The sequence below is a fragment of the Caballeronia zhejiangensis genome (assembly GCF_022879815.1).
GTDB classification, from domain to species: Bacteria; Pseudomonadota; Gammaproteobacteria; order Burkholderiales; family Burkholderiaceae; genus Caballeronia; species Caballeronia zhejiangensis.
Window position 1 is genome coordinate 340,185 of the sequence record NZ_CP084288.1, and the last position, 57,671, is coordinate 397,855.

Below are 57,671 nucleotides of genomic sequence, written 5' to 3' on the forward strand. Positions count from 1 at the left end.
CTTGAGAATCGGAAGGTCGCTCATGATGTCTTCTTCAGAAACGGAATGCGGGAAGTCGCGGCCTGCGCGATCAGCGACACGGCTTGCGTCAGCAGCCAGTAACATGCGATCAGCAGCGCATACGGACCGATATACGTGTAGCTCGATGCGACGATATCGCTGGCCGTCATCGTCAATTCGGGCACCGTGATGATCGACGCGACCGCACTCTCCTTGATGACGAGAATCGTCTGGTTCGCGATCAGCGGCGCCGCGAACGCGAGCGCCTGCGGCAGTTCGATGGAGCGGAACGCGTCTCGCCGGCTCACGCCGAAAGCGGCGGCGGCTTCGAGCTGACCGCGCGGAACGCTCGCCCATGCCGCGCGAAAAAGCTCCGCGAAATAAGCGCTCGAATAGAACGCGAGTGAAAGGATCGTGGCCTGCACGGCCGACAACGTCACGCCTAAAACCGGCAGCCCGAAGTACACGATCACGAGCTGCGACAGATAAGGCGTGCCGCGCACCAGCCACACGAACGCGCCATAGACGAGCGCGAACGGACGGCCGAACGCGAGCCGCATCGCGTTGATCGCGAAGCCCGCGACGATGCCGATGAAGGCCGCCAGCACGCTCACTTCGAGCGTGATGCCCATCGCTTCGATGAAGCGCGGAACGAGTGCGATGAAGTTGTTCATGCCGATGCCTCACGGACGCCGTGCCACACGCAGCGCGTACACATGACCCGCGCCCGCGAGCAGCGACGTGATTGCCAGATAGAACATCGCCGCCAACGCGTACACTTCGAGCGGCCGATACGTCGATGACGAAAGCTGCTGTCCGACGCGCATCAGATCCGTTACGGATATCACCGACACCACCGCCGACGCCTTGACGATATCGATCATTTCGGAGACGAGCGCGGGCAGCGTCGCGCGCACGACTTGCGGCACTTCGATATGCCACAAGGTCTGACGCCGCGTGAGATTGAAGGTCGATGCCGCCTCGATTTGCCCCGGCGCGATGGAGCGAAAACCCGCACCCAGAATCTGCGACTGATACGCGCCCGTGTTGAGCGACAGCCCGATCGCGGCGGCAGCGAGCCCCGGTAACTCCAGCCCGAGCGCGGACGGCACGTAGTAGAACACCAGCAGTTGCGCGAGTACGGGCGTGCCGCGCAGCAGGCTCACATACACGCGCGCCGTGCCGCGCATCAGCCGGCTGTCGCTGACCGACATCGTGTAGACGAACACGCCGACGAAGAAGCCGCAGCAGACAGCAACCGCCGACAGCACGAGTGTCGTCAGCGCGCCGTCGAGCAGTTGCGGCAAGTAGCCGATGCAGCGCGTAAGCAGATCGGGACCGTTCATCGCGATGTCAGATAGACGGTGCGGGAAGCGTGGCCGGAACGTCCATCGTCGAGCCGAACCATTTCTCCTGAAGCTTCTTCATGGTGCCGTCGCTGTTCGCTCTCGCGATGCCATCGCTGAAGAGCTTGAGGAGGGCAGCGCTGTCGGCGTCCTTGCGTGCGACCCAGGCGAAGTAGCTCTTCGGACCGATGGTCTGCGGCAACACCGCGAAAACGCCCGGACGCGACTTCAGCAATGGCCCGAGATTGGCGACGGACTGCGCGACGGCATCGAGCCGGCCGACGGCGAGGTCGGCATAGGCTTCGTCGAACGCGACGTATTGCTTGATCTGCTTGATGCCGGGACCGCCTGCTTCCTTCAGCTTCTTGTCGAGCGCCATCAGCGCCTGCAATTGTGCAGAGCCGGTCTGCGAGCCGACCACCTTGCCGTTCAGATCGTTCGGCGCTTTGATGGAGGTATCGGCGGACCGGGTGAGTACGCCGGTGGTCGCGTCGGCGACGGGAACAGTGAAGGCGAAATGATCGGCGCGGTCCTTGTTGACGGTCACGGCCGTCACGACGACGTCGAAGCGCTTTGCATCGAGACCGGGCAGCAGACCCTGGAAGGGCAGGTCGAGCTGCTTGACCTTCACATCGGGCAGAGACTTGAGGACGTAGGCCATCAGATCGGCGTCATAGCCGACGATCTTGCCGTTATCGACGTATTCGAAGGGCGCGTAACGCGCTTCCGTCGCGATCGTGATTTCCTTGTTCGATTTGATGCGGGCGAGCAGATCTTCCGCGTGCGCAAGCGACGGCGCGGCGGCGTTGAGCGCGAGCGCGCCCGTCAGTGCGGCCAGCAAATGGCGAAGACGTTTGTTCATGACACTCCCCTTGCGTATGGGCTATGTTGAAGGCAATCGGAATTTCATTCAAGCAACTTGAATGCAATTCATTAGGCATGAAGTGTGCCAACGCGAAGCGCCCGGACCTGCGGGGCTTCGTCTTCCGACATGCACTGAAAGGGGGGTGTAGAAGCGGGCGAATGCACCGCCGCGCACGGCGATGCACCGGTTTGAAGTATGAAGGGAGTGATTGCGAGAGTGAGTGGGGTCCGCAATAGGGACGCAAGACGTCACACGAGCGACAGGGCGTCCGGCGGCCGCGGCTTAACCAGCAGCGGGGACATGGAGATGGATCCTCGATGCGTCGCGCGCAAGGGTTCGACTAGCAAGCTCGCAACGTTTCATCAGTCTGGAGATTGCGAACTCGGGTACCCGGCGTACGATCGTACGTTCCGCGCGATCGACGCCCATCGTCCTGCTGCAAAATTGGCACTCGGCCTAAAGCTCGGCCGCCGCCAGTGCGGTCGCGCCCAGCTGTGCTTGTTCCCGACGATGCGCCGCGACGGAAGAATGCGCGCCGGCTGGTGTCGCGGTGCGGCAGACATCGCGTAAGGCGCAATCGGCGGGAAGCACGGTCTCCAGTTCGTCGCGAACGAATCGCCATGCGCCCTGATTGCGGTCTTCCTCCTGCGCCCAAACGATGCTGCGCAAGCTGGTGAACCGGGCGAGCACGCGCCGGAGTGGGTCATGCGGGAACGGATACAGCTGCTCGATGCGGATGATCGCCGTCGATTCGTCGCCGGACCCGTCGCGAGCATCGCGCAATTCGTAGTAGAACTTTCCGCTGCATAGGACGACGCGTTCAACCGCACTTGCATCTGCGATGCGTTCGTCGCCCAGTACGCATTGAAATGCGCCATCGATCATCTCTCGCAGCGTCGAGTGCGACGCGACGTTGCCGTAAAGCTTCGACTTCGGAGACATGACGATGAGCGGCGTCCGACGCTCGGTCGTCGCCTGCTGGCGAAGCAGATGAAACCATTGCGCCGAGGTCGAAGGTACGACAATCCGCATGTTTTCGTCCGCGCAAAGCTGCAGGAAGCGGCCGAGATAGCCGCTCGAATGCTCCGGACCGACGCCCTCATGGCCATGCGGCAGCAATACGGCGAGCGCCGAATCATAACCCCACTTGAACTCGCCGGCCGCGATGTACTGATCGATGAAAACCTGCGCGCCGTTGACGAAGTCACCGTACTGTGCTTCCCAGACAGTCATCGTGGTCTTCGTTTGAACACTGTAGCCATACTCGAATCCAAGCACGGCCTCTTCGGTCAGCGGCGAGTTCACGATGTCGAACCGTCCCTGCCTTGCGGCGATGCCACTGAGCGGCACATGACGGTGGTGAGTGCACGTCAAGCACGAAGACGCGGCCGAAGCGCGCGCCCAAATCGCCATAGAGCTTCCCGGTGAGCAACAATTTCAAACAGGAAGCGCGGCTAATTTCCATCCTTGGCTTTACATAATCAACATTATCAGAGTTTTAAGTGTAGGTCCCAAGTTCAAATGTCGTGTTTCTGCTAAGTAGAGATGTCGCGTTTTGGCGTAGGTTCGTCGCCACACAAGCGTTTCAGGAGCGCGGGCGATGAACACGATTGGGACCATCACGATGTCGATGCGTGAACTGGACCGACTCAAGGCGATTCAGGCGGTCGCCGACGCGCGACTCAAACCCGAGCGTGCGGCCGAACGGCTGAACTTGAGCGTACGGCAAGTCGAACGCCTGGTGTGGCGTTACCACGCGGCCGGCGTGGCCGGTCTGGTGTCAGGCAAACGCGGACGCCCGAGCAACCATCAATTGCCCAACGGCGTGGCACAGCGCGCGCTGGCGTTGATCCGCGAACGCTACGAGGACTTCGGGCCGAGCTGGCCGAGGTCGAAGCGGCCTTCGACGCGTACGAGACCGCACTCGTCACGAACGACGTCGCGATGCTCGACGCGCTGTTTTTCGATACGCCGCATACGCTGCGCTACGGCGCCACGGAAAACCTCTACGGTTACAAGGCGATCCGCGCGTTCCGGGCTGCACGACCGGGCAAGACACTGGCGCGCACGGTGACCGCGCGCGTCGTGACCACATGCGGCGATGCCTTCCCGTCGCGAACATCGAGTTCCGGCGCGATGGCGATCCGCGCATCGGCCGGCAGACTCAAACGTGCGTGAAGATGCCCGAGGGATGGCGCGTCGCCAGCGCGCATGTAAGCTCGATGGGCGCGTAGCGGCGCGCCTGGCCGACTGCCTGACCAGCAGCGGCCGTTGCGCATCACCGTGAAATGCGTCATTGCGAGGTCAATTCCGTTCGCGCGACGCAACCCGATGAATATTCGATCTGCATCGGAAGCACGTCACTTGCTGCGCAAAGTCCAGCGACGATCGGAAAGAGGGTCGACGTCCGGCAAGTCACGTCGATGCTGTGGCCGATGACCGGCTCGCCGACGTCAATCCAACGCCACGACCGCATCGAGCGCGCCGCCGACCATCGCGCGCAGCGTCGGCTGGATAGCGTCGGCTTTCTCCGGCAGATACACGAACGGCGGCGCTTCATCCATATACGCGGACTGACACATTTCCAGTTGGACCGCGTGAATCCCGTCCTGCGGCGCGCCGTAATGGCGCGTGATGAAGCCGCCCTTGAAGCGCCCGTTCGCGACCCACGTGTAATCGCTTTGCGCGGCCGCATCCGTCACCGCCCTCGTCACCGATTCCGCCGCCGTCCTCCCATCCTGCGTGCCGATGTTCAGGTCTGGCAGCTTGCCGTCGAAAAGACGCGGCAGCACGCTCGCGATCGAGTGCCCTTCCCACAGCAGCACGTTCCCGTGCATGTCGCGCAGACGCACAAGCTCGGCGGCGATCGCATCGTGATACGGCTGCCAGTACGCTGTCACGCGACGCTGCTTTTCGGCGGCATCGGGAGCGCAGCCTTCACGATTCACCTGCTCGCCGCGAAACGTCAGATCGGGGCACAGGCCGGTCGTCGTCTGGCAAAACCTCATCCCGCAGCCACGCCTCGATTGCGCGGTCACGCTCGCGTAATGCACCAAGCGCAAGGCACATGACTACTTCGGCCGAAAAGAAACGTCGGCGCGTCAGAAAATATGCATCATGCCGATGTACGCGCCCGTCTGGGATTGCCCCGCGAGCGGACTCGTGCCCGGATCGGCGTCGCGCGGCGTGGCGAAGACGGAGAACGTACCGTTCGCGCTGTTGCGCACGTAAGCGACCGTGCTGTACAGAAATGTGCGCTTGGTGAAGTTATAGGTCGTGCCGAGCACATAGAGCATCGCGTGGCTCGCCGGGTCATGCGATGCGTCGCCGCCGCCCTCGCCCACGTGGACATAGAAGCCCGCCGCCGTGACGGCCCAAGCGGGCGTCGCCTGATAGGTCGCGCCGAGCCAATAGTGATCGGCGGTGCTGGAGAGGCCCGCGGGCGTGTCGGGCGCGGAATAGTGCGTGTAGGCGGCCTGCACTTTCCATCGATCCACCTTCAGGTTCGCGCCCACGAAGAGTTCGCGCGACGCCTGAAATACGTTGTTCATCTGGCCATTCTGGCTGCGCAGTTCGTCATAGATGCCGCGCACGTCGAAAAGCGGCGAGTGGTAAGTCAGCATGATGCCGTCCGAGCGGCCGAACTCGCCCGCCGCGCCGGAGTTGAACGCGCCCGCCTGACCGCCCAGCGAGTACTGTCCTTGCACGTCGAATCCATGAAACACGGGGCTGTGATATTCGACGTTGTTGCTCGTCTGCTGCCAGTTGCGTCCGCGCACGAGTGATGCCGATGACACCGCCTGTTGCACGAAGGGATCGAATTCCCAGACGCCGTCGCTGTCAATGAACAGATTGCGGCCCGCCTGCAACTGCCCGTATGTCTTCGAGCTCAGTCCGACATAGGCGCGGCGCGACCAGAGACGTCCGCCCCCCGTGGTGCCGTTCATGATCTGGATCGCAGTTTCGAGATTGAACACCGACGTCAGGCCGCCGCCTAGATCTTCGTTGCCTTTGAGGCCCCACATGCTGGTGCCCCAGTCGCCGCCCTCGGCGCTCCATCGCGCGGATGTGCCGCCGGTACCGTTCGCGATGTGATTCAGATATTCGATGCCCCCGTCGAGGCGTCCATACATCGTGACGCTGGATTGCGCCATGGCGCCCGACGCGACAAAGGTGAAACCGACCACCGCTTTCCGTACACAACCTTTCATGTTCGGTTCGACTCCGTTGGGGGTCCGCTCGGATGCGCGGAACCGATGCACGCGAACATAGCACCATCGCGAGAACTCGGCACAGATCCAGTAACCGCAACGGTCAAGAACTAGAAGATGATCTCAATCGAAGTCCGTTTGCTGCGTCCCGCGCAGCTAGCGATCCAACGGGCAGCCGCGAGCAGCCATACTTCAGCCGGTCGAGGTCGCCATCGGCGATGCTACTTGTTTCGCCAAGCAAGCTCGCTTTCAGTCCCGAACGTCGCTAAGACCTTAGCGCGCACGTCGGACCTCATAGTCGACACAGCTACGAAGGTAAGAACGTTCCATCCACCCTTTCGTGCTCAAGGGGACGAACCGCTATCAGGCCGGCTCGGTTGACTATCTCAATGTCGCCAGCGCGCAGACCATTGCGCTCGAGAACCAGCGCAACGGCGAGACGATCGAAGCGCGCCGACTGAATGCTAGCGTTCGACTGCTCAAGGCGCTCGGAGGCGGCTGGGATCGCACGGCGCTGCGCGACACGGCGGCCGCAGCGCAATGACACCGTTGTCGTTTTGGCACTAGCTTCTCCGACCTTCAAACCTCCGTACAGACAGGAATTAGCAAATTCCTGCTGTACGTGGAATCGAGGCATGGTCATCGGATCGACGCCTGCATTCGCGTACGCCCTGATGCGCGCCAGCGGCCTCTGACTAAGCAACCTCGGCTTTCGACGGCGCCTCACAGAAAGACCGTTGATATTGAGGGAATGAAGGCGATCGCGATCAATCCGAGAAGCAACATACCGAGGTAAATCCAGATTCGCCTCGAAGCGCAGGCGAGCTCCAGAAAGCCGCGCCGCGCGAGATTTTCATGCTCAGGCTGCCTCCGTCTTGCCGACCATGTGCCCGGATCGTCCTTTGCGCGTCAAGAGCAGCAACGTTGCGACACTGACGAGCGTAAGGATGGCAAGCGGCATGAGCGCGAGGGAGTAACTGCCCGTTGCCTCCTTAACCCAGCCGTAGACGTTCACCATGAGGCCGCCACCAAGCAGATTTGCGATGGCGTTAATCGTTGCAAGGCCCGCCGCCGCCGCGCTGCCGGAGAGCATGTCGCCAGAGAGCGCCCAGAAAGGCCCTTTGAACGCATAAGCACCGACCAAAACGGCACAGAGCAGGCAGATCGTCGGGAGCACGGCGCCGCTAAGCGACGTGGCGAATAGGCCCATACCGATAAGAAGCATCGGAATGACTGTGTGCCAGCGACGTTCCTTTACTCGGTCAGAGCGTCGGCCCCAATAGACCATCAACACGCACGCCAACGCGTAGGGTACGGAGTTAATGAGGCCTGTCTGCATAACGGTCAGGCCGTACGACTTGAGCAATTGTGGCTGCCACACGTTCAGGGTGCTACCCGCAGCCGACGCGCAGGTATCGACAAGAGCAAGGCAAAGGACGTAGCGGTTTCGGAAGAGCTTCGTCAGCGGCATATCCAAGACTTTTTTTGGCGCCTTCGTCTCTGTCGCAAGTTCATTGGCGAGCCACGTGCGCTCTTCCTCCTTGAGCCATCTCGCTTGCTCCGGCTTGTTAGTCAAGAAGAACAGGCACATCAGACCAAGAAGCACAGTCGGCAGGCCTTCAAGGATAAAAAGCCAGTGCCATCCGCGCATCCCTGCGATTCCATCCATTTGCAGAAGCAGTGCGGATAGTGGTGAACCGACGAAGTTACCAAGCGGGATCGCCACCATGAATATAGCAACGATGCGAGCGCGGTACGACGCCGGAATCCAGTACGAGAGGTACAGTAGGACCCCCGGAAAGAAACCAGCCTCGGCAGCACGCATGGTGCCGAGATTCCGTACGTATTCAACACCCCTTCGTAGACGCGCTTGAGTTCATCGGCGTGCACATGGCTGTTCGGTTCGCTCGGCAATCAGAACGCGCGGCTCTCACCTCGCTGCCCGCGTCAAGTTTCTGGATTGACCTCGCCCAGAACGGTCAAATGCCTCTTCCTCCCTGGTAGCACGCGCTATAACATGCGCTGTCGCGTCTCGCGGAGAATCATCGATACGGGATCGAACAAATCCGTCGTGCCCATGCGAACTGGTTGCGCCGCTCGTCGAAGCTCCGCTGGAAGTGTTTCGGAAGACGGGTGCGGACTGCGCCGTGTCGATGCCTCGCGCCGACGCTCACAGTGAGGCTTGCGGATGCGCGTGTCGCCCAGTCGCGGCGTTATCGCGCGTACTGTTCGAGCGCGTCAGCAAGGGCATCGAAGGTAGCGCGGCAGCGCGGGCTCGCGCGCAGATCTTCGTGCATCGTCACCCACGTTTCGAGCCGGAGCGCGAACGCTTTCGACAGCACGCGTACGAGACCATCACGGCGCGCAATCGCGACATGACATCCGCCGATTCCCGCACCCGCGCGGATCAGTGCGAGTTGCGCGAGATCGCTATCGGCGCGCATCGAAAACAACGCGTGACGAAAACCCGGCAACGTGCGGCTCACATCGCGAATGAACGCGTTTGGCTGGTCGTAGCCGATGACCGCGTGTTCTGCGAGCGCCGCCATGCTGCGCGGCGTGCCGTGACGGTCGAGATAATCGCGCCGCGCATGGAGCCCGACCTCGATCACGCCGACTCGCCGCGCGACGAGTTGCGTCTGGCGCGGGCGCACCATGCGCACGGCAATATCCACTTCGCGCCTCAGCAAGTCCTGCACGCGGTTCGACAGCACGAGTTCGACGATCAATCGCGGATGCCGCTCGCGCAGCGCGGCGATGACCGGCGGCAGCACTTCGACCCCGACCACTTCGCTCGCGGATACGCGCACGACGCCCTGCACGCCCGCGCCGTCGTCGCCCGTGTGGCCGCTCGCCGCGCGCTTGAGCGATGCCGCCGTACTCTGCATCGCTTCGGCGTGCGACTGTAATGCAAGCGCAACGTCGGTCGGCTGAAGCCCGTTCTGCGAGCGCGTAAATAGACTTACCTTCAGCGCCCGTTCGAGCGCTTCAACGTGCCGCCCAGCCGTCGGCTGCGTGATGCCGAGCGCGCGCGCTGCACCCGACAGCGATCCCTCGCGCAGCACTGCGAGGAACGTTCGGTAAAGCTCCCAGCCGATGTCGTCTGCCATACGTTTTTGAATATCGGATCAACGAGGTTCGCCAATTTTAATGTGTCCGCGAAGGGCGGAGAATGGCGTCATCGACAACCTGGGAGGCGTGACATGGCGCAAGGCGAAACGGTTCTGGTACTTGGGGCGACGGGCGGCATCGGCGGGGAAGTTGCGCGGCAATTGCGCGATGGGGGCTGGCGCGTGCACGGGCTGCGGCGTGGCGCGGGGGCATCGAAGGGCGACGGCATCGAATGGATTCACGGCGACGCGATGAACGCGGCCGACGTGATGCGCGCGGCACAGGGCGTATCCGTGATCGTGCACGCGGTAAATCCGCCAGGCTATAAGCGCTGGGCCGAACTGGTGCTGCCGATGACCGACAACACCATCGCGGCGGCGAAGGCGCAGGGCGCTACCATCGTGTTGCCGGGCACGGTCTACAACTTCGGGCCGGACGCGTTTCCATTCATCGACGAAGACGCGCCACAGCATCCCGTCACGCGCAAAGGCGCGATTCGCGTGGAAATGGAAGCGCGTCTGCAACGCGCGAGCAAGGAAGGTGCGCGAGTGCTGATCGTGCGCGCGGGCGATTTCTTCGGGCCAAGAGCGGGCAATAACTGGCTCGCGCAAGGACTCGTGAAGCCAGGAAAGCCGGTGGCGAAGGTCAGCAATCCGGGTGCGCGTGGCATCGGGCATCAATGGGACGTATCTACCCGATGTCGCTCGCACGATGGTTGAACTGCTTGCGCACCGCCATTCGCTCGATGCGTTCGCGCGCTTTCACATGAGCGGTCATTGGGACGAGGACGGCACCGGCTTTGCCGACGCGATCCGTCGCGTGGTCGCGCGGCGCACCGGGCGGGCGCCCGCTGTCGTCGGCTTTCCGTGGTGGCTGCTCGCGCTTGCCGCGCCGTTCAACGTAACATTCAGGGAGCTTCAGGAAATGCGCTATCTATGGACGACGTCCGTGCATCTGAATAACGCGCGGCTCGTGCAGACGCTCGGCCACGAGCCGCATACACCGCTGGACGTGGCCGTCGAAAAGACGCTAATCGGCCTCGGATGTCTCGCGCCTGATGTTCGAGCTTCGCTATCGAGCCTCGCTCCGTAAAGCGAGCGGCCGTTAAGATCCCCGCAGTACGTGAGCCTGCCGTCCGGCTAAGCATTCTGGCTTCCGCGCAATGCGGACGATGCTCGACTGGTAGCGTATTCAGGAACGGGTTCGCTCGGCTCGAAACTGTCGCACGACGAAACCTTCGAGCCCGCCCCACGAATCGCGTGTGCCTGACCGAGGGTGATTCTTCGGGCGGTTGATTGTCTTGCCCCCTTCTCAAAGGCATATCCTGAAGATGGTGACCTGAGATGTTCTTGAAGGCGGACGGAAACGCAGACGATTAGTTGCGCTCTGTGTTTCCTCGCGATTGTCGCCGGTTCACCAGCCATGGCCGAGTGGCAGGCGCCGGGCTGTTTCGACCGGCACATGCCTTGTGTCCTCAAGCGAATCGCCGGTGGAACTACCTGGCCCCACACAAGAGCGGACGTTGAACTGGAATCGACGCAATCGCGCCCTCGGAGAATCGCCCGTCTCCGCCCGCCACGTCTCACCGGTCATACCCCGGTGGCCGGCTCAAATCCACTGGTCGTTCGCGACAGTACGCTCGCTTGCCGCGCCGTCGCCTGTGTTCACGACACCTCGCGGCTCGATAAGCAGCAGCTTGACTTCTGCGTTTGCACAGGGCTTGTGCTCGACTCCCTTCGGAACGACTCCCAACTGTCCGGCACGTCGTATCACGACGCCCTTCAGGAAGAGCTGACGCGCCTGCGCAGCCAGCATCGGAATGTGCTGCTCTGGGAAGCGCACTCGATCGCGAGCGTGCTGCCGCGCCTTTTCGAAGGCAAGCTTCCGGACTTCAACATCGGTACGCAGGATGGCCGCACCGCCGCGCCCTCCGTGCAGGAAGCAATACAGCGCGTCGCAGCGGCGAGTCCGTTCACATGGATTGCGAACGGCCGCTTCAAGGGCGGCTTTATCACGCGGCACGCCGGCGCGCCGCAGGACGGCGTGCATGCGGTGCAACTGGAGATGTGCCAGTCCACCTATATGAGCGAAAACGCACCGTTCCACTATCTGCCCGAGGTCGCGAAGAAAGTGGAGCCGGTGGTACGCGGCATGGTGAATGGCGCGCTCGACGCAATCGTCAAGCTGACTGCGAACGCCTCGCGGGCGAAATGAGCGCGAGACGTCCTTGCCGCAGGACGTCTCGGCAATACCTTCTGAACACCACGAGCAGAGACGCTCTGGCCAATACACGCTTGCCGAGCTTCATCAGCGCTCGGAGCAGGCGATCAGGCTGGCGGGCGACGAGCCAACCGCATTCAACGCGCCGTGTACCCGCAGATTCATTCGTCGTGTTTCCATCTCCGATGATACGTGCCTACTTCTTCCCATCCACGACGGCGACGACCTCGTCGCGCGTGTACTCCTTGTTCGCCAATGCACCAACCGGCGTTTTGGCCAGCACCGCGTCGAGTTCCTCCGGCTTCACTTCCAGAACCGGCATACGGATGTCGTGCGGCATCTTCTTGCCGGCGAGAAGCTGCTGCGTCACCCAGAAGGCGAACGAGGACGCGCCCGGCGGAATCGTCACCGACATCGTCTCGTAACCGCTCTTCTTCTGTTCGGCCCACCAGGCGAGTTCTTCCTGCCGGTTGCCGAGAATGATGATCGGCGTCGGCCGCCCCGCGGCCTTGAGCGCCTGCGCGGTGCCGAAGCCGTCGCCCCCTTGCGTGAGCACGCCGTCGACCTTCGGCAAAGTCGGCAGGATGCCCGCGACCTGCTTCTGCGCGACGGTCTGCGTCCAGTCCCCGTGCACCGAACCGACGATCTTCATCCCCGGATACTTCTTGAGTTCGTCGACGATGCCCTGATGAATCTCGTCGTCCACGGAGACGCCCGCGAGTCCGCGAATTTCGAGCAAGTTGCCCTTGCCGTTCAGCCGCTTCGCCAAGTAATCGACCTGCATGCGGCCCATGCCCTGAAAATCCACGGCAATGCGATACGCGCACGGCTCGGTTGCGATGCCATCGAACGATACGACCGTCACGCCCGCGCCGCATGCCTGCTTGATGACGCCGTTGAGCGCCGTGGGCGAAACGGCATCGACGGCGATGGCCTTGAAGCCTTGCAAGATGAGATTCTGGATCTGCTGAACCTGCTCTGTCGCCTGGCTTTCGGCTGTCGTGAAGCTGGGCGCCGCCGCGACGACCTTCTGCTTCACGGCCGGATCGGCGACGTTGGCCCAGCTCTTGAGCATCTGCTGGCGCCAGCTATTGCCCGCGTAGTTGTTCGACAGCGCGATCTTCATCGACGACGTATCGCCCGTCGCGACCTGCGCCGACGCGCCCGCCGATGCCGCGACCAGGCACAGCGCCACGGCCAGTGTTGTGATTCTCATGCTCGTCTCCTGTTATTGATGTTTTTACCGTCCCGCGCCACGCACGCCGACATGCAGCGAATAGATCGATGACGTCGCCGTAATGAACAGGCGATTTCGATGGATGCCGCCGAACGTCAGGTTCGCGACGACCTCGGGAATGAGGATCTTGCCGAGCAGCGTGCCGTCGGGTGCGTAGCAGTGCACGCCGTCCTCCGCGCTGGTCCAGACATTGCCGTGCTCGTCGACCCGCATGCCGTCCGGCACGCCGCTCTGCATCTCGATGAACACGCGTCCGTTACGCAATACGCCATCGCCCGATACATCGAACACGCGGATATGACGCGGCGCTTCTTCGTCGTGGGAAGCGGCCGAATCCGCGATGTAGATCTGCGATTCGTCCGGAGAAAACGCGAGGCCGTTCGGCTTCGCGAAGTCGTCGCAGACGAGATGCACACGCGCGCCGTCGGGCGATAGGCGATACACGTTGCATCGGCCGATCTCGCTCTCTGCGCGATAGCCTTCGTAGTCGCTCAAGATTCCGTAGTCGGGATCCGTGAACCAGATGTCGCCCTTCGAATCAACGACGACATCGTTCGGCGAGTTCAGCCGCTTGCCTTCGAAATGCGATGCAAGCACGGTCACGCTGCCGTCGTGCTCCGTGCGCGTCACGCGCCGCGCGCCATGCTCGCAACTCACGAGCCGCCCTTCGCGGTCGCGCGTGTTGCCGTTGCTGTAGTTCGACGGCGCGCGAAACACGCCGACGCCCATTCCCGGCGCCCAGCGCAGCATGCGGTTGTTCGGGATGTCGCTCCAGACGAACAGGTCCGTGGCCGGAAAATAGACCGGTCCTTCCGCCCAGAGGCATTCGTCCGTCACTTTGGAAAGGAACGCGTTCGGCTGCAGCAGCAGCCTGAAACGCGGATCATGCACTTCGAAATCGCTGGGTTTCATGTCTCCTCGTCCTTTGTGGATTGCGTGTCAGCGCGCCGGTTTTCCGCCGGCGGCGACCGTCACCGCGATGATGAGCACGCCGTACACGATGGAGCGCACGCCGGCATCGGCGCCGACCGCGTTGAGCGCGGCGTTGGTGAGAAACAGGAACATCGAGGCGCCCCATACGCCGACGATCGTCGCCTTGCCGCCCGTGACCAGCGTGCCGCCGATCACGACCACGGCGATCGAGATCAGCATGTACTCGACGCCCATATCGAGCGACGCGCCGCCTGATGTCGCCGCGAGCAGCAGGGCCGTGAGCGCCGCGATCATCGACGAAAGCACGTAGGCAAGGCAGCGCGTGCGATGCACGTTCACGCCCGCGAGCCACGCGGCGCGCGCGTTCTGTCCGATCGCCGAAAGCCTGCGGCCATACACGGCGCGATGAAGCAGCACCGCGAGCGCGACCGACAAGGCGAGCGCAACCAGCGCGATATACGGCACGTTGAAGAGCCGGCTCGTGGCGAATGCGCCCAGCGCGGGCGGCGGCGGCGGAAGCTGGCGCCCTTGCGTAATGGCGATCGACTGGATGATGAAGCTCGACGACAGCGTCGCGATGATCGGCGGAATGCGCAGCAGCCGGATCAGCATGTAGTTCGCGATCCCGACCGCGACGCCCACGCCGAGCGCCGCCGCGACGCCGAGCGCAATCTGGCCGTTGGAGCCGCCCATCGCGTGCATGCCGACGACGCCCGCGAGCGCGATCGTCGACGGCACCGAGAGGTCGATGTTGCCGACACCCGACGTGATGACGAGCATCTGCCCGAGACCGACCAGCACCATGAACACGCCGTAGGTGAGGGCCGTCTGCGCGACATTGCTCGCGATGCCGAAGCCGAAGATGCCGACGATACCGAACCACACGAGCACCGTGCCGACGAAAGACCACGCCCAGGGCGCTTGAACGCCCTTCAGCCGTTCCCACGCGGTATCGTTGTTGGCGAGCGCTTCACCGGAAGTCTGCGATTTCATTGCCGTTCCCCGCGTTGCAGCAGCACGCGCAAGGACAGCACGACGATCAGGATCGCGCCCTGCATGCCGACTTGCCAATCCGCCGAGATGTTGAGAAAGGCGAGGAACGACGCCGCGAGCGTGAGCGTGATGGCACCGAGCACCGCGCCGATGACCGATACGCGCCCGCCGACGAATTCGCCACCGCCGAGAATGACCGCCGCAATCGAGAGCAGCGTGTAGCGCAGCGCAAGGTTCGCGTCGGCGGAGGTCGTGAGCCCGAGCAGCGAAAGACCCGACAGCACGCCGAACACGCCCGCGATGCCGTAAAGCGTCGCCTTGCTGCGCACGAGCGACCAGCCGAAGCGCCGCATCGCGCGCGGATTGCCGCCCGCGCCGCGTATGCGCACGCCGGCCGAGGTGCGCATCAGCAGAATGTGCCCTGCGATGGCAATGAGCACCGACCACACGATCGGCGCGGCGATGAACGGCGTCTGATAGCTCATCGCCGTGCCGAGCCAGCCGGGGCTCGCGCCGCCCGGCGAAGGCAGCAGCACGATCGCGAGCCCGCTCCACACGAACGACAGCCCGAGCGTCACGACGATGGACGGAATTTGCCGCAGTTCGATCAGCGCGCCGACGGCTGCATACGCGAGCACACAGGCGACGAGCGCGAGCGCGCCGAGCCACGGCTCCTTGACGAGCAGCGTCGCGCCGATGCACGCGACGAGACTCACGAATGGACCGATGGACAAGTCGAGATCGTTGACGGTGATGATCGCGAGTTGCGCAAGCGTGGCGAGCACGATCGGCACGGCCAGATTGAGCAGCAGGCTCGATCCGAAATAGCTCATCACGGCGGGCTGCATGACGAGAATCGGCACGAGCACCGCGACGAGCGAGATGGCGGGAAGCAGCGCGCGCAGACGCGCTTGCGTGTCCCGGAAGGTGATGCGCGCGGGGGTCATGCGGCCTGCTCCTCGAAGCTCGCAGCGAGCAGCGCTTCTTCCGTGCATTCGTCCGCATGCAAGACGCGCGTGACCGCCGACGAGCGAAAGACATACGTGCGGTCGCAATGCGACAGCTCTTCGTTTTCTGTCGTGTACCAGATGAACGTGCGGCCTTTCGCGGCTTCGTCGTGAACGAGCCGGTAGATGTCGCGCTTGGTGCCTACATCGACGCCGCGCGTCGGATCGTCCATCAGAATGAGCTGCGCGTCCGACGACAGCGCGCGCGCAAACAGCACCTTCTGCTGGTTGCCGCCCGAGAGCGACAGGATGCCCGCGCCCATCGGCGCGCCGCGTATGCCGATCTTCGTGCGCCACGCTTCCACGAGCGCGCGCGCCGCCGCGCGATCGACGAGTCCGCGCTTGCGCTTCGCGCCGCCGAGAAGCCACCGCAAATCGAGATTCTGCGCGATGGACCACACCGGGAACACGCCGTCGCGCCCGCGATCGCCCGCAACGAATGCGGCTTTCATGCGGCCCGCGCCGTGGCTCGTCGCTGCCTCGTAGATGGCGAGCAGCGCTTCGGTCTGGCCTTGGCCCGCGAGTCCGGCGAAGCCGACGATCTCTCCGCGCGATGCCTCGATCAGCGTATGTTTCCTTCCGCCGACGTTCCAGCGGAACGGTTTGTCATCGCTTTGTGCGTTGCGTATGCGGGCGGCGGCCGGCGTTTTCTCCGCTTCCAGATGCTGGCCCATCGCCTGAATGATCGACGCACGGTTCGCCTCGTTGCCCGGCAGCACGCCGACGATGCCGCCGTCGCGCATCACCATCACACGATTCGCGACGCGCTCTATCTCGCCGAGCATGTGCGTAATCAGCAGACAGGTGATGCCGCTCTCTGCCGCGCGCCGGACGAAGGCAAGCAGTTGATCGGCGGTATGGGCATCGAGCGACGAGGTCGGCTCGTCGAGGATCACGAGACGCACGGGCGCGTCCGTCACCGTGAACCCGCGCGCGATCTCGACCATCTGCTGTTGGGTGAGCGTCAGATCGGACACGAGTTCGTTGCCCTTCAGTCCGTTGCCCGGAAAAATCTCTTCGAGCTTGTCGCGCATGAGCGCCGTTGCCGTGCGCCGCCAGCCGCGCCCGCGCAATTTCGGATGCACGATCGTCATGTTTTCCGCGACCGTCAGGTTCGCGCACAGCGAGAGTTCCTGAAAGACGCAGCGCACGCCGGCCTTGCGCGCGGCGTTGGCGTCGTAGTGCGGCGCGCTTTGGCCGTCCACTTCGATACGGCCCTGCGTCGGCGCATACACGCCCGCGAGCACGGCCATGAGCGTCGATTTGCCCGCGCCGTTGTGTCCCGCGATGCCGACGCATTCGCCGCGCGTGAACGCGAAGTCGATGTCCGCGAGCGCGCGCACCCGGCCGAAGGTCTTGCCGACGCCTTCGAAGCGAATCAGCGTGCGCTCGTCCTCTGTATTGATAGTTGCGCCCATTCACATGCCTCCATGCGTGGCGTCATCGAATGCTTATTTCTTGTCGAGCAAGGCCACGGTCTGCGGCAGCGTATAAGTGACGTCGGCGATTCCACCCGGCGGCGTCGCGGCGAGCCTCGCCGGCAACTCCTGCTGCGAGATGGCGAGCAGCGGCACGTTAATGGTGACTTCCTTCGGAATCTTCTTGCCCGCGAGCACTTGCTGCGCCACCCAGAACGCGAACGAGACCGCGCCCGGCGGATTCGACAGCGAGCGCGACTGATAACCGGTCTTCGCCTGCTCGCTCCACCATTGCAGTTCGGGATAGGTGCTGCCGATGACCATCGGCGGCGCGGGACGATTGGCGGCCTTGAACGCCTGCGCGATGCCGAACGACATCTCGCCTTCGGTCGCCACGCCATCGACTTGCGGTAGCGTCGGGAGAATGCCGGCCACAGCCTTCTGCGCGACCGATTGCGTCCAGTCGCCGTTCACCGAGCCGACGAGCTTGAGCCCCGGATGCTTCTTGAGCCCTTCGAGCACACCTTCGTGCATGAGGTTGTCGACGGAGATGCCGGCCACGCCGCGCACTTCCAGTATGTTGCCGTGGCCATTGAGCTTTGTCGCCAGATAGTCGACGCCCTGCTCCGCCCAGCCCTTGAAGTCGAAATTGACGCGATACGCGCACGGCTCGTCGACGACGCCGTCGAACGAGACGACGACGACGCCCGCGGCGCATGCCTTCTTGATGGTGCCGTTGAGCGCGGTCGGCGAAACGGCGTCGATGACGATCGCGTTATAGCCTTGCAGGATCAGGTTCTGAACCTGCTGCGCCTGCTCCGTCACCTGATTCTCGGCGGTCGTGAAAGCGGGCGCGGCCGCGATCTTCTTGTCCGCCACCGCTTGCTGGGCGACGGCGTTCCAGCTCTTGAGCATCGACTGCCGCCACGCGTTGCCCGCGAAGCTATTCGACAGGGCGATTTTTTTCTGCGTGGTGTCGCCCGTTGCGACCTGCGCGTGCGCGGCGCCTGCGAGCATGCAGACGGCGAGCGCGAGCGCGGCTCTTGCCTGCACTCCTTCACGGAACATCGGGTTGTCTCCTTTCATTTTTCTTGTGGAGAGGCGCTGCGCGACTTCATCTACAGCACGCCCCTTCCGGGCGCATCGGGCGCGGTGCCGATGCGACGCTTCCAGTCAGTCTGCTTGATTCGTCCTGCGGTCAGGCCAATCGCGGTGGTCAGGCCACTCGATCGCGGAGCCAGTATAACGACAGTTTCGCGATTCGTGCAATTGCGCGCGTTACCGGTAACAGCGTGGCGCAGCGGCTTCGCCCCGGCTCACCAATCCCGCGGCATTGACGACGTGGATATTCTTCAGGAACGATGCCTCGCCGGGCCGCTTCTCCACATATTCGAGCGCATCGTCGCGTTCGTCGGATGCGGGCGTGTAGCGGTCGCGCCCAAGCAGCACATGATGGGCGATGCCGGCGAGTTCGGGCCGCGCATGCAGATCGACCGTGTAGCCCGTGCCGCGATCACGAAATCGAATTCGAACGTGCCGTCTTCCGCACGCGCGCGCACGCGGTTGTCATCGACGACGGCTTCGTGCCAGGGCGCAGCCAGATGCAGATGGAAGTTCGCATGACGCGCCACGCGTTCGATGGCGTCGGCGGGTGCAGTCGAGCCCGCGCGACGGAACCGCAGCGCCTGGCGCCAGCGCACGGCATCGCGGAAAGTTGTCGTATGCGCCGGGATACGCGCGTGCGCGGCTCACCGGGACCGCAGTCCATGTTTGAAGCACTCACAAACTCGGGCGAGGTGCACAGCGCACGCTCTTTCGAGTTAAGACCGAGTCTGTGCCGGTCTGCATGCAAATGCCGGGCGCTTTGAATTAGAAAACCAATCCTTGATACGCTTCTTTTATTGCGATCGAGGCCATCGGGAAGCGCTTCCATAGCTGCGTACCTCGTCCCCCAAGGGCAGCACACGCGTCACAAGCAACTCGACGTGCCTTGCGCCGAGCGCGATGTGGGCATCGCGCAAAGCACTCGTCACGCGAGACATATCGAACTCGGTAAGGCCCCCGCAATTTCCCTTGCTACCAATCCGAAGCCGATATTAAATAGCGATGCATTCCTCACGTCTTTTGCAAGGTGCTCGTCGCATCGAGTGCGCGCCACGCTCGACGCACGCTATGGCTCTCGCGACACCTCATTCAATGCTAACTCCCGGCGCCTATATTTCGTTGCAATCCGAAGCACGAACGAAGGGAGCAACAGCGTGGACAATCCATTCGACGACGATCAGGGCACATTCCGTGTGCTGATCAACGAATTGCAGCAGCGCTCGCTTTGGCCCGCTCATCTCGAGGTTCCGGACGGCTGGACGGTGGAGTATCCAGATTGCTCACGCAGGCAATGCCTGGACTACATCGAACAGAACTGGACTGCACGGTCCTGATGATTCTCGATCTGGGAGTGGGAAATGGCCAAGCGCATTGTGAAAGTGATCGACCTCGTTCCGGGACGCAGCGTTCAGCTTCCGTCCATCGATAATGAAACGCTCAGACACGGACAATTCTGGAGCGACCATGTCTGCGCTCAGAAACCTGTTGTCATCAGAGGAGCGGTGCGCAACTGGCCTGCTCTCCGGAAATGGAACGCACCCGGCTATCTCGAAGCATTGACGGATAGCGAAGTCGGCATCTCGGATGCGTTCAACGCCTCGCCCACCGGTCTCTGGTATGCAAATCTCCCGAAGCTGAAACTCAATCAGGCCATTACGCGTCTGCGCGACGCAGGGCCGGACGAGACGCATGCGATCCGCGCGCTCCCTATTCCGTCGGAATGGAAACCCGATCTCGGCCATTATGAGTTTCTCGAAAGAGAGCACGATCGACCGCCGCGCGCATATGCACAAGACCGGCTCTTCATCTATCGGAATGCTTCGACCGAATGGCACTACCACACGACCGACGAGACGCTAACCACGCAGATCATCGGCACCAAGCGCATTTCCATGTTCAGGCTGTCCAGTGAAAACTGGCAAGCGTATGCCGTGCCGATCAAGTCCAATCTTCATCACATGAATGATGGCGCGCGCTTCTTTCCCGCGGACGGTGCACTGACGAAGTTCGAAACCACGCTTGCGCCCGGCGACGTTCTCTATATCCCACCGTTCTGGTGGCATGGCGTCGATCCCGCCGATAACGATTTCGGCATCACACTCGCTCATTGTTTCAAAACGCCGCTCAATCGCCTCGGTTCACTGAGCGATCCCGCGGTGAAAGACGTCATCCGCGCGCAGCACAGCGCCATGCTCGCGTTCCGGATGAGAGCGTTCGTCGCCCTCGGTTCGCTTTCGAGGCTCGTGACTTCCTGAGTTTCACATTCATACCCGCGGCCAATCGAGGCGCGTTTGCGTCGCTTTACGCCGCCGCATCAGTCTGACGAACACGCAAGGACCTGTGCCAGATGCAACCACGCGCGAACGCGCGTGCGCTTCTTCCACGCGTTCCGATGACGACGTTCTCGACTATCGCTTTCAGAGCACGCGCGTGCTCTCCACTACGGATCGACGCCATGCACGGTTTTCCCATCACGCCCGCTCAATCGGGCATCTTCTTTCGACAGCAACTCGATTTGCGCGATCCGCGCTTCAATCTTGCTCAACTCACGGAGATCATCGGACCGCTCGATGTCGATGCGCTTCAGGCAGCGCTGCGGCAAACCATCGACGAAGCCGAAGGCATGCGCGTGCGCCTCTCCGTCACCGACGGGTTGCCGCGTCAGATCGTCCCCGATGAGCCGTTGCACTTCACACTGCGCGTGGTCGATGTAAGCGATGCACCCGATCCGCTGGAAGCAATCGATCGCGCTGTGCAGATCGCGCTGGCCACCGCCTTCGACCTCGGCCATTGGCCGCTATTCGATGGGCAGCTCTTTCAGGCGAGCCCCACGCGCTTCTTCTTCTTTCAGCGGATTCACCATGTAGCGTTCGATGGCTTTTCGTTTTTGCTGTTCACGCAGCGGCTCGCAGCCATTTACTCGGCACTGATCCAAGGAGACGATCCCGCACCGTCCGGCTGGGCGCGTCTTGCCGATCTCCTCGATAACGACGCCGCGTATCGCGCGTCCAGCGCCTTCGAAAACGATCGGCAGTTCTGGCACGAATACATGGCGGGTTGCCCCGAGCCTGTGATCCTCTCGGCATGCATGGCGCCCGAGCCGATGCCCGCAGAAGCCTATTCGCAGGCGAGCGCGCGGATCCGTCTGTCGCCCGACACGACCGCGCTCATGCGCGATATGGCCGAACGCAACGGCACGACCTGGCCGCAAATCATGACGGCGGTCATGGCCGCCTATGTCGCACGTCTGAGCGGCCAGCCCGAAGTGGTGCTCGGGTTGCCCGTCGCCGCACGCGTCGGACGTCTGGCGAGAAGCGTGCCGGGCATGTTGTCGAATGCGCTGCCGTTACGAGCGATCGTCGACGAACGCACGACAATCGTCGATCTTCTCGATGCCGTCTCGCGGCAAAGCCGCCGCGTGCTGCGTCATCAGCGCTATCGCGTGAAAGATATCCGGCGCGATGTCGGCCGCATCGAAGCCGACAGGCCGCTCTTCGGTCCCACGGTGAACATCATGCCGGAGTACAGCCGTGCGCTGAACTTCGCGGGCTGCATCATCGGCTCGAATCGCTCCTTCTATGGCACGCCCGATGATCTCGCGCTGATCGTGCATGACCAGGGCGATGAACTTGGCATCGAATTGATGTTCGATGGCAATCCGTTGCTCTATACGCCCGAGTCCGTCGAGGCGCACGCGCGCCGCTTCACACGTCTCCTCGAACAAGTGCTCGATCGGCCCGATGCGCCGCTCCATACGCTTCAGCTCGTGTTACCTGAAAGGCAGGCGCTCCTCGAACGCTGGAACGACACGACCGCGCCGTATTCGGAGCATGAGTGCATTCATCGGCTTCTCGAGCAGCAGGCACGGCTCACGCCCGACGCCGTCGCACTCGTCTGCGATGGCGCATCGCTCACGTTTGCGCAGCTCAATGCGCGCGCGAACCGGCTCGCGCATCGGCTCATCGCGCTCGGCGTGCGTCCCGAAGGTCGCGTCGCCTTGTGTATGGAGCGCGGCATCGGCGCGATCGTCGCGTTGTTCGGCATACTCAAGTCGGGCGGCGCTTACATCCCGCTCGATCCAGCTTACCCGGGCGAACGTCTGAGTTACATACTCGGCGATGCCTCGCCTCGGTTGCTCGTCGCCGATGCAGCGGGCCGTCACGCGCTCGGTGATATCGGCGTGCTTACGGTGCTCGATCCGGATGCATCGCTCGACGATGCCCTGCCGAAAGACGATCCGCATGTGCCCGCCCTCGCCTCGCATCATCTCGCGTATGTGATCTACACGTCGGGTTCCACCGGCAAGCCCAAGGGCGTGATGGTCGAGCAACGGCACGTGATGAACCTGCATCATGCGTTGCAATCGACCGTGTTCGCGCATTGCGCGCCGCATGCGGGCGTGACGCTGAACGCAAGCATCGCCTTCGATGCGTCCGTCCAGAATCTCACCGCGTTGCTGTCCGGGCATCGGCTCGTCATCGTTCCCGCCGATGTGCGCACCGACGCGATGGCGCTCGTCGATTTTCTCGACACATCCGGTATCGACGTTTTCGACTGCACGCCGACGCAACTCGAATCGCTGTTCTCGGCCGGTCTGCTCGAACGACGGCAAGCGCCACTGACCGTGCTCGTCGGCGGTGAACCGCTCACGCCGCAGACGTGGAGCCGTCTTGCGCGCGCACAAGGCATACGTGCGTTCAACGTCTATGGTCCGACCGAATGCACGGTAGATGCGACTTTCGCGGAGATCACGCATGAACAGGCGCGACCGGTTATCGGCAAGCCGCTCGCCAACACGCGCACGTATGTGCTCGACGCACGGCGTCGCACGGTGCCGCCTGGCGCGGTGGGCGAGCTGTATATCGGCGGCGCGGGTGTCGCGCGCGGCTATCTGAATCGTCCCGAGCTCACGGCCGAGCGCTTTCTCGACGATCCGTTCGTGCCCGGCGCACGCATGTACCGCACCGGCGATCTCGCCCGCTTTCATCTCGACGGCAATATCGAATTCCTCGGACGCAATGATCTGCAAATCAAGATTCGCGGCTTCCGCATCGAGCCCGGCGAGATCGAGACGCAGATCGCGAGTCATCCGGCCGTGCGCGATGCGGTGGTGATTGCGCGTTCGCGCACGCCCGGCTCGCAGGATCAGCAACTCATCGCCTATGTCACCGCACGCGATGAATTCGGCATCGACGCAAGCGACTTGCGCGAACATCTGAGCACGCGTCTTCCCGACTATATGACGCCCGCCGCGTTCGTTGCGCTCGATGCGCTGCCGCTTACGCCGAGCGGCAAGCTCGATCGCCGCGCGTTGCCCGATCCGCAAGCCGACGCCTTCGCGCTGCGTCCCTTCGAAGCACCGCAAGGTCGCACCGAAAGCGCGCTTGCCGGACTGTGGGCTGAACTGCTGGGAATCGAACGTGTCGGTCGGCATGACAATTTTTTCGCGCTCGGCGGCCACTCGCTGCTCGCGGTGACGCTGATCGAGCGCTTGCGGCGCATCGGGTTGCAAGCGAGCGTGCGAGATCTCTTCGCGACGCCCGTGCTCAGCGCATTCGCCGATGCCATCGATTACGCCGCGCCGAAGTCCGACATTGTCGTGCCGCCCAATGTCATCACGCCCGCGAACAGCGCCATCACGCCGGACATGCTGCCGCTCATCTCGCTGACGCAGACGGATATCGATCGCATCGCCGATCAAATGCCTGGCGGAATCTCTAACGTTCAGGATATCTATGCACTCGCGCCGCTTCAGGAAGGCATCCTGTTTCATCACATGCTCACGACGGAAGGCGATCCGTATCTGCAAACCGCGCGCCTCGCGTTCGACAGCCGCGCCCGTCTCGATGCATGGGTCGATGCGTTGCAACACGTCGTCGCGCGGCATGACATTCTGCGCACTGCGTTCGTTCACGAAGGCGTGACGACGGCGGCGCAAGTCGTCCTGCGTCATGCGCCCGTGACGATCGTCGAGGTCGACGATCTGACGCATCATTTCGATGCGCGCACGCAGCGCCTCGATCTCGCTCGCGCGCCCCTGATGCAGATTGCAATCGCACGCGACGCGAGCGGGGATCGCTGGCTGATGCAATTGAACTGGCATCATCTGATCGGCGATCATGCGACGCTCGAGGTCATGCATGCGGAAATCGGCGCGATTCTCGAGGGCCGCGCGCACGCGTTGGGCGCGGCGCAACCATTCCGCGACCTTGTCGCGCAGGCCCGGCTCGGGGCGAACCATGACGCGCAGGAAGCCTTTTTCCGCGACATGCTCGCCGATGTCAGCGAGCCCACGTTGCCGTTCGGCTTGACCGATGTGCATCACGACGGCTCGGCCGTCGCCGAAGCGCAGATCACGCTGCCCGCCGAACTCGATGCGCGTCTGCGCGCGCAGGCCCGGCATATCGGCGTCAGTCTCGCGAGTCTCTGTCATCTCGCGTGGGCGCGCGTGTTGAACGCGGGCAGCGCACTGGATTCCGATGGGTGCGTGGTATTCGGCACCGTGTTGCTCGGACGCATGCAGGCGGGCGTCGACCAGGCGCTCGGGCTCGTAATCAACACCTTGCCGGTTCGCTTCGACATCGACGACGCTTCCGTCGCTGACAGCGCGCGTCTTGCGCATGACCGTCTCGCCGCGCTGCTGCAGCATCAGCATGCCCCGCTCGCGCTCGCTCAACGATGCAGCGGCGTCGCCGCGCCCGCGCCGCTCTTCAATGCGCTGCTCAACTATCGTCATAATCGCGCATCCGACGACCGGCACACCCACGGCATCGAACTGCTCGGCGCCGAAGAGCGCACCAATTATCCGCTGACGTTGTGCGTCGATGACAACGGCGATAGTCTCGGTCTCATCGCGCAGACCGTTGCGCCGCTGTCGCCCGCACAGCTCTGTGGATATATGGCGCAGGCTTTGTCGAGCCTTGCGCACGCACTCGAAGAAGCGCCGCAAACGCCAGTGAATCAGCTCGACGTCGTGCCGCCCGACACGTATGAGCTGCTGGTGAAGACATGGAACGACACGGCTTCGTATCCATCGGACATGTGCATTCACCAGCTTTTCGAGCAACAGGCCAGGCGCGTGCCCGACGCGGTCGCGCTCGTCTTCCAAGATCAATCCATGACCTATGCGAAGCTCAATGCGCGAGCGAACCGGCTCGCGCATCGTCTGATCGCGCTGGGCGTGGGGCCGGAAGATCGCGTCGCGTTATGCGTGGAGCGTGGCATCGGCATGATGGTCGCGTTGCTCGCGATCCTCAAGTCCGGTGGCGCTTATGTGCCGCTCGATCCCGCTTATTCGGGCGAGCGCCTGAGCCACATTCTCAGCGACTCGACGCCGCGCCTGTTGCTCGCCGACGCCCCCGGCCGCGCGGCGCTCGGCGATACGGGCGAGCTTACCGTGATCGATCCCGATGCATTGCTCGACGACGACATCTCGCAAGACGATCCGGTCACGGCCGTCGCTCCGTCGCATCTCGCATACGTGATCTACACGTCCGGCTCTACCGGCAAGCCCAAGGGTGTGATGATCGAGCACGCGCAGATCGTTCGCCTCTTCGATGCGACGCACGACTGGTTCAATTTCGATGAACGCGACGTATGGTGCCTGTTCCACTCGTTCGCCTTCGACTTCTCGGTCTGGGAAATGTGGGGCGCGCTGCGTTATGGCGGCAAGCTCGTGATCGTGCCGCAACAGCTTGCGCGCTTCGCGCCCGACTTTCTTCGACTGCTTCAGCGGGAACGCGTGACCGTACTGAATCAGACACCGAGCGCGTTTCGCGCATTGATTCAGGCGCAGGAGACGAACGATGCGCCCACCGCGTTGCGCTATGTGATATTCGGCGGCGAGGCGTTGAATCCTTCGATGCTGGAGCCGTGGTACGCGCGTCATCCGGATCGGCATCCGCGCCTCGTCAACATGTACGGCATCACCGAGACGACCGTGCATGTGACTTATCGACCGCTCGATCGCGAAGACTGCGCGGACAGCCACAGCCCGATCGGCGTGCGCATTCCTGACCTCACGATCTATCTGCTCGATGCGCAACAGCGGCTCGCGCCTGTCGGTGCGGTCGGCGAGTTGTATGTCGGCGGCGCGGGCGTGGCGCGCGGCTATCTCAATCGGCCCGAGCTGACCGCGGAGCGTTTCATCGACGATCCCTTCGTTCCGGGCGCGCGGCTCTATCGCACGGGCGATCTCGGACGGTATCGTCCCGATGGCAGTCTGGAGTTTTTCGGGCGCAACGATCATCAGGTCAAGGTTCGAGGCTTTCGTATCGAGTTGGGAGAGATCGAAGCGCAGATCGCCAGTCATCCGGCGGTGCGCGAAGCCGTCGTCATCGCGCGCGCACGCGATGAAGCGACGCAGGATCAGCAACTCATCGCCTATATCACCGGCGTTTCCGACATCGACACGAGCGACCTTCGCGAGCATCTCGGTTCGCGTCTGCCGGATTACATGGTGCCGTCCGCGTTCGTGACGCTCGATGCCTTGCCGCTTACGACGAACGGCAAGCTGGATCGACGCGCGCTGCCTGATCCGCAATGGCAGAACCTCGCCGTGTATGTCGCGCCGCGGACATCGCTCGAGACATCGCTTGCCGAGTGCTTTGCCAGCGTGCTCGGCCTCGAACGCGTGAGCATCTTCGATGACTTCTTTGCGCTTGGCGGGCACTCGCTGCTCGCCACGCAACTCGTCTCGCGACTGCGCGAAGCCCTGTCGATCGAATTGTCCTTGCGCACGCTGTTCGATGCGCCGAGCGTCGCCGCGCTCGCCGACGCGTTGGAGGACACGGCTCATCGCGCCGGGGCGCGCCCGCCGTTGCAAGCGTTGCCGCGTCCCGCGCAAGTGCCGCTGTCGTTCGCACAGGAACGCTTGTGGTTCCTCGATCAACTCGATCCGGGACAATCGACGTACAACATACCCGTCGCCGTGCGCCTTTTCGGCTCGCTCGATGTTCACGCATTCGAAACCGCGTTGAACGCGCTCGTGGCACGTCACGAGAGCCTTCGCACATCGTTCGTGGAGCACAACGGCCAAGCGATGCAATGCATAGCGCCCAGTCTGAAGATCGCGCTGCCGATCATCGAACTCGATGAACGCGTCGCCGATGAGCAAAGCGCCGAGGTTCACCGTCTCGCGCAGATCGAAGCCTCGCGCGCCTTCGATCTTCAACATGGACCGCTGCTTCGCGCGCGATTGCTGCGGTTGTCATCCGCTGAACATGTCCTGTTGTTCACGATGCATCACATCGTCTCGGACGGCTGGTCTATCGGCGTGCTCGTTCGCGAACTCGGCGCATGCTATACGGCTGCCGTGCGCAAGGAGCCGGTTGCGCTTCCGCCCTTGCCCGTGCAGTACGCCGACTTCACGATTTGGCAGCGTGCCTGGCTCGCCGATGCGGAACTGGAACGCCAGACGCAATACTGGCGCGGTCGTCTTGCCGATCTCGCGCCGCTGGACTTGCCTCTCGACCGTCCACGCCCCGCACAGATCAGCGGACGCGGCGCGACCTTGCCTTTCGCGCTCGGCCCCGCGCTGTGCGAACGGCTGTATGCGTTCGCGCAGCGGGAAGGCGTCACGCCTTTCATGCTGCTACTCGCCGTGTTCCAGACGCTGCTTGCGCGCCTTTCCGGACAGAACGATGTCGCCGTCGGCTCGCCCATCGCCAATCGCACGCATGCACAGATCGAGCCACTCATCGGCCTCTTCGTCAATACGCTCGTGCTGCGCGCCGATCTTTCGGGATCGCCGTCGTTGCGTACGTTGCTCACGCAAGTCCGCGAAACGACGCTCGCTGCTTACGCGCATCAGGATTTGCCGTTCGAAAAGCTCGTCGAAGCACTCGCGCCGGTTCGGGACACTAGCCGCCCCGCGTTGTTTCAGGTGATGTTCGTGTTACAGAACGCGCCGCTCGAACCACTCGCGCTGCCCGGCCTCACGCTGGAACCGCTGCCACCGGCCGAAGCCGGCGCCAAGTTCGATCTCACGTTGGACCTGACTCATACGCAAGACCATCTGACCGGCAGCCTGAACTACGCCACCGACCTCTTCGATGAACGCACCATCGCGCGCTTCGGCGAGCGCTTCGCGCGCTTGCTCGAACAGGCGCTCGATCAGCCCGATGCGCCGCTCTTTGCGCTCGACATCGTGCTGCCCGAGGAGCACGCGCTCCTCGAACGATGGAATGACACGACAACGGCTTATCGCGACGATGTTTGCATTCAGCAACTCTTCGAAGAGCAAGTCCGGCGCACGCCGGATGCCCTCGCGCTCATCTTCGCGGACCAGTCGCTCACGTACACGCAGCTCGATGCGCGCGCGAACCTGCTTGCGCATCGGCTGATCGCGCTCGGCGTGCAAGCGGAAGATCGCGTCGCGTTCTGCATGGAACGCGGCATCGGAGGAATCGTCGCGTTGATGGCGATACTGAAGGCAGGCGGCGCGTACGTGCCGCTCGATCCCGCTTATCCGGGCGAACGCCTGACGCATATCCTCACCGATGCGATGCCTCGTCTGCTCATTGCCGATGCCGCCGGTCGCGAAGCATTGGGCGACACGGGTTCGCTCACTGTCATCGATCCGCAAGCAGCGCTCGACGACGCGTATCCGCAGGATGATCCGCACCCGAACGTCAGGCCGAGCAACCTTGCTTATGTGATCTATACATCGGGTTCGACCGGCAAGCCCAAAGGCGTGGCGATCGAGCACGGAACGCTCGTCGCGTCCACCTTCGCGCGGCACCGGTTCTATGAGCGCGCACCGAACGAACGCTTCCTGCTGCTGTCGTCGCTCGCGTTCGACAGCTCCGTCGCAGGCCTCTTCGGCACACTCACGAACGGAGGCTGTCTTGCGCTCGTCGATCTCGATACCGCGCGAGACCCGGACGCGATCATCGAACTGGTGCGGCACCGCGACATCACGCGTGTGTTGTGCGTGCCGTCGCTCGGTCAGGCCATTCTCGACAGTATGTCGTCGAGCGATGATCATAAGCTTCGCGAGATCATCGTAGCGGGCGAAGCGTGCCCGCCCGGACTCGCGAAGCAAAGCTCCACGCTGCCTCGACCGGTCGCCCTCTACAACGAATACGGTCCGACGGAAGCGACGGTTTGGGCGACCGCGTATCGGTGCCTGCCGGAAGAGTCGAACCCGGTGCCGATCGGCGGTCCCATCGCGAACACGCGCATCTATCTGCTCGACGCCGAGCGCCGCCTGATGCCTATCGGCGCCGTGGGCGAACTCTATGTCGGCGGCGCGGGTGTCGGACGCGGCTATCTGAACCGTCCCGAACTCACCGCTGAGCGCTTCCTCGACGATCCCTTCGTACCGGGCGGGCGCATGTATCGCACCGGCGACATCGCACGCTATCGCGCCGATGGCAACATCGAATTTCTCGGACGCAACGATCATCAAGTCAAGATTCGCGGTTTCCGTATCGAACTCGGCGAGATCGAGGCGCAGATCGCGAGTCATCCGTCGGTGCGGGAGGCTGTCGTCATCGCGCGCGCGCGGCATGAAGCGACGCAGGATCAGCAACTCATCGCGTACGTCACCGGTACGGACGAGATCGACGCGGGCATGTTGCGCGAACATCTTGCATCGGGCTTACCCGATTACATGGTGCCCTCGGCGTTCGTGGTGCTCGATGCCTTGCCGCTGACGCCCAACGGCAAGCTCGATCGTCGCGCATTGCCCGATCCGCAGTGGCAGGATCAGGCCACATATGTCGCGCCGCGCACATCGCTGGAAGAAACCCTCGCGCAATGCTTTGCCAGTGTGCTCGGCCTTCAACGTGTCGCCGTGTTCGATAACTTCTTCTCGCTGGGCGGTCATTCGCTGCTGGCCACGCAACTCGTTTCGCGCGTGCGCCAAGCGCTCTCCATCGACTTGCCGCTGCGTGCCTTGTTCGATGCGCCGAGCGTTGCAGCGCTTGCCGAAGTGCTTGCGCTCGATGAGTCACGTCGCGTCGCGAGCGCCTTGCCGCCTCTGCAAGCACGCGAGCGACCCGCTCATCTGCCGCTTTCCTTCGCGCAGGAACGTATGTGGTTCCTCGAACAACTGGATCCCGGACAATCCGCGTATAACATTCCAGTCGCGGTGCGTCTGAACGGATCGCTCGATGTGCCGTCATTCGAGACCGCGCTGAACGCGCTCGTGGAGCGTCACCAGAGCTTGCGAACCACGTTCGCGCAATACGACGGACAGGCCGTGCAATGCATCGCGCCGCACTTGCACATCGCGCTGCCGGTCATCGCGCTCGATGCGCTTGCATCTGATGCGCAAGCCGCCGAACTGCGTCGACTCGCGCAGGACGAAGCCACGCGGGCATTCGATCTTCAGCGCGGTCCGTTGCTGCGCGCACTCCTGCTGCGCGTTGCACAAGACGAACATGTGCTGCTGTTCACGATGCATCATATCGTCTCGGATGGCTGGTCGACGGGCGTGCTCGTGCGTGAACTCGGTGCGGGCTATGCGGCTGCGTTACGCAATGAGCCTGTTTCACTGCCGCCGCTGGCCGTGCAATACGCCGACTTCACCTTGTGGCAGCGCGATTGGCTGGCGGGTGCAGAACTCGACCGTCAGACGCAATACTGGCGCAATCAGCTCGCCGAACTCGCACCGCTGAACCTGCCCGCCGATCGCCCACGTCCATCGCAAATGAGCGGACGCGGTGCGAGTGTGCCATTCGCGGTAGGTGCCGCGTTATGCGAACGGATCGACGCGCTTGCGAATCGGGAGGGCGTCACGCCGTTCATGCTGCTGCTCGCCGTGTTCCAGACGCTGCTCGCGCGACTGTCCGGTCAAAACGACATCGCCATAGGGTCGCCGATCGCAAACCGCACGCATGCGCAGACGGAACCGCTCATCGGCCTGTTCGTCAACACGCTCGTCTTGCGCGCCGATCTTTCGGGATCGCCGTCGCTGCGTGACCTGCTCGCGCAAGTGCGTGAGACCACGCTCGCCGCTTACGCCCATCAGGACTTGCCGTTCGAGAAGCTCGTCGAAGCGCTCGCGCCGGTTCGCGACACCAGCCGCACGGCGTTGTTCCAGGTCATGTTCGTCCTTCAGAACGCGCCGATGGAGCCGCTCGCGCTGCCCGGCCTGACGCTGGAAGTGATGCGCCCCGCCGATGCCGGCGCGAAGTTCGATCTCACGCTGAATCTGACGCATACACAAGATCGATTCCAAGGCACGCTCGCTTATGCGACCGACCTGTTCGATGAACAGACGATCGTGCGCATGGGCGAACGCTTCACGCGTCTGCTCGAACAGGCGCTCGATCAACCGGATGCGCCCTTGCACGCGTTCGAACTGGTGCTGCCTGACGAGCATGCGCTGCTCGAACGATGGAACGACACGGCCGAGGCGCATCCCGAAGATGCATGCGTCCATCGTCTGTTCGAGCAGCAGGTACGACGCTCGCCTGAAGCGACCGCGCTGGTATTCGAAGGCGAATCGCTCACGTATGCCGAACTCAATGCGCGCGCGAATCGGCTTGCGCATCGAATGATCGCGCTCGGCGTCCGGCCGGACGATCGCGTCGCGCTGTGCATGCAGCGCAGCATCGGCATAATCGTCGCGTTGATGGCGATACTCAAGGCAGGCGGCGCTTACGTGCCGCTCGATCCGGCTTATCCGGGCGAGCGCCTGAACCATATCCTCACCGATGCCGCGCCGCGTCTGCTGCTCGCCGATGCCGCGGGCCGGGAAGCATTGGGCGACACCGGCGCGCTCGACGTACTCGAAATCGATGCATCGCTCGATGAAGCGCTCCCACAAGAGAACCCGCAAACGAACGTCGCGCCGCATCATCTCGCCTACGTCATCTACACCTCCGGCTCCACCGGCAAGCCCAAGGGCGTGATGGTCGAACATCGCCATGTCGTGAATCTGCATTACGCGCTGCAATCGACGGTGTTCGCACGTTGCGCCGCGCGCTCCGGCATCGGTCTGAACGCGAGCATCGCGTTCGACTCTTCATTGAAGAGCCTCACGGCGCTGCTTGCAGGTCATCGACTGATCGTGATTCCCGCCGACGTGCGCACCGATAGTGCGGTGCTCATCGACTATCTGAACAACGCCGATATCGACGTGCTCGACTGCACGCCCACTCAACTCGATGTCATGCTCGCCAGCGGCTTGCTCGAACGCCGGCGGTCGAAGCTGACCTTGCTTATCGGCGGCGAAGCGATCACACAACAGACGTGGAATCGACTGGCGAACGCTGAACAGATTCGCGCGTTCAACGTCTACGGTCCGACCGAATGCACCGTCGATGCGGCGCTTACCGAGATCACGGCTGACCAGGTGCAGCCGGTCATCGGCAAGCCGATTGCCAACGCGCGCATCTATCTGCTCGATGCGCACCTTCGGCGGGTTCCGCCGGGCGCGATCGGTGAGTTGTTTATAGGCGGCGCGGGTGTGTCGCGTGGTTATCTGAACCGGCCCGAACTCACGGCCGAACGTTTCATCGATGATCCGTTCATCGCGGGCGCGCGCATGTATCGAACCGGCGATATCGCGCGTTATCGCGCCGATGGCAATATCGAGTTCCTCGGACGCAACGATCATCAAGTCAAGATACGCGGCTTCCGTATCGAGCTCGGCGAGATCGAAGCGCACGTCGCCAGTCATCCGTCGGTGCGCGAGGCTGTCGTCATCGGCCGCATGCGGCATCAAAAAACGCTGGATCAGCAACTCGTCGCTTATGTTACGGCAACCGGCGATATCGACATCGAGGCACTTCGGGAACATGCACGTTCTCGTCTGCCCGACTATATGGTGCCGTCGGCCTTCGTGCTGCTCGACGCGCTGCCGCTGACACCCAACGGCAAGCTCGATCGTCGCGCGTTGCCCGATCCTGAATGGCAAAACCTTGCCGCGTATGTCGCGCCGCGCACCTTGCTCGAACACACGCTCGCGAAGTGCTTCGCCGATGTACTCGGCCTCGAACGCGTGAGCGTCTTCGACAACTTCTTCTCGCTCGGCGGCCATTCGCTGCTTGCTACGCAACTCGTCTCGCGTTTGCGTCAGACGCTTGCGATCGAGCTGCCCTTGCGGACGCTGTTCGATGCGCCTGGCGTCGCTTTGCTTGCCGAAGCGCTGACGCTCGATGCGCCTTCGGATCGCGCGAGCATCTTGCCGCCTTTGCAGACGCGCGAGCGCCCCGCGCATCTGCCGTTGTCCTTCGCGCAGGAACGTTTATGGTTCCTCGAGCAACTCAACCCGGGTCAGTCCGCGTATCACATTCCAGTGGCCGTGCGTCTCACCGGATCGCTCGATGCTCGGGCGTTGCAGACCGCGATGAACGCGCTCATCGATCGGCATGAAGTCCTGCGCACTTGCTTCGCGCAACACGACGGCGTTCCGGTTCAACGCATCGCAATGCAAGCGCAGGTCACCGTGCCGCTGATCGCGCTCGATACGCTCGATGCCGATGCGCAGGCCACCGAAGTCCGCCGCCTCGCACAAGATGAGGCAACACGCGCATTCGATCTTGAACAGGGTCCGCTGCTCCGAGCGAGATTGCTGCGCCTGTCCGCGCGAGAGCATGTCCTGCTGTTCACGATCCATCACATCATCTACGATGGCTGGTCGACGGGCGTGCTCGTGCGTGAACTCGGCGCGTGCTACACGGCGGCGTTGTCGAACGCGCCTGCTGCGTTGCCGCCGCTCGATGTGCAGTACGCCGACTTCACCTTGTGGCAGCGCGATTGGCTCGCCGGCGCCGAGCTCGAAAGACAGACTCGGTACTGGCGCGATCGGCTCGAAGGCCTCGCGCCGCTCGATCTGCCGACCGATCACCCCCGGCCCTCGCACATCAGCGGGCGCGGCGCCAGCTTGCCCTTCGCCCTCAGCCCGGCGCTTTCCGAGCGGCTGATCGCGCTCGCGCAACGCGAAGGCGCCACGCCCTTCATGCTGCTGCTCGCCGTCTTCCAGACGCTCCTCGCGCGTTTGTCCGGGCAAACGGATATCGCGGTGGGCTCGCCGATCGCCAATCGCACGCATGCGCAAGTCGAGCCGCTCATCGGCCTGTTCATCAATACGCTCGTCATGCGCGCGGATCTCTCCGGCTCGCCTTCGTTGCGTACATTGCTCAGGCAAGTTCGCGATACGACGCTCGCCGCGTACGCGCATCAGGACTTGCCGTTCGAGAAGCTCGTCGAAGCACTCGCGCCCGCTCGCGATACTAGCCGTACGGCGCTCTTCCAGGCGATGTTCGTGTTGCAGAACGCCCCGACGGAGCCGCTCGCCTTGCCCGGACTCACGCTCGAGTTGCTGCCTCCTTCCGAAGCCGGCGCGAAGTTCGATCTCACGTTGAAGCTCGCGCACACGCAAGGGCGCTTTACCGGTAGCCTGAGCTACGCATCCGATCTTTTCGACGAGCACACGATTGCGAGGCTCGGGGAACGCTTCGCGCGTCTGCTCGAACAAGCGCTAGAAAAACCCGATGCGCCTCTGCAGGCGTTCGACATCGTGCTACCCGAAGAGCATGCATCCCTCAGGCGATGGAACGACACCACTGCTGCGTATCCCGAGCACTTGAGTATCCATCAACTTTTTGCCCAACAGGTCCGACGCTCGCCCGATGCGATCGCGCTCGTTTTCGAAGACGAATCCCTCACGTATGCGCAACTCGATGCGCGCGCTAATCGGCTTGCGCACCATCTCATCGCGCTTGGCGTCGAACCGGAACATCGCGTCGCGTTGTGCATGGAGCGCGGCATCGACATGATCGTCGCGTTGATGGCGATACTCAAGGCAGGCGCTGCGTATGTGCCGCTCGATCCCGCCTCGGTCGCCGAGCGCCTCGCGTACATGCTCGACGACGCCGATGTATCGCTGCTCGTGACTCAGACATCGTTGCTCGACGGTCTTTCACGGGTCGCGCTTAACGTCTCGATCGTTTGTCCCGACGACGAAGCGTGCCGTATCGAAGCATGTCCCGATATCGATCCCGCCATTGACCTGCAGTCGCACAGCCCCGCGTATGTGATCTACACGTCCGGCTCGACCGGCAAGCCCAAGGGCGTCGTGCTGAGTCATCGGAATCTATCGAACTATCTGAGCGGCGTGCTTGCGAGGATGAACGTGCTCGCGCCGTGCAAGATGGCCCTCGCTTCAACCATCGCGACCGATCTGGGCAATACGATTCTGTTCGGTGCGCTGGTCGCTGGCCACGAGCTGCATGTGCTGTCGAACGACCGCACCACTGACAGCTATCTGTTCGGGCAGTACATGCGTCAGCGCGGAATCGATGTGCTCAAGATCGTGCCCGGACATTTGCGCGCGCTCGTTGACGTTACGCTCGACACCGCGCCTGCATTGCCGACGCAATTGCTCGTGCTAGGCGGGGAAGCGACGCGCTCCGACTGGATCCGCCGCGTGCAGGCACTGAAGCCCGGCATGCGCATTCTGAATCACTATGGCCCGACCGAGACGACCGTGGGCGTGTTGACGCATGCCTATCACGATGACATCGCATACGGCATGTCGATTCCCATCGGGAGACCGCTGGCCAACACGCGAGCCTATGTTCTCGATGAATTCCTGCGTCCTGTGCCGCTCGGCGTGACGGGTGAGTTGTATATCGGCGGTACGGGTCTCGCGAGCGGCTATCTGCGGCGCGCGGCGCTCACCGCGCAGCGCTTCGTCGCCGACCCCTTCGCTTCCGGCGAGCGCATGTACCGCACAGGCGATCTCGCACGTTATCGTGCCGATGGCAACATCGAGTTCCTCGGCCGCAACGATCATCAGGTGAAGGTGCGCGGCTTCCGTATCGAGCTCGGCGAGATCGAAGCGCAACTCGTGGATCATGCCGCCGTGCGTGAAGCGGTCGTCATCGCGCGGGCCCGCAGCGAAGCCTCGCAGGATCAGCAACTCATCGCTTATGTCACGCTGCTCGCCGATGTCGATGCCAGTGTCTTGCGCGAGCATCTCGCCGAGCGCTTGCCCGATTACATGGTGCCCTCAGCGATCGTCATGCTCGATGCACTGCCGCTCACGCCCAACGGCAAGCTCGACCGTCACGCGCTGCCCGATCCGCACGCCGATGCCTTCGCGTTGCGTCCCTTCGAAGCGCCTTTGGGTGAGACCGAATCGTCGCTCGCCGATCTGTGGGCCGAATTGCTGGGCCTCGATCGCGTCGGCCGGCAGGATAACTTCTTCGCGCTCGGCGGCCATTCGCTGCTGGCCGTCACGCTCATCGAACGCATGCGCCGCATCGGCCTGCACGCCAATGTGCGCGATCTCTTCGCCACGCCCGTGCTCAGCACGCTTGCCGCATCGATCGAGCGCGGTGCGATTGCGCACGATATCGTCGTGCCGCCCAATGTCATCACGCCCGACACGACCGCGCTCACCCCTGCCATGCTGCCGCTCATCGCCTTGACGCAAGCGGATATCGACTCCATCGTCGAACAAGTCCCGGGCGGCATAACGAACGTGCAGGACATTTACGCGCTCGCACCGCTGCAGGAAGGCATTCTGTTCCATCACATGCTGAGCACCGAGGGCGACCCGTATCTGCAAACCGCGCGCATCGCCTTCGATAGCCGCGAGCGTCTGGATGCCTGGCTCGATGCGCTGCAACGGATCATCGCACGGCACGACATCCTGCGCACCGCCTTCATCCACGACGGCATCAGCACGCCCGCGCAAGTCGTCTGTCGCCAAGCGCCTGTCACCATCGATGAGATCGAGCTCGATCCCGCGCACGGTCCGGCTGTCGATCAACTCGCGCGTCTGTTCGATGCGCGCTCGCAACGCCTGCCTCTGCATCGGGCGCCCCTGCTTCGGCTCACCCTCGCGAAGGAACACGATTCGCCGCGCTGGCTCGCGCTGCTCGTGTGGCATCACCTGATCGGCGATCACGTTACGCTCGAAGTGATTCAGAAAGAGATCAGCGCATTGCTCGAGGGCCATGCCGATGCGCTCGATGTGGCGCAACCGTTTCGCGATCTGGTCGCGCAGGCGCGGCTCGGCGCCACTCAGCAGGAGCATGAAGCGTTCTTCCGCGACATGCTCGCCGCGCTCAGCGAGCCCACGCTGCCCTTCGGCTTCACCGATGTGCATCACGACGGCTCCTCGGTTGCCGAAGCTCGCGTGACGTTGCCCGCGGCGTTGAACACGCGTCTGCGCACGCAGGCGCGAGACCTCGGCGTCAGTCTCGCCAGTCTCTGTCATCTCGCATGGGCGCGTGTGCTCGACGCGGCAAGCACCGGCGATGGCCGCATCGTCTTCGGCACCGTGCTGCTCGGGCGCATGCAGGCAGGTGTCGATCAGGCGCTCGGGCTGCTCATCAACACCTTGCCGATTCGCCTCGATGTGAACGATGTCTCTGTTGTCGATAGCGTGCGTGACACGCATCAACGTCTCGCGGCCTTGCTGCAGCATCAGCATGCTCCGCTCGCACTCGCTCAGCGATGCAGTGGCGTGGCCGCGCCCGCGCCGCTCTTTAGCGCGCTGCTGAACTATCGCCACAACCAGGCCGTCGCCGATGAACAATATGCCTTCGAGGGGATCGAGCTGCTGGGCGCCGAAGAGCGCACCAACTATCCGCTCATGCTCGCTGTCGAAGACAACGGCGAGAGCCTTGGCTTGACCGCGCAAACGCTCGCGCCGCTCTCGCCCGATCAGTTGTGCGGGTACATGGAGCAAGCGTTATCGAGCCTCGTGCAGGCACTCGAGCAGGCACCGCAGACGCCCGTCGACCAACTCGATGTGCTGCCGCCCAAGACGCGTCAGTTACTGGTCCAGACGTGGAACGATACGGCTGCGTCGTACCCTGTCGATCTGTGCATTCATCAGTTGTTCGAGCAGCAGGTCGAGCGCACGCCCGATGCGATCGCGCTGATCTTTGGAGATCAGACGCTCACGTATGCGCAACTCAATGCGCGTGCCAATCGGCTCGCGCATCATTTGATCAAGTTGGGCGTGCGTCCGGAAGATCGCGTGGCGCTGTGCGTGGAGCGTGGCATCGGCATGGTGGTGGCGTTGCTCGCGATACTCAAAGCGGGCGGCGCCTATGTGCCGCTCGATCCGGCTTACCCCGGCGAACGCCTGACTCACATCCTCACTGACTCGACGCCGCGCCTCTTGCTCGCCGATGCCATCGGCCGTGAAGCACTCGGCGATACGGGTACGTTGAGCGTGCTCGATCCGGACGCATCGCTCGATGCATCAGAGGACAATCCTCAAACCAGAATCGAACCACATCATCTCGCATACGTGCTCTTTACATCGGGCTCCACAGGCAAGCCCAAAGGCGTGATGATCGAGCATCGCCAGATGCTGAACTTCCTGTGCTCGATGCGCGATATCACCTCGATGAACGCCGCCGACACACTGCTCGCTGTCACGACGATATCCTTCGATATCGCGGGCCTGGAGTTGTATTTACCCTTGAGCGCCGGCGCGTGCATCGTGCTCGCATCGCGCAACGATGCGGCCGATCCGCTCGCGTTGCAAGCGCTCATCGATGCACACGCCATCAGCTTCATGCAGGCGACCCCGGCCACCTGGCGCATGCTGCTCGACACGCAGTGGAGCGGCAGCGCGAAGCTTACCGCGCTGTGCGGCGGCGAAGCGTTGTCCGCGAACCTCGCGGCGCGTCTGAACGAGAAGGTCAAGGCGCTGTGGAATCTCTACGGTCCGACTGAAACGACGGTCTGGTCCTCGTGCTATCGCACGGGCCGCGACGCGCATAGGTCATCCACGGTATCGGTCGGCCGGCCGATTGCCAACACGCGTCTGTACGTGCTCGATGCGCACTACCGGCTCGTGCCGCCGGGTGCCGTGGGCGAGTTGTATATCGGTGGCGCGGGGGTGGCGCGTGGTTATCTCAATCGTGCCGAGCTCACCGCCGAGCGCTTCCTCGACGATCCGTTCATTGCCGATGCGCGCATCTATCGCACGGGCGATCTCGCGCGCTATCGCGCCGATGGCAATCTCGAGTTCCTCGGACGCAACGATCATCAGGTCAAGATTCGCGGTTTCCGGATCGAACTCGGCGAGATCGAAGCGCAGCTCGCGAGTCATCCGGCCGTGCGCGAGGCCGTCGTCATCGCACGGGCGCGGCGTGAAGAGACGCAGGACCAGCAGCTCATCGCCTATGTCACTGGCGCCACCGCTATCGATACGAACGCGCTTCGCGAGCATGTGACTGCGCGCTTGCCGGATTACATGGTGCCATCGGCGTTCGTCACGCTCGATGCGCTGCCGCTCACGCCCAACGGCAAGCTCGATCGGCGCGCATTGCCCGATCCGCAGTGGCAGGATCTCGCCGCTTATGTCGCGCCGCGCACCTCGCTCGAACATACGCTCGCGCAGTGCTTTGCCAGCGTCCTCGGACTCGAGCGCGTGAGTGTCTTCGACAACTTCTTCGCGCTCGGCGGGCATTCGTTGCTGGCCACGCAACTCGTATCGCGCTTGCGTCAGGCGCTTTGCATCGAATTGCCCTTACGAACATTGTTCGATGCGCCGACGGTGGCTTCGCTCGGCGAAACCTTACAGCAGGAAGCGGGTCGCGTGAGCGCAATCCCGACACTGCAAGCACGCACGCGGCCGCAGCATTTACCGCTGTCTTTTGCGCAGGAACGCTTGTGGTTCCTCGAACAGCTCAACCCCGGACAGTCGACCTATAACATTCCGGTAGCCGTGCGCCTGAGCGGGTCGCTCGATGTTCCGGCGCTCGACACTGCGTTGAATGCCCTCGTGGAGCGTCACGAAAGCCTGCGTACTTCCTTCGTGCAACAAGACGGGCAGGCGGTTCAATGTATCGCGACGCAATTGCGGATCGCACTGCCTCTCGTCGAACTCGGCACGCTCGCCTCCGACGCGCAAGCCGCCGAAGTCCGCCGGATCACGCAAGCCGAAGCCACGCGAGCCTTCGATCTTCAGCACGGGCCGCTTCTTCGCGCGCGGCTGCTTCGCCTCGCCGAAGACGAGCATGTGCTGCTCTTCGCGATGCATCACATCATCTCCGATGGCTGGTCCATCGGCGTGCTCGTGCGTGAACTCGGCGCGTGCTATGAGGCCGCGTTGCATGACGAAGCGCTCGCTTTGCCGCCGTTGGCCGTGCAGTATGCCGACTTTACGTTGTGGCAGCGCGATTGGCTCACCGGCGCGGAACTCGATCGACAGACGCAATACTGGCGCACTCAGCTCGCCGAACTCGCACCGCTCGATCTGCCGACCGATCGCCCTCGCCCTGCGCGGATCAGCGGACGTGGCGCAACATTGCCCTTTTCGCTGAGTCCCAACTTGTCGGAGCGCGTGACCACGCTCGCGCATCGAGAAGGCGTGACGCCATTCATGGTGCTGCTCGCCACACTCCAGACGCTTCTTGGTCGTCTCTCCGGGCAATCGCAAGTGGCAGTCGGCTCGCCGATCGCCAATCGCACGCATGCACAGATCGAACCGCTCATCGGTCTGTTCGTCAATACGCTCGTATTGCGTGCGAATCTGTCGGGCGCGCCCAGCATGCGCGAATTGCTCACGCAAGTGCGCGATACGACGCTCGCCGCTTACGCACATCAGGACCTGCCTTTCGAAAAACTCGTCGAAGCCCTCGCGCCGGCGCGCGACACGAGCCGTACGCCGCTCTTTCAAGTGATGCTCGTCTTGCAGAATGCGCCGCTCGAGGCGCTTGCTTTGCCCGGTCTCACGCTGGAACTTCTGCCCCCGGCCGAAGCCGGCGCCAAGTTCGACCTCACGCTGAACCTGACTCACACGCACGACCGCTTCGCGGGCAGCATCAGCTACGCAAGCGATCTTTTCGATAGGCAGACTATCGTGCGTTTCGGCGAACGCTTCACGCGCTTGCTGGATCAGGCGCTCGCGCGGCCCGATGTACCGTTACATGCGCTCGAACTCGTGTTGCCTGAAGAGTATACGCTGTTCGATCGATGGAACGACACGGCAGCCGCCTACCCCGAGCACCTCTCCATGCATCAGCTTTTCGAGCAACAGGTTCGACGCACGCCCGATGCCACCGCGCTCATCTTCGAAGACGAATCCCTCACGTATGCGGAGCTGAATGCGCGTGCGAATCGGCTTGCTCATCGACTGATCGCGCTGCGCGTGCGTCCGGAAGATCGCGTCGCGTTATGCATGGAGCGGCGCGTCGGCATGATCGTCTCGTTGATAGCCACGCTCAAGGCGGGCGGCGCATACGTGCCGCTCGATCCTGCGTATCCGGGTGAACGGCTGAATCACATTCTTGCCGATGCCGCGCCTCGATTGCTGATCGCCGATGCAGCCGGCCGTCATGCGTTGGGCGACACGGGCACTCTGACGGTACTCGATCTTCATGCATCCGACGACGAAACGCTCTCGCAGGCCGATCCGCAAGCACCGGTCGCGCCGCACAACCTCGCGTATGTGATCTATACGTCGGGATCGACGGGCAAGCCGAAGGGCGTCGCCATCGAACATCGAAACGCCGTCAACTTCCTGAACTGGGCGCAGAACGCCTTTACATCGAAAGAGCTTTCACACACGCTGTTTGCCACATCGATCAATTTCGATCTTTCGATCTATGAATGCTTCGCACCGTTGACCTGCGGCGCCACCGTGCATCTCGTCGACAACGTCCTCGCACTTTCCAGGAAGCCGCACGATGTGAGCCTGGTCAACACGGTGCCTTCGGCAATCACTTCTCTACTCGATGCAGGCGCATCGCTCGCATCCGTCGAGACTATCAACCTTGCGGGCGAGCCGCTCAGGCTCGCGCTGATGAAACGCATCTTCGCCGAGACCGATATCGAACGATTGTGCAATCTGTATGGCCCGTCCGAGACGACCACTTACTCGACGTGGATCGAGATGCATAGGGGCGATCACCTGAAGGAGACCATCGGCAAGCCGATCGCCAACACCCGCGTCTATCTGCTCGATGCGCGATGCAAGCCGGTGCCGCTCGGCACGGTGGGCGAAGTGTATATCGGCGGCGCGGGCGTGGCGCGTGGCTATCTCAACCGGCCTGAACTCACCGCCGAACGCTTCCGCGACGATCCGTTCATGCCCGGCGATCGCATGTACCGCACAGGCGATCTCGCACGTTATCGTGCCGATGGCAACATCGAGTTCCTCGGCCGCAACGATCATCAGGTGAAGGTGCGCGGCTTCCGTATCGAGCTCGGCGAGATCGAAGCGCAACTCGTGGATCATGCCGCCGTGCGTGAAGCGGTCGTCATCGCGCGGGCCCGCAGCGAAGCCTCGCAGGATCAGCAACTCATCGCTTATGTCACGCTGCTCGCCGATGTCGATGCCAGTGTCTTGCGCGAGCATCTCGCCGAGCGCTTGCCCGATTACATGGTGCCCTCAGCGATCGTCATGCTCGATGCACTGCCGCTCACGCCCAACGGCAAGCTCGACCGTCACGCGCTGCCCGATCCGCACGCCGATGCCTTCGCGTTGCGTCCCTTCGAAGCGCCTTTGGGTGAGACCGAATCGTCGCTCGCCGATCTGTGGGCCGAATTGCTGGGCCTCGATCGCGTCGGCCGGCAGGATAACTTCTTCGCGCTCGGCGGCCATTCGCTGCTGGCCGTCACGCTCATCGAACGCATGCGCCGCATCGGCCTGCACGCCAATGTGCGCGATCTCTTCGCCACGCCCGTGCTCAGCACGCTTGCCGCATCGATCGAGCGCGGTGCGATTGCGCACGATATCGTCGTGCCGCCCAATGTCATCACGCCCGACACGACCGCGCTCACCCCTGCCATGCTGCCGCTCATCGCCTTGACGCAAGCGGATATCGACTCCATCGTCGAACAAGTCCCGGGCGGCATAACGAACGTGCAGGACATTTACGCGCTCGCACCGCTGCAGGAAGGCATTCTGTTCCATCACATGCTGAGCACCGAGGGCGACCCGTATCTGCAAACCGCGCGCATCGCCTTCGATAGCCGCGAGCGTCTGGATGCCTGGCTCGATGCGCTGCAACGGATCATCGCACGGCACGACATCCTGCGCACCGCCTTCATCCACGACGGCATCAGCACGCCCGCGCAAGTCGTCTGTCGCCAAGCGCCTGTCACCATCGATGAGATCGAGCTCGATCCCGCGCACGGTCCGGCTGTCGATCAACTCGCGCGTCTGTTCGATGCGCGCTCGCAACGCCTGCCTCTGCATCGGGCGCCCCTGCTTCGGCTCACCCTCGCGAAGGAACACGATTCGCCGCGCTGGCTCGCGCTGCTCGTGTGGCATCACCTGATCGGCGATCACGTTACGCTCGAAGTGATTCAGAAAGAGATCAGCGCATTGCTCGAGGGCCATGCCGATGCGCTCGATGTGGCGCAACCGTTTCGCGATCTGGTCGCGCAGGCGCGGCTCGGCGCCACTCAGCAGGAGCATGAAGCGTTCTTCCGCGACATGCTCGCCGCGCTCAGCGAGCCCACGCTGCCCTTCGGCTTCACCGATGTGCATCACGACGGCTCCTCGGTTGCCGAAGCTCGCGTGACGTTGCCCGCGGCGTTGAACACGCGTCTGCGCACGCAGGCGCGAGACCTCGGCGTCAGTCTCGCCAGTCTCTGTCATCTCGCATGGGCGCGTGTGCTCGACGCGGCAAGCACCGGCGATGGCCGCATCGTCTTCGGCACCGTGCTGCTCGGGCGCATGCAGGCAGGTGTCGATCAGGCGCTCGGGCTGCTCATCAACACCTTGCCGATTCGCCTCGATGTGAACGATGTCTCTGTTGTCGATAGCGTGCGTGACACGCATCAACGTCTCGCGGCCTTGCTGCAGCATCAGCATGCTCCGCTCGCACTCGCTCAGCGATGCAGTGGCGTGGCCGCGCCCGCGCCGCTCTTTAGCGCGCTGCTGAACTATCGCCACAACCAGGCCGTCGCCGATGAACAATATGCCTTCGAGGGGATCGAGCTGCTGGGCGCCGAAGAGCGCACCAACTATCCGCTCATGCTCGCTGTCGAAGACAACGGCGAGAGCCTTGGCTTGACCGCGCAAACGCTCGCGCCGCTCTCGCCCGATCAGTTGTGCGGGTACATGGAGCAAGCGTTATCGAGCCTCGTGCAGGCACTCGAGCAGGCACCGCAGACGCCCGTCGACCAACTCGATGTGCTGCCGCCCAAGACGCGTCAGTTACTGGTCCAGACGTGGAACGATACGGCTGCGTCGTACCCTGTCGATCTGTGCATTCATCAGTTGTTCGAGCAGCAGGTCGAGCGCACGCCCGATGCGATCGCGCTGATCTTTGGAGATCAGACGCTCACGTATGCGCAACTCAATGCGCGTGCCAATCGGCTCGCGCATCATTTGATCAAGTTGGGCGTGCGTCCGGAAGATCGCGTGGCGCTGTGCGTGGAGCGTGGCATCGGCATGGTGGTGGCGTTGCTCGCGATACTCAAAGCGGGCGGCGCCTATGTGCCGCTCGATCCGGCTTACCCCGGCGAACGCCTGACTCACATCCTCACTGACTCGACGCCGCGCCTCTTGCTCGCCGATGCCATCGGCCGTGAAGCACTCGGCGATACGGGTACGTTGAGCGTGCTCGATCCGGACGCATCGCTCGATGCATCAGAGGACAATCCTCAAACCAGAATCGAACCACATCATCTCGCATACGTGCTCTTTACATCGGGCTCCACAGGCAAGCCCAAAGGCGTGATGATCGAGCATCGCCAGATGCTGAACTTCCTGTGCTCGATGCGCGATATCACCTCGATGAACGCCGCCGACACACTGCTCGCTGTCACGACGATATCCTTCGATATCGCGGGCCTGGAGTTGTATTTACCCTTGAGCGCCGGCGCGTGCATCGTGCTCGCATCGCGCAACGATGCGGCCGATCCGCTCGCGTTGCAAGCGCTCATCGATGCACACGCCATCAGCTTCATGCAGGCGACCCCGGCCACCTGGCGCATGCTGCTCGACACGCAGTGGAGCGGCAGCGCGAAGCTTACCGCGCTGTGCGGCGGCGAAGCGTTGTCCGCGAACCTCGCGGCGCGTCTGAACGAGAAGGTCAAGGCGCTGTGGAATCTCTACGGTCCGACTGAAACGACGGTCTGGTCCTCGTGCTATCGCACGGGCCGCGACGCGCATAGGTCATCCACGGTATCGGTCGGCCGGCCGATTGCCAACACGCGTCTGTACGTGCTCGATGCGCACTACCGGCTCGTGCCGCCGGGTGCCGTGGGCGAGTTGTATATCGGTGGCGCGGGGGTGGCGCGTGGTTATCTCAATCGTGCCGAGCTCACCGCCGAGCGCTTCCTCGACGATCCGTTCATTGCCGATGCGCGCATCTATCGCACGGGCGATCTCGCGCGCTATCGCGCCGATGGCAATCTCGAGTTCCTCGGACGCAACGATCATCAGGTCAAGATTCGCGGCTTCCGGATCGAACTCGGCGAGATCGAAGCGCAGCTCGCGAGTCATCCGGCCGTGCGCGAGGCCGTCGTCATCGCACGCGCGCGGCGTGAAGAGACGCAGGACCAGCAGCTCATCGCCTATGTCACTGGCGCCACCGCTATCGATACGAATGCGCTTCGCGAGCATGTGACTGCGCGCTTGCCGGATTACATGGTGCCATCGGCGTTCGTCACGCTCGATGCGCTTCCGCTCACGCCCAACGGCAAGCTCGATCGGCGCGCATTGCCCGATCCGCAGTGGCAGGATCTCGCCGCTTATGTCGCGCCGCGCACCTCGCTCGAACATACGCTCGCGCAGTGCTTTGCCAGCGTCCTCGGACTCGAGCGCGTGAGTGTCTTCGATAACTTCTTCGCGCTCGGCGGGCATTCGTTGCTGGCTGTTCAGTTGATGGCATCGATTCACGCGAAGCTCGGCCAGGACATTTCGATTCGCGTTCTCTTCAATGCGCCATCGGTCGCGGAACTCGCCGATCAACTGAACGCCGCGCCTTCGAACAACGAATTCGATCCGATTCTGCCTATCCGGGCATCGGGGAGCGGCGCACCGCTCTTCTGCATTCATCCGGTCGGCGGACTGGCGTGGAGTTATGCGGGTCTCGCGAAGATCATCGATGACGACCGGCCCCTCTACGCCGTCCAGACGCCGGCGTTGAAGGAGCCCGGCTACCGTCCCGCGAGCATCGTCGACATGGCGGCGGACTATATCGCGCGCATCCGCACGGTTCAGCCTCACGGTCCCTATCACCTCCTCGGCTGGTCCTTCGGCGGACTGCTCGCGTACGAAATGGCGACGCAACTGCAAAACCTTGGCGAGAAGATCGGCGAGCTCGTGTTGCTGGATTCGCGTCTTCCGGACGGACTCACTGCATCCGAAGTCGATGAATGGGCGCTGTTCGCCGCGACGTTCCCGGACATGTCGCCCGATCTGACGCTCACGCTTCAGGCATTGCAATCGACCACCGAGCGCGTGGTCGCGCTGCGTGAGCATCGGCTGATACCGGCGTATATCACCGACGAGCACGTCACAACGCTGATCGGCACGACGCAACGGAACATGCAGTTGCAATCGATGTACACGCCCCGGTCGTTCCATGGCGATATCGTCTATTTCACGGCGACGCGCTCCGAAGCGCCCGGACAACCCCGACGTAGCGCGCAATGGCGAGCGTGCGTGAATGGTTCGATCGTGAACTACGACATCGACTGCATGCATGGCGAGATGTGCCTGCCATCGTCGCTCGCGATGATCGGACAGAACCTCGCATCGATGAATGTGATTGGTGCATCAGCGAAGTAGAGAACGAACAGCGCCACGGGCTTAGGCCGGTGGCGCTGCTATCGAACGAAGGAATGGAAGGAGTGAAAAGAGTGCGCCGAGGCCGCCGATATGACGATCGCTCAACCTGCGCGCCGCTGCTTGCGATCGGTATGCTTGCGCACGTTGCTGGCGAGTTCCGAAATGATTTCGGTGGCTGCGCCGATGATCTGACCGAAGTCGAATCCCGCGCGCGTCATCTCCCGATAGAACGATCGTGCAAGCATCTTCGAGAGCTGGCTCGGGTTCTGTACGGATTGCGCGACGATGTCGCCGATCGTCTGATCCGAGGATCGCTTGATCGTTGCCTGAGCGAACGGCGAGGCGACGAGCTTCTCAAGCCGGTCCGCCTCGACGGATCGCGTGACGAACGTGCCGAGAATGCGAAGCAGCTTCAGATCATGTTCATCGAATTGCCGTCCGAGCCGCGGTCCCGATACTTGCACGACGCCTATCGTCTTTCCGTTCAGCGCGAGGACGGCGAACATCTTGTCGCGCGCGTCCGAGTATTCGACGATGGCCGTCTTCTCCCCGATATGCACTTCGCCGAATGCCTCCGCGCGAGCGGCGCACAACTCAACAACGCGATCGTCGACGGGTATCGAAACGACGCATCGCTTCACGCGCATTGCCTCGGCGACCATCGCTGCGAGTGCTTCCGGCGATACGTCGGTCGTCTCGGTGTCCGCAAACTCGACGAGCAGCGAATCCTGCGCTTCATAAACATGTTCGGCGCTTTTCATGAGCACTCCACCGGTAGGTTTGGATGTGCGTCAGGGTATGCGTCGAGAGTTAGTTCGCAGTTAGCCCATGACCGTGATTCGAACCGATCCGCGTCCTCATCCCACGCTAACTTTCGAAAGACACACTAAGCGTCATTCCTGACAGGTGCTCACGATGAAACGTCCCTTATTCATGCAGCGTCGCAGCATCAAGGTTCGCGACGGCCGTTTTGATATTTCCGTCGAAGAGTCCGGAAGTATCGGCACGCCCTGCGTCTTGCTGCACGGCCGCGGCGAGTGCAGCGGCGTATGGCGAACATTGACCGACGCAGCGTCGGCCGAACATCGTTTCGTGTCGATCGATCTGAGGGGCCACGGAGATTCGAGCTGGGACCCGGAGCGCGCTTACGATTCGCCAACCCTCGCGGGCGATGTATTGCAGGTTCTGCTTGCAATGAACATAAGAAAGCCCGTTCTTATCGGTCATTCGCTCGGCGGCAGTGTCGCACTGCAATTGAACGCACTGCTCGGACACCATGTTTCCGGACTGGTCATGGTGGACTTCGGACCGGAATCCGATGCATCGGGTTCACAACGCGTTCGTGCCGACATACGCGAGACGCCGGCTACATTCGACACGGTCGACGGATATGTCTCGTGGTTGCTCGAACGGCGTCCGCTGGCCAACGGCCGTGCGCTTCGCAATCTCGCGCTGCATGCGTTGCGCCGCACGCCGGCCGGAGTGTTCGAGCCGAAGCTGGACCGGCGCGTCGCCGATGAGTCGCCGCAAAAGAGGGAGCCGCAGGCGGAACAACTGTGGCAGATGCTGGCGTCCGTGCGCTGCCCGACGCTCGTCGTGAGAGGCGTCGGGTCAGCGGTGCTAAAGCCGCAGGTTGCGCAACGCATGGCGCATCACGCGCTATGTGAAGGGCAACTCGCCACGATATCCCGCGCCGGCCATGCGGTGATGACCGATAACCCCGACGAATTCAATCGTACGATCGACGCCTTCCTTGCTTCGCTGCCGGATGCCGTGAGCGGAGGTCAGTGATGTTCTCGATCATTCCCGCGCAGCTTCGCCGACAGTCGATGCCGCGACTGGTCATTGCAGTCATCGCCGGGTTCGCCGGGGCGCTGTGCAGCGCGGAGATCGCGCGTCTCATCGGCCAGGTCGCCGCCGGCCAGATCGAAACGCGCGGACTGGTGATCGTTTTCTTCGCGGTGTGCGCGGCGCAATTGCTGTTCAGAACGAGTTCGCAGATCATCGTGCTCGATTTCGGTCAGCAGGTGATCTGCAGTCTTCGAATCGAGCTATGCCGCAAGATCCTGCGCACGCCCTACAAGAAGCTGCAATCGCTCGGGAAGCCGCGCCTGCTCGCCATTCTTACCACGGACATCAACACGTTCGCGCAGGCATCGCAAATGCTGCCGCTCGCGTTCGGCAACGTCGTGCTCATTGTCGTATGCCTCGTGTATATGGCCTGGCTTTCGTGGCAGGCGTTCGCGTGCTTTTTCGTCTTTCTCGTCGTCGGGGGGGCGATCTATCACAGTATCGAACGCTGGCCCTTGCGCGAAATGCAAGCGGTGCGAGATCAGCTCGATGTCATCTTCCGGCACTTTCGTTCCTTGCTTGAAGGCACGCGGGAATTGCAACTCAACGACGCGCGAGCCCGATACTTCACCGAACACGTCGTCCATTCGACCGCACACGCATTCCGCCGATCGTTCACCCGCGCGATGCTCATCTATTCGCTCGTCGCCAACGCCGGTGGCATGCTCTTCTATGTGGCGATCGGCCTGATCCTGCTCGTCGTTCCGCACTGGTTTCCACAATCCCACGGCGTGCTCGTGACGCTCACCCTCCTGCTTCTTTTCCTGATCCATCCGGTCAGCGAAGTCATGACGATCTTGCCGATTCTTCGTCAGGCGTCGATTGCGCTCCAGCGCATCCGCATTCTCGATGCCGAGCTCATGCAGCAAGCGGACGATGACGGTCATGGGTCCGCAGACGATCCCTTCGGGGCCGCGGTCGAAGGCGTGCCGCTGATCCGGTTTTCCGCCGTATCGCATCGCTATCCGGGGCTGACGGAAGATCATCCGTTCACACTCGGACCGATCGATCTGTCGATTCGTCAGGGCGAAGTCGTTTATCTGATCGGCGGAAACGGCAGCGGCAAGACCACGCTCGCGATGCTGCTGCTCGGACTGTACGAGCCCGAGCAAGGGCACGTAGAACTGAACGGTGTAAAAGTCGAGAGAGACAACCTTGCGCATTATCGCGAGCGCTTCTCGGCCGTGTTCGCCGACTTTCATCTGTTCGATGAAGTGCTGTGTGAAGACCAGTCGCAAATCGCGAAGCAGGCGGCACAGTATCTTCACAAGCTCGAACTCGACCACAAGGTCAGCATGAAGGGCAACCGGTTCAGCACGGTCAATCTCTCTTCCGGACAACGCAAGCGCATGGCGCTCATAGCGTCGTATCTGGAAGACCGCCCGATCTATCTCTTCGACGAATGGGCCGCCGACCAGGATCCCGTATTCAGGCGCGTGTTCTATACGCAGTTGATTCCCGAGCTCAAGCGCAAGGGCAAGACGGTCATCGTCATTTCTCACGACGATGCCTATTTCGAATGCGCCGATCGTCTCGTTCAGGTTGCGAACGGGCGCCTCATCGACGTCTCTTCCGAAGCACTGAAAGAAGGCCTCTTCGCGGGACGCAGCGGCTCGGCAGTGGCCGAATAACTTCGCCGTTCGCTCGAACAAGACGTCCCCACCTACGGCGTTCGACAGCGACGCCGGCAAAGTCAGCGCCGACCAAGCAAACGTTTGGCGCGTAATTCCTTCCGCAAAAACTTAGGGCTGCGCAACCAGTGGAAGGCAAGCGCGCCGCGGAGACGCTGTGCTTCGCCTATCGCCGCATGTACGGCACCGATGTGCGCGTCGCGCGCATCTTCAACACCTACGGTCCGCGCATGGACCCTCAGGACGGACGCGTCGCGTCGAACTTCATCGTGCAGGCGCTGCGCGGCGATCCAGGACCGCGCGGCTCACTCCACTTGAAACACCGCGACCGCCCGACGCAACGCTTCGGCCTGCTCGGCGAGCGATTGAGCGGCGGCGGACGCCTCTTCGACGAGTGCCGCGTTCTGCTGCGTGACCTCGTCCATCTGCGCGACGGCCACATTCACCTGATCGATGCCCATGCGCTGCTCGCCAGATGCCGCCGCCACTTCGCTCATGATGGCCGTCACGCGATTCACTGACGCGACCAGGCCTTCGATCGTGCCGCCGGCATGCTCGACGAGCGCCGAGCCGTTCGACACGCGCGCGTTCGAAGCATCGATGAGCGTCTTGATCTCCTTGGCGGCCACGGCGCTGCGTTGCGCCAGTGCGCGCACTTCGCCGGCGACGACCGCGAACCCGCGGCCCTGATCGCCTGCCCGCGCGGCCTCGACGGCCGCATTGAGCGCGAGGATGTTGGTCTGAAACGCGATGCCTTCGATCACGCCGATGATGTCGGCCATCTGCGACGAAGCCTGCGCGATGCTGCGCATGGTCGCGACCACGTCGTTGACCGTGTCGCCGCCCTGAGTCGCGTCGCCGCATGCTTTCGTCGCGGCGTGCGTGCCCTCGGCGGCGTTGTCGGCATTCTTCGCGACCGTGCTCGCGAGTTCTTCCATGCTCGCCGCCGTTTCTTCGAGCGATGCCGCCTGAGACTCCGTGCGTTTCGACAGATCGACAGTGCCCTGCGCGATTTCGCTGGCCGATTCGGCAATCGCCATGCTCGATGATTGAATGCCAACCACGATCGTGTTCAGACGCGCGCGCATCGTCTCGAGCGAGACCATCAGGCTGTCGGGGCTGCGGCCTTCGAGCGGGATCGCATCGCGTAGATTGCCTTGAGCGATGCGTGCCGCAAGCGCCATCGCTTCGCCCGGTTCGCCGCCGAGCGCGCGTGTAAGACCGCGCGTGATGACAAGCGCGGCTACGATGCCGGCAAGCAAGGCTGCTACGCCGAGCGCGAGCATGATCGCTTTGGCGCGGGCGTAGGCGGCGTCGGCGTCGCGGTTGGCGATATCGTTCTGTTCATCCTGCAGCGCGATCATGTCCTTCGTGGTACTCATCCAGTCCCGTTGCACAGGCCGCAACTCGTCGATCAGCACGCGAATTGCCGCCTGTTGCTCGCGCGCTTCGGCAAGCGAGATCGCCTTTTCGATGATCGGCGCGGCGGCGGCTTCGTTCGCGCGAAGCTTCTCGAATACCGCGCGTTCGCTTGCGGAGGTCTGATCGCTTTCCTTGAAGCGCGTGCCGAGTGCGTCGTAAGCCTGCGCGTAGCCTTGCGCCTGCGTACGGATGCGCGCTTTCTCCGTCTCGACCGCGGCCGCATCGGTCAGGAGCGCGATGTTGCGCAGTGCAATCATCCGGTCGCTCACCGACAGGCTCAGCACGTGCGCGAGCTTCGCCTCCGCATTGTTGACTTCGACGACTTCATCGAAGCGCGCCTGGATTTGCGACATGCTCACGAGACCGAAGACGAGCACGGCGAACAACGTTGACAGCACGATGCCGAAGCCCAGACCCAGTTTGGTGACGACCTTCATGGTTGTGATTCTCCGTAGACAGATGCGAGCGGGTTTCCCAGGATGAGAAATCCACTGCTTTCATACTGTTTACGGATAGCATTCGGTTTACTTTACGGTGCTTTCGGCGTCTTTTGACGAGTGTGCCGCGCAAAGCAACGGGCTAGCGCATCGCCTTGGTTTTGCCGTCGCTTGTACTTCCTCATTCGGGCAATCACACCCTCAGGCATCGGGCGTCTCAAGTCTTGCGCTTCCACTGCCGATATGGCGAGATCGCTTTCGCCTCTTTAGCTCCGGACGCCACCGCTGCGCGCGAAGTAGAAACTCGAGAAGATAACTGAATGCGCTACAAAATATGCGATACATGCGGCGCCGAAGTAAGCGCTATGGCCTCTCTATGCAAACGCTGCCAGACACATTTGCCGCCGAATCCGCCTCCGGATGAAGCGACAGGAGAATCTCTGACGTCCTCGTCACAAAGCGTCAGCCGGCAGATGTTGCTCGCGTCGAGCATCGCCATCATCGGCGCGATCGCTGTTGGAGGGGTTCTCGCAACCGCTCCACGCGACGAGAGTCGAACGCAGCACAGAGCCGACGCGACCTCGGTAAGCGGTCGTGTGATTCCGGCTGAGCAGGCCGAACACCCGTCTTCGGAAAGTACATCGAAGTGAAGTCGGACCACGACGACGCAGGCCGACGCCCACCATGTCGTGACGTTACGGAATGACGGTCCCGATCGTACGAAGCTCGTCGGATTGCCCATCTGCGCAGTAGTCAGTCCGTTGGTCGCGGGCGTTAGTTAGCTGCGTGCCTGTTGTTCCAGCACGGATGTCCCGACATCTGTGTCTGCGTAGCTTTTGAGTTGGCAGATCTGACCGCGATCGCATAAAGTCAGGTAGAGCACATCGCGCCTTTTCGTATCGATGACTCGCAAGGCTGCGCGCCCGTAAGACATCTAGCTCCGTGTAGAAAGCGTTCCCAGAGAATGTATCTCCCGGTCTTGGCTGCTGGAGCAGGCACATGAACAAGATGCTTAAGATAGGTGCGACGACGATCCTCACACTCGGCGGGGCAGCGCATGCGCAAAGCAGCGTCACGCTCTACGGGCTAATCGATGCGGGTTTGACCTATACGAACAGCCAGATCAGCGGGACGGGCGGCGGGCACAGCAAGTGGGAAATGACGAGCGGCGCAGTCCAGTACAGCCGCTGGGGTTTGCGCGGGGCCGAGGACCTCGGCGGGGGCGTGAAGGCAATCTTCACACTGGAAAGCGGCTTCAATTTGAATACCGGGCAGTACTCGGCAAACATGCGCCTCTTCAATCGCCTGGCGTATGTCGGCTTGTCGAGCCGCGATTACGGCGCGCTCACGCTAGGCCGCCAGACCGACAGCATGGTCGATTTCGTCGCGCCGCTTTCATTGACGGGTACGGAGTTCGGGGGCACGCACTTCGCGCATCCGCTAGACAACGACAATCTGAACGACTCGTTTCAGATCAACAACGCGGTCAAGTACCTGAGCCCGAACATCGCAGGCTTTCGGTTCGGTGGGCTGTACGGCTTCTCCAATCAGGCGGGCGAATTCGCGAACAATCGTGCGTATAGCTTCGGCATCTCATACGTCGCGGGCGCGTGGAACTTCGGTGCGGGTTATCTCGCGCTCAGCAGTTCTGCGCGCACGCCGGCACAGTTGAATACGAACGGCGCAGTCACCGATACAACCGGCGCGTCCCTGCAAGGCGCGCTGACGCCGACGGGTGTGCCTTTGGGCGTGCTGGCCAGCAGTCAGAAGACCTTCGGCGCCGGCGTGAACTACACCTTCGGTCCGGCTGTGGCCGGCTTCGTGTACTCGCACACCAAGCTCTCCCAATTCTTTCAGACTGGGCTGAGCGGAACTTTCCAGAACTTCGAAGGAAACATTCGGTATGCGCTGACGCCGGCGGTCGAACTTTCGGGCGCGTACACCTATTCGCGCGCAGGCGGAAATGGCGGCGGCGGCGTTCCACATTGGAATCAGGTAAGCGCGATGGCCGATTACCGCTTCTCTCGGCGCACCGATGTCTACATTCAGGGCGCGTGGCAACGGTCGAGCCCGAGCGGCACTTCGCCCTTGGGCGTGGCATGGATTAACGGCGTGACCGCCCCGGCTTCCACGACGAATCAGCTCGAAGCGGCCGTCGGCTTGAAGCATCGCTTCTGACGCCCTCGAAACAGCCTTAAGCGTCAAACCGGACGAAGGACACTATCCAACGACGAATCTATCGATGACGGATGACCGCGCAAAGCGGTCCTCCCGGTCGTGTGCGGCCACCGATCGCCAAGAACGGTGGAACAACGGCGCACTGTGCGCTAATTGCATCGTCGCGCGCGGAGCCACTAACACATTGCGAGGCCGCATCGTAGCGATCGGAACGGATGAAGAACAGCCGCGCGCCTTTAGGCCCCATCCTTGTCGCCACCGGCACCTGAATAAAGCGGCGTGACGCTCAAAAGAAGAGAGACCACAATGTCGAGCAAGCGACGCATGCGTATCTCCTTCGAATGACAGCGCCGCGTATGGCGCGCGGCTCACCTTCAGTTAAGGAGAGCAGATTCGCAATGCGTCCAATTCAAGAAGCATCGGTCGACGTCAAGAATACAGCGGCGAAAGCTCTATCGCGCCGGACCCAGGAAGCCACGAAAGCCGGCGCCACCTTATTTATTAGGATCGCTTACTTGATACTCGACGGTGGCGCCGCTTTATTTGCAGGCCAGGCCCGGCCGACTAGTCACATTCAGATCTGACGTGTAGTGCTCCGCTTCCCGCGCTGCTTCCGCGACCGTCGGCTGAGTCATTGCCGGGCTGGCGTCGATCCGCGGAATGTGCAATAGATTTCCCGGCGAATACGCAATTATTACCTCTTACCCAGGATTCAAAGCGACTGCGTTTCGGTATCCCGTTCCGAATAACCTAAAGAACGCACAAAGCTTGCCGTAAAACTGTTTATAAGGCTCATCCATTCGGTAATTTTGGCTAGCCCTTATGCGTCCTCAAAGGTCGACGGGGTAGCAACATCGCGGAGCGACATTGCGGCCGATTTGCGAACCCGGCTCCCTTGCCGTGCAAGTCGTCCTCATTAATCCCCTAACGCTCCGGTCCATACAGCGTACCGACCGAACTGCAGCAACCGGGCGTTTCAGTCCGAAACCTGCATTCCATCGCGGTCTGACTACCGACTTAGAGAAATAGGCGTCATCAGTCCGCACGCCCACGGCTTCGGAACACATCAATTCGTATTGCTAACTACCATGACAAACCACAGAAAACCTGGCCATTGCTTGCGTGACCGTTTCCGCCTCGTCAATATCTCGGCGGCCGTCGTTGCCGTCGCCACCAGTCTGATGCTCGCGGCATGCGGCGGCGGCGGCGAAGGCGCCGTCGAGGCCGCCACGGCGAAAGCCACCGATATGCCGGAGGCGACCGCAAAGGCGGCCACCACGGCTTCAATCTTTTACGGCATGAACGGTCACATTACCAACGGCGGCGCCTATGACAACACGCCCTACGCGACACAGCTCTCGCAGCTCCAAGACCTTGGCGTAAAGATTTTCCGCAACGACGTGTACAACTTGGCATCCGCCAAAGTGCTCGCTACCGTTGCCAAACAGTTTGCGGCAGGAGGGGTTCAGGTGTATCCGGTGATGCTGCTCGGGCTGGGTTTTGACAGCGAGGAAGCGGCTTACAATGCGGGCTTCGTAATGGGTCAGCAAACGGCACAGACCTATAAGTACACGTACTACGAAGTCGCCAACGAATTGGATTCTGCCGCGCTGGCTGGAAACTACGACGGCAACATCTGGTGGCAATACAGCAATCGGCCGTTCACGATCGCGCGCGGCGTGATCCGTGGCATGATCGCGGGTGTGAAGTCGGTCGACAGTTCCGCGAAGATTATCGTCGATGGCACATGGAAGCACATTGCGTTTTTTCAGATGCTTCTCGACGGCTCACAGCCCGACGGAACACACGGTCACCCGACCGTCAGCTGGGACATCACCGCATGGCACTGGTACTCCGACCAGGGCGACATGACGAATGCGTGCGGGGGCACGGGGTGTCACGACATTCTCGGTATCATCAGTTCCTTTGGCAGGCCCGTCTGGATCAACGAGTTCGGCGTGCGTCCGGAATATGGCGCGAATGACACTATCGCTTCTTACCTGACCGGTAACCTGATGATGCAGCAGTACTACACCCAGGCGTCGAAGTACAACATCCAGTCGATTCAAGGTTTCGAGTTGTACGACTCCCAGGAAGGCAACTACGGCATGCTGCAAAGCGATGGCAAGACGAAGAAGGCCTCGTACATGGCAGTCAAGAATTTCATTGCGAGCCACCCGAAGTAATAAGCGGCAGGGCGGTCGCCAGCTGAAATTCGCCGCGTCGGGGCTTTCGATGACGCGGTCATCGAAAAACCCGGCGAACAAGGGAATCGCTCACTTCGAAAGATATTCGATTCCCTCGGATCCTCCACCGACTAATAACGACTTGAGTTGGCCGGCTAAGACCGTCTAGCACGACCTCTCGATCTTTCGCCAAGGCAACCATCGGTCCCGCGCTTACGAACCGGCGACAACAACCTCGGGACATCCCACTGTCGAGGCGTCTGCGGTCTCAACAACATTCTCCGAGTGGGCAAGGACGTCTGGCGCACAAGTGCCCCTCAGCCCCCTTTGCGGTATCACCGATTCCACTCAAGAACTGCCGATGCGACCGGAAGAATTTCGCAGACTCGTGCAAGCGCGCTCACCACGGGCTTAGCGCCGCAGCGGTCCACGCGCCGTTTCCATCACTTCCCGACCGTCGGGCCTCGGCTCGGCGAGCAGGAATCGCCTATGCCGCGAAATACTGGTTTTCCCGTATTAACTCGTCTCGTCAAATTGCCGTTATCCGCTGCAAGCAACAGGTCATAACGGCACGCAAGAGCGCCAACGTTTGCGTGACCAGGCGTTTCGAGCAGCCGTACATGGCGCTTTGATGCGTCGCATAGCCCGAATTGGGATTGCAGAAGCCGGTCCGAATCGATGCGCCGGACTTGGCAAAAAGATGACTGATTCGATGAGAAAAGTACCGCTTTCCGATGCAGACGCTACCTCGGTAGTACGTTCGGGGACGCGGTTTCAGTTCATGCACATGGCAGGAGGCTGGGGTGATCCTCGAAAATGAAATTCGGCAACTTGAACGGT

Annotated in this window: 25 protein-coding genes and 8 pseudogenes (2 of these 33 cut by a window edge); 14 read left to right on the plus strand and 19 right to left on the minus strand. The window is 62.4% G+C overall.

Annotated elements, in window-relative coordinates; genetic code table 11:
• The 5 genes and pseudogenes from LDZ23_RS34425 to LDZ23_RS34445 all read right to left on the minus strand — a co-directional run.
• On the minus strand, window positions 1-24 hold the beginning of the coding sequence (locus LDZ23_RS34425) for an amino acid ABC transporter ATP-binding protein (RefSeq protein ID WP_008345531.1). 786 nt of this gene lie to the left of the window's left edge; 24 of the gene's 810 nt are visible here — the first part of the coding sequence; it begins with the start codon at window positions 22-24; its stop codon lies off the left edge, out of view.
• Window positions 21-674: an amino acid ABC transporter permease gene (locus tag LDZ23_RS34430; RefSeq protein WP_008345529.1), complete on the minus strand. Its 654-nt coding sequence runs from the start codon at window positions 672-674 to the stop codon at window positions 21-23. Before LDZ23_RS34430 ends, LDZ23_RS34425 begins: the two co-directional genes overlap by 4 nt.
• Before the next feature lie 9 nt (window positions 675-683).
• On the minus strand, window positions 684-1,346 hold the full coding sequence (locus LDZ23_RS34435) for an amino acid ABC transporter permease (protein ID WP_008345528.1): 663 nt from the start codon (window positions 1,344-1,346) through the stop codon (window positions 684-686).
• Between the two features lie 7 nt (window positions 1,347-1,353).
• Entirely contained in the window at window positions 1,354-2,208 is an 855-nt protein-coding gene (locus LDZ23_RS34440; protein ID WP_008345520.1) for a transporter substrate-binding domain-containing protein, read from the minus strand.
• A gap of 459 nt (window positions 2,209-2,667) precedes the next feature.
• A pseudogene (locus LDZ23_RS34445) lies at window positions 2,668-3,567 on the minus strand (2-oxoglutarate dehydrogenase E1 component); the annotation flags it as partial.
• A 244-nt stretch (window positions 3,568-3,811) separates the two neighbouring features.
• On the opposite strand from LDZ23_RS34445, the pseudogene LDZ23_RS34450 reads away from it, so the two are divergent.
• Together LDZ23_RS34450 and hpxZ are read left to right on the plus strand one after the other, a co-directional pair.
• Window positions 3,812-4,093: pseudogene (locus LDZ23_RS34450) on the plus strand (helix-turn-helix domain-containing protein); the annotation flags it as partial.
• Window positions 4,093-4,445 (plus strand): annotated as a pseudogene (gene hpxZ, locus LDZ23_RS34455) (oxalurate catabolism protein HpxZ). The pseudogenes LDZ23_RS34450 and hpxZ, both read left to right, overlap by 1 nt.
• 219 nt (window positions 4,446-4,664) lie before the next feature.
• Here hpxZ and LDZ23_RS34460 read toward each other — a convergent pair.
• The gene (locus LDZ23_RS34460; RefSeq protein ID WP_008345517.1) at window positions 4,665-5,219 is read right to left on the minus strand and encodes an N-formylglutamate amidohydrolase; all 555 of its coding nucleotides are present in this window, start codon (window positions 5,217-5,219) and stop codon (window positions 4,665-4,667) included.
• 93 nt (window positions 5,220-5,312) lie between these two features.
• Entirely contained in the window at window positions 5,313-6,422 is a 1,110-nt protein-coding gene (locus tag LDZ23_RS34465; RefSeq protein ID WP_075583492.1) for a porin, read from the minus strand.
• 352 nt (window positions 6,423-6,774) lie between these two features.
• Here LDZ23_RS34465 and LDZ23_RS34470 point away from each other — a divergent pair.
• Window positions 6,775-6,966: pseudogene (locus LDZ23_RS34470) on the plus strand (RND transporter); the annotation flags it as partial.
• A gap of 315 nt (window positions 6,967-7,281) precedes the next feature.
• On the opposite strand, the pseudogene LDZ23_RS34475 reads toward LDZ23_RS34470, so the two are convergent.
• Window positions 7,282-8,241 (minus strand): annotated as a pseudogene (locus LDZ23_RS34475) (MFS transporter); the annotation flags it as partial.
• 394 nt (window positions 8,242-8,635) lie between these two features.
• Window positions 8,636-9,532 (minus strand): LysR family transcriptional regulator, encoded by an 897-nt coding sequence (locus LDZ23_RS34480; RefSeq protein ID WP_008345513.1) that lies wholly within the window; start codon window positions 9,530-9,532, stop codon window positions 8,636-8,638.
• 93 nt (window positions 9,533-9,625) lie between these two features.
• On the opposite strand from LDZ23_RS34480, the pseudogene LDZ23_RS34485 reads away from it, so the two are divergent.
• A pseudogene (locus LDZ23_RS34485) lies at window positions 9,626-10,625 on the plus strand (NAD-dependent epimerase/dehydratase family protein).
• 516 nt (window positions 10,626-11,141) lie between these two features.
• Here the strand turns inward: LDZ23_RS34485 and LDZ23_RS34490 are convergent.
• A pseudogene (locus tag LDZ23_RS34490) lies at window positions 11,142-11,312 on the minus strand (cupin domain-containing protein); the annotation flags it as partial.
• Between the two features lie 42 nt (window positions 11,313-11,354).
• Here LDZ23_RS34490 and LDZ23_RS34495 point away from each other — a divergent pair.
• Window positions 11,355-11,747, plus strand: a complete 393-nt coding sequence (locus LDZ23_RS34495) for an N-formylglutamate amidohydrolase (RefSeq protein ID WP_008345508.1) — start codon at window positions 11,355-11,357, stop codon at window positions 11,745-11,747.
• Between the two features lie 202 nt (window positions 11,748-11,949).
• On the opposite strand, the gene LDZ23_RS34500 is transcribed toward LDZ23_RS34495, so the two are convergent.
• The 7 genes from LDZ23_RS34500 to LDZ23_RS34530 all read right to left on the minus strand — a co-directional run bounded on the left by LDZ23_RS34500 (window position 11,950) and on the right by LDZ23_RS34530 (window position 19,041).
• Window positions 11,950-12,969 carry an ABC transporter substrate-binding protein gene (locus LDZ23_RS34500; RefSeq protein ID WP_008345505.1) on the minus strand — a complete coding sequence of 340 codons (1,020 nt, stop codon included), beginning with the start codon at window positions 12,967-12,969 and terminating at the stop codon, window positions 11,950-11,952.
• A 24-nt stretch (window positions 12,970-12,993) separates the two neighbouring features.
• Window positions 12,994-13,902: an SMP-30/gluconolactonase/LRE family protein gene (locus tag LDZ23_RS34505; protein WP_008345503.1), complete on the minus strand. Its 909-nt coding sequence runs from the start codon at window positions 13,900-13,902 to the stop codon at window positions 12,994-12,996.
• A gap of 27 nt (window positions 13,903-13,929) precedes the next feature.
• Complete coding sequence (locus LDZ23_RS34510; RefSeq protein WP_008345495.1) at window positions 13,930-14,916, minus strand: ABC transporter permease; 987 nt, start codon at window positions 14,914-14,916, stop codon at window positions 13,930-13,932.
• A complete protein-coding gene (locus tag LDZ23_RS34515) occupies window positions 14,913-15,863 on the minus strand; it encodes an ABC transporter permease (protein ID WP_008345494.1) in 951 nt (316 codons plus the stop codon). The genes LDZ23_RS34510 and LDZ23_RS34515 overlap by 4 nt, the downstream gene beginning before the upstream one ends.
• Entirely contained in the window at window positions 15,860-17,341 is a 1,482-nt protein-coding gene (locus LDZ23_RS34520; RefSeq protein WP_008345493.1) for a sugar ABC transporter ATP-binding protein, read from the minus strand. The genes LDZ23_RS34515 and LDZ23_RS34520 overlap by 4 nt, the downstream gene beginning before the upstream one ends.
• A 33-nt stretch (window positions 17,342-17,374) precedes the next feature.
• Window positions 17,375-18,409, minus strand: coding sequence for a substrate-binding domain-containing protein (locus tag LDZ23_RS34525; RefSeq protein ID WP_008345492.1), 1,035 nt, complete (start codon window positions 18,407-18,409; stop codon window positions 17,375-17,377).
• A gap of 284 nt (window positions 18,410-18,693) precedes the next feature.
• Window positions 18,694-19,041: a hypothetical protein gene (locus LDZ23_RS34530; protein ID WP_033535656.1), complete on the minus strand. Its 348-nt coding sequence runs from the start codon at window positions 19,039-19,041 to the stop codon at window positions 18,694-18,696.
• Between the two features lie 558 nt (window positions 19,042-19,599).
• Here LDZ23_RS34530 and LDZ23_RS34535 point away from each other — a divergent pair.
• The 3 genes from LDZ23_RS34535 to LDZ23_RS34545 all read left to right on the plus strand — a co-directional run bounded on the left by LDZ23_RS34535 (window position 19,600) and on the right by LDZ23_RS34545 (window position 47,126).
• Window positions 19,600-19,779, plus strand: coding sequence for an MbtH family protein (locus tag LDZ23_RS34535; protein ID WP_008345490.1), 180 nt, complete (start codon window positions 19,600-19,602; stop codon window positions 19,777-19,779).
• A gap of 24 nt (window positions 19,780-19,803) precedes the next feature.
• The gene (locus LDZ23_RS34540) at window positions 19,804-20,700 is read left to right on the plus strand and encodes a cupin-like domain-containing protein (protein WP_033535657.1); all 897 of its coding nucleotides are present in this window, start codon (window positions 19,804-19,806) and stop codon (window positions 20,698-20,700) included.
• 200 nt (window positions 20,701-20,900) lie between these two features.
• Window positions 20,901-47,126 (plus strand): non-ribosomal peptide synthase/polyketide synthase, encoded by a 26,226-nt coding sequence (locus LDZ23_RS34545; protein ID WP_244808886.1) that lies wholly within the window; start codon window positions 20,901-20,903, stop codon window positions 47,124-47,126.
• Between the two features lie 101 nt (window positions 47,127-47,227).
• Here LDZ23_RS34545 and LDZ23_RS34550 read toward each other — a convergent pair whose 3' ends face one another.
• The gene (locus LDZ23_RS34550; protein WP_008345485.1) at window positions 47,228-47,887 is read right to left on the minus strand and encodes a hypothetical protein; all 660 of its coding nucleotides are present in this window, start codon (window positions 47,885-47,887) and stop codon (window positions 47,228-47,230) included.
• A gap of 154 nt (window positions 47,888-48,041) precedes the next feature.
• Between LDZ23_RS34550 and LDZ23_RS34555 the strand changes: the two genes are divergently transcribed.
• From LDZ23_RS34555 to LDZ23_RS34565, 3 genes and pseudogenes are all read left to right on the plus strand, one after another.
• Window positions 48,042-48,917: an alpha/beta fold hydrolase gene (locus LDZ23_RS34555; RefSeq protein WP_235366135.1), complete on the plus strand. Its 876-nt coding sequence runs from the start codon at window positions 48,042-48,044 to the stop codon at window positions 48,915-48,917.
• Window positions 48,917-50,608 carry a cyclic peptide export ABC transporter gene (locus LDZ23_RS34560; protein WP_008345481.1) on the plus strand — a complete coding sequence of 564 codons (1,692 nt, stop codon included), beginning with the start codon at window positions 48,917-48,919 and terminating at the stop codon, window positions 50,606-50,608. The genes LDZ23_RS34555 and LDZ23_RS34560 overlap by 1 nt, the downstream gene beginning before the upstream one ends.
• Window positions 50,609-50,739: 131 nt before the next feature.
• Window positions 50,740-50,901: pseudogene (locus tag LDZ23_RS34565) on the plus strand (NAD-dependent epimerase/dehydratase family protein); the annotation flags it as partial.
• 12 nt (window positions 50,902-50,913) lie between these two features.
• Here the strand turns inward: LDZ23_RS34565 and LDZ23_RS34570 are convergent.
• Window positions 50,914-52,467, minus strand: coding sequence for a methyl-accepting chemotaxis protein (locus tag LDZ23_RS34570; protein WP_008345479.1), 1,554 nt, complete (start codon window positions 52,465-52,467; stop codon window positions 50,914-50,916).
• A 999-nt stretch (window positions 52,468-53,466) separates the two neighbouring features.
• Between LDZ23_RS34570 and LDZ23_RS34575 the strand changes: the two genes are divergently transcribed.
• From LDZ23_RS34575 to LDZ23_RS34585, 3 genes are all read left to right on the plus strand, one after another.
• The gene (locus tag LDZ23_RS34575) at window positions 53,467-54,645 is read left to right on the plus strand and encodes a porin (protein WP_008345477.1); all 1,179 of its coding nucleotides are present in this window, start codon (window positions 53,467-53,469) and stop codon (window positions 54,643-54,645) included.
• Window positions 54,646-55,763: 1,118 nt separating this feature from the next.
• The gene (locus LDZ23_RS34580) at window positions 55,764-56,831 is read left to right on the plus strand and encodes a hypothetical protein (RefSeq protein WP_008345468.1); all 1,068 of its coding nucleotides are present in this window, start codon (window positions 55,764-55,766) and stop codon (window positions 56,829-56,831) included.
• Window positions 56,832-57,634: 803 nt separating this feature from the next.
• Window positions 57,635-57,671, plus strand: partial view of a hypothetical protein gene (locus LDZ23_RS34585; RefSeq protein ID WP_081851829.1) — the 5' end (the start) only. 218 nt of this gene lie beyond the right edge of the window; only the first 37 of its 255 coding nucleotides appear in the window; it begins with the start codon at window positions 57,635-57,637; its stop codon lies off the right edge, out of view.

Bases quoted from the DNA above. Each gene is read 5' to 3' on its own strand.
- LDZ23_RS34540 (WP_033535657.1), top strand. From the start codon at position 19,804: ATGGCCAAGCGCATTGTGAAAGTGATCGACCTCGTTCCGGGACGCAGC.
- LDZ23_RS34515 (WP_008345494.1), bottom strand. From the start codon at position 15,863: ATGACCCCCGCGCGCATCACCTTCCGGGACACGCAAGCGCGTCTGCGC.
- LDZ23_RS34545 (WP_244808886.1), top strand. From the start codon at position 20,901: ATGCACGGTTTTCCCATCACGCCCGCTCAATCGGGCATCTTCTTTCGA.
- LDZ23_RS34505 (WP_008345503.1), bottom strand. From the start codon at position 13,902: ATGAAACCCAGCGATTTCGAAGTGCATGATCCGCGTTTCAGGCTGCTG.
- LDZ23_RS34465 (WP_075583492.1), bottom strand. From the start codon at position 6,422: ATGAAAGGTTGTGTACGGAAAGCGGTGGTCGGTTTCACCTTTGTCGCG.
- LDZ23_RS34500 (WP_008345505.1), bottom strand. From the start codon at position 12,969: ATGAGAATCACAACACTGGCCGTGGCGCTGTGCCTGGTCGCGGCATCG.
- LDZ23_RS34460 (WP_008345517.1), bottom strand. From the start codon at position 5,219: ATGAGGTTTTGCCAGACGACGACCGGCCTGTGCCCCGATCTGACGTTT.
- LDZ23_RS34440 (WP_008345520.1), bottom strand. From the start codon at position 2,208: ATGAACAAACGTCTTCGCCATTTGCTGGCCGCACTGACGGGCGCGCTC.
- LDZ23_RS34435 (WP_008345528.1), bottom strand. From the start codon at position 1,346: ATGAACGGTCCCGATCTGCTTACGCGCTGCATCGGCTACTTGCCGCAA.
- LDZ23_RS34510 (WP_008345495.1), bottom strand. From the start codon at position 14,916: ATGAAATCGCAGACTTCCGGTGAAGCGCTCGCCAACAACGATACCGCG.
- LDZ23_RS34570 (WP_008345479.1), bottom strand. From the start codon at position 52,467: ATGAAGGTCGTCACCAAACTGGGTCTGGGCTTCGGCATCGTGCTGTCA.
- LDZ23_RS34525 (WP_008345492.1), bottom strand. From the start codon at position 18,409: ATGTTCCGTGAAGGAGTGCAGGCAAGAGCCGCGCTCGCGCTCGCCGTC.
- LDZ23_RS34480 (WP_008345513.1), bottom strand. From the start codon at position 9,532: ATGGCAGACGACATCGGCTGGGAGCTTTACCGAACGTTCCTCGCAGTG.
- LDZ23_RS34550 (WP_008345485.1), bottom strand. From the start codon at position 47,887: ATGAAAAGCGCCGAACATGTTTATGAAGCGCAGGATTCGCTGCTCGTC.
- LDZ23_RS34520 (WP_008345493.1), bottom strand. From the start codon at position 17,341: ATGGGCGCAACTATCAATACAGAGGACGAGCGCACGCTGATTCGCTTC.
- LDZ23_RS34560 (WP_008345481.1), top strand. From the start codon at position 48,917: ATGTTCTCGATCATTCCCGCGCAGCTTCGCCGACAGTCGATGCCGCGA.
- LDZ23_RS34430 (WP_008345529.1), bottom strand. From the start codon at position 674: ATGAACAACTTCATCGCACTCGTTCCGCGCTTCATCGAAGCGATGGGC.
- LDZ23_RS34555 (WP_235366135.1), top strand. From the start codon at position 48,042: ATGAAACGTCCCTTATTCATGCAGCGTCGCAGCATCAAGGTTCGCGAC.
- LDZ23_RS34575 (WP_008345477.1), top strand. From the start codon at position 53,467: ATGAACAAGATGCTTAAGATAGGTGCGACGACGATCCTCACACTCGGC.